Genomic DNA, 42194 nt, shown 5'->3' with positions numbered 1-42194 from the left:
ATTGCATGGCTCTGAAATTTTGAAGGTAGATACATTCTACCCGTCAAGCCAGACCTGTTCAAAATGCGGATACCAGAACAAGGAAACTAAGAATCTTGGTATCAGGGATTGGACTTGCCCTGCATGTGGTTCACATCATGACCGAGATGCCAATGCAGCAATAAATATACTGCGAAAGGCAATAGAACAAAAACAGGTTGCTTAACATAAATTAGTACCGTGGGACACACGGGAATTTACGCTTGGGGAGAACGTGTAAGTCGAACTGGTTACGGCTAGGCCGCAGTGTTCAGCGAACCAAGAATCCCCTGCCTTTAGGCATGGGGAGTGTCAAGAGCTATGTATTCGCTAGACGATGCGCTTTTTCCTTGTAGGTGAATTTTTGTTTCACGTGAAACAAAAGGCTGTGAAAATCCCGCCATCATCAATAACGCAGCAGATTTTCACAGCCTCATAGGTTTATAGATAGAGAATATTGTTTATTTTGCGCGGGTTACATTATCGCCGTAAATCGTCTTGAAATCGTCGCGCATGGATACGGGAATCCAACCGTATTTTTCGCAGGAAGCACGCATCTTGTCGGCTTTCTTCTGGTTGCCCAGTTCGCGTTCGGTATCATCACAGAGCAGGGAGAAGGCAAGTGCCTTGTATTTATTGTTGGTGATGGTGTAGTTGAACATACTGGAATCACCAGAGGAATTGCCAAAGGCGAGTACCGGCTGCTTGCCGATTTCGCGGGCAATGTTGGAAACCTTGTTCATCTTGACATCTTTGAGGACGAATTCGCCGCGGATGACTTCATCGTTTTTCTCATAGAGGTAGTCCAGCCCGTCGGTATTGCCCTGATGGGAGGCCAGATTCCAAACATCGGTGCCGATGATGTTGTCCTTTTCAATCGGCATAATGCCATCGGTCAGAATACGCAGAGCCTGACGGTCAGAGCCGGAGACAATGAAAATCTTGAAATTGTTGGCATGGAGATAGGATACGACTTCAACCATCGGAAGGTAGAAGGAATCACCGCGTTTTAGGTTATTCATGCCTTCAGCCGGTGTTTCCATGAATTTCTTGACATAAGCTTCATATTCCGGCAGCGTCATGCCAGCAAATACCGATGCCTGGGATTTTGCTTCTTTGCGTTCCATATCACCGGGGATGCCGGTTTCATAGATAGCTTTTTTTACGACTTTGGCGTATTCGCGATCTTCTGCTTTCGGTGTGTAGGTGGGGTCATTAAGTGCGCGTTCGAGATACATCATCCATTCAAAATAGGAAGGCGTCGTTTCGCAAATCAACGTACCGTCCAAATCGAATACCGCAATACGGTCTTCTACAGGGATGAAGTTTTTGCTCTTTGGATTGGTGACATCTTTTACATAGCTTACAAGGGCCTGATAGGATTTGGCATCTTTATTCCAATACTGGAAGTTGGTGCCTTTCTGGTTAACCGAAATCTGAGCCAGTTCTGCGCGCGTAGCTGCTTCAGAACTGGGGGCGCTGGCCATAAAACCAAAACCGATAGTTGCAGCTAATACAGCAGCGCAGAGTTTCTTGTTACGCATAAAAAAATTACCTCCCTTAAACAATAGTAAGTGAACACGGCTATGCTTGGAATATTCGCTGCTTGCTGTCCAAAATCCTTGTGAAGAAGTAATCTTTTGTTTATAGCATATTGTTGCACGTGAAACATTATGGCTGGTCGAATTGGGCGACATTGTTCCAAAAGGCTTGAATGGCTTTGGGGTGATAAACGCTGCGCGGGATAGCGATAAATATTTCCCTCTGCATTAACGGATGGTTCAGCAGGTAGTAACGCAGATGGTCATTGGGGGCTGCCATGCGGATAAGGGTATCGGTGAGTAAGGTGGCGCCTAAGCCCGTGGCTGCCATATGATAGGCCGTCATTAGCTGATTGAGGTATAGGCGTACCTGCGGCGTAATGCCTGCTTCGCGGAATAACGCCATCGTTCGGCGATACATGTCATTGCCCTTGCCTAGCAGCAGAAAGGGGAGTTCACGAAATTGCTGTAAATCCACAGCCTCCCCGCTCGGTTGTAAATGTTTTCCGGCAATGATTTCCTGGCGGGAAAAGGATTTTAGGTTGGCGGGCGCATAGTCCTGTGGCACAGCCAGCATAATGCGGTCGGTGAAAAAAGTCAGGGATTCAAATTCTTTGATGTTGCATTCGCCGCTGTCGATGACGATATCAATGCTGCCTTGTTTTAAGCCGGCGAATAATTCTGCACTGCTGGATTCAATCACAGAAATATTTATGTTGGGGTGCTGCTCATTGAAGCTTTTGATTAAACGCGGCAAAAAGCATGCTGTTACGAAATTCGTCCCACCGATGACCAGACTGCCGCTTTCCAGTTCAGCCAAATCCGTGATATAGCGGTGCAGGTTTTTCTGTATCTGAAATATTTTTTCGGTGGCTTCAATATAGGCTTGTCCAGCATCGGTGAGCCGCAGGGGCGAATGGGAACGGTCAAAAATGGGCAAACCTAGTTCGCCTTCTATTTTTTTTACGGCGGCCGATAAAGCCGGCTGTGTCATATAGAGTTTTTTTGCGGCCGCAGAAAAACTCTTTTCTTCATAGATGGTATAAACATACTCCATACCGGTCATGCGAATCACTCCTTGTCATATAAATTTATTTTATATCTTTTATATAGTTATAAGTATTTGATTATATTTTATGCTAATGATATGCTTTAAGCAAGATGAACGTACGCCAATCTGCTTGGAGTTTACGGAGGAGTGAGCGAGATGAAAACAATCGGGATTATGGGCGGTATGGGGCCAATGGCTACGGTGGATTTGATGAAGAAAATCATTTTGGCAACTCCGGCAAGCAAGGACCAGGAGCATATTCCCATGCTGGTGGATAACAATTCCCAGATTCCTGACCGGACGAAAGCCATTATGGGACAGGGGGCATCGCCGGCACCGGAAATGGTGAAAACGGCCAAGCGGCTGATGATGGCCGGTGCTGATTTTATCATTATTGCTTGCAATACGGCACACTATTTTCTGCCGGAAATTCTGCCGCAAATCAGTATTCCGGTGTTATCCATCATTGATGTAACCACGAACAGCGCCTTGGAAAAGGGCTTTAAGTCCGTAGGGCTGCTGGCGACCACAGGGACAGTTTCTACTGGTCTTTATCAGAAGAAGTTAGAGGCGAGAGGGATTCAGTGCATTACCCCGCCAACGGATAAACAACATCTGATTGATGATATGATTTACCAAGGAGTCAAGGCAAATAACGAGAATTATGATACCCGTGCAGTAAAAGAATTATTAGCAGAAATGCAAAACGCTGGTGCAGAGGCGTTCATTCTGGGCTGTACAGAAGTTCCCGTGGCAGTATCCATGTATAAGCTGCAAGGCGAATTTATCGACGCTACAGATGAGCTGGCTAAAGCGGCTATTAGGTTTGCTAAGGAAGAAGAGGCAAACGATACACTGATTGCATAAAGTTAATGTTGCACGTGAAACAAAATCCCCTGCAAGCTGTAAGGCTTGCAGGGGATTTTGTTTAGCTGATTTGCCATTCTACATGGCTGCCTTTATCATTTTTGCGGACGATAAGCTGATTGTCAATTTCCTGTTTTAGTTCGGTTACATGGGAGATAATGCCAATCAATTTGTCGCCATTGGAAAGGCGCTTGAGGACTTTGATGGCCTGACTGCGGGAGTGGTCGTCAAGGGAGCCGAACCCTTCATCGATAAACATGATATCGAGATTGATGGCAGATGTATTAGCCTGAATCTGGTCGGCAAGTCCCAGTGCTAAAGATAGGGCAGCCATAAAGGATTCACCGCCGGAGAGGGTTTTGATATCCCGTACCTTGCCCGTGACGGTGGAGTAGACCATCAGGTCAAGACCACGATTTTTGCCCTGACCGGCATCATCAATGGCGATAAGGCGCAGTTCGAATTGTCCGGCGGACATTTCGGAAAAATGCCGGTTCGCCGCGGCGAGAATTTGCGTCAGATAGTGACGCTGCACAAAGGTTTCAATGTCCATACGATAACCGGAGATTTTACCAGACAAGCGGTTGTAAAGTCCTTCCAAGCGGGCAGCACTGGCGAGTTTATCTGTTCGTGCGCTCAGCGCCTTTTGCAGGGAATCGGCTGTTTTTTGATTATGTGAAAGCATTTGCTGGCAGGTTTGCAGCTGTTGGGATAGTTTCTGCCATTCATCATGTGCTTTTTCTTGAGCCTCTTGGCATTTATCCAGCTCAGGGCGAGGGTGCCCGGCGATAAGGGCGGTTTGGGCCTCTTTTCGACCTTGGAGGTTGTTCAGCAGATTGTTATATGCTTGTACCTCTTGCAGCATTTTTTCGCCGTCCGTAATGCTGTATTCATGAACTAATGCTTGCCAGCGATTTTCCTGCATGCTGAGCTGGGTACAGATTTCCTGATACTCTTTTAGGGAGTTATCCTTTTCTGTCGTCAGATGGGGGATTTTTTCGCTAGCGTCATTTAGTAGGGTTTCGGCCTGTTGGCGTGCTGCGCTGGCATGGGTGTTTTTTGACTCTGCCTGCTTTGCGTTTTGTTCTGCTTCAGTAAGTTTGAGCTGGGCAGCTGCTAAGGCTTTTTCGGCTGCTTCTGCGCTTTCATAGGTGTTTTGGGCGGCCAGTGTTTTTTGTTGTCCTTTCAGTTCCTTTAATGTGTTGTCGATTTGATGATAAGTCTGCTCGGCTTGTGTTACCGTTTCTTTTAGCTGGTTTGTTTTTTCATCGCTTTGCTCAATGTGTTGTTGAAGCGCTTGCTGCTCGGCAGCTTGTTTTTTCAATTCTGCCTGTTTTTGTTGCAGCATGCTTTGCCATTTGCTGAGGTGAGGCGTTATATCCGCTAACTGAGGTGCATCCGGCAGGGAAATATACTGGGCAAGGTTTTGCGCGAGCTTAGTCAGTCCTTCGGAAAATTGCTGCTGGGTGTTTTGTAAATGATTGCTGGCCTTGCCGGCTTGTTCAGCAAGCTGTGTTTGCTGTTGGTTTAGTTTGTCGACCTGTTGGGCAAGTTTTTGCAATTCCTGCCGTTCTAATGGTTTGGTATCTTCATTTAGGCGATGGGGAGCAGGGTGCGTCGTAGAGCCGCATACTGGGCAGGGGATTCCCTCTGCGAGTGTTTCTGCCAGCAGGCCGGCCTGTGCGTCGAGAAAAAGCTTTTGTTGGGTAAGATAATTTTCCTGTGCCTGCTGGTGTTTGGCATGTGCCTGTTTATAGACTGCTTGTGCCTGCGTGGCAGCCTGGTTTGCCTTTTCGATTTCCTGTTGCAGGGCGGTCAGGCGTAGATGGTCGTTTTGCCAATTTTGCAGACGTTCCAACTGATGTTGGCATTTTTCTGCTTTTTCGCTGACGCTGGCCAGTTCATCACGGCGCTTATGCCATGCTTTTACCTGTTCGTTAAAAGCGGTTTCTTGCTGACGGGCAGTAGTTAGTTTAGTCTGGGCCGTCTGCAATTGTTCTTGTAGTGTATATTCTTGTGCCTGTAAGGCTTTTAACTGATGCAGCCTGTTCAGGGCGGCCTTTACGCTGGTTTCCAGGGAACTAAAATCCTGCAGGGCTGACTGGTGAAGTTTTTTTGCCTGTTCCAGTTCCTCTTGGGCTGTTTTGGCGGCGGCATTTAATAGGGGCAGGGCTTCTTCCTGCTGTGTCTTCTGCGCGCTGAGCTGGTTCAGGCTGTTTTGTTTATCTTGCCAGCGTTGATAGTGGGCCGCGATTTTATAAGCCGCATTTATGGCTTGACCGAGCTGGTCTTTTTGCGTCTGCATATCCTTTTGGCTGATAAGGTCGCTTTCCTGTGTGGTAATGTGGTCTAGTTCTGCGTAGGCTTTTGCCAGAGCCAGGGCTGTATCGTAGGCCTGCTTGCTTCTATCACGCTGCATGGTGGCCTCGGCATAGTCTTTTTCCATAGCTTGTGCCTGCTCCTGTAATTCTGCGCAGAATGGAGTGAGTTTTTCCAGCAGTTCTTCGATATCGACAATGCTCACCGTTTTAGCCTGCTGAATACGCGCTTTTAGGGAAAGCAAGTCCGCATTGGCTTCTGCAGGCAGGGAGAGGCCTTCAACCATTCCCTGACAGCGCTGTATGAGGTTTTTCATTTCATCCTGCATCGCGGCGTTGCGCGTTTTTAATTCAGCGACAATGCGCTCAAAGATTTCCGTGTCAAAGAGGCGGCGGAAGATTTCTTTTTTCTTGCTGGAATCCAGCCGCAGAAGTTCCATGAATTCACCCTGCGCAATCATGCCGACCTGCATGAATTGTTCCTTGGTCAGTCCCACGATATCTTGCAGCTTGGCATTGATTTCGCCAATTTTGCCATTGAAGTTGCTGCCATCGGGTAGGGTCAGGGCGAGTTCTTCTTTCGTTTCGATATCGGCACCCTGCCCGCGCAGGCGCTTGCGAAAGTGGTGGGGAACACGGTGGACGGTGTAGATTTGTTCCTCGCCGCGCTCCTTTTCGCTGAAGGTTAGCTCGACAAACGGCGTTACATCCCGGCCGATGTACTGGCTTTGCAAGTCGGTGCTGGCTTTTTTGTTGGTATTGGAGCTGTTTTCGCCATAGAGGGCAAAGACCAGCGCATCAAAGATGGTGGTTTTTCCGGCGCCGGTATCGCCTGTAATCAGGAATAAATTTTGCTGGGGGATGGAAAAGTCAATTTCGGTTTTTGCCCCATAAGAGCTAAAGGCTTGCAGGGTAAGTTTTAGTGGTTTCATGGTCTGTCCTCCGTGCGCGCGTCTTGTACCGTGTTGATGATATCGGCAAGCAGCGATTCATCCTCCTCGTCTAATTGCCCTAAGAAGGTCTTACATAAGGCAAAGGGGGAAAGATGTTCCTGCGGTGCAATCGCATCCTTATAATTTACAACTTTTTGGACAGCGCGCCGGATTTCCAGCAGGTTGGGGAAAGCCGCGTTCAGCCGGTCCTGCATATCGAAAATATCCAAATCCTGCTCATCGGTCAGCGTAATGCTGACATAATCCTGCGAAGGGGCTGCGAGAACATTTTCCAAGGTGTCCTTGATTTTTCGCACTGCATGCAGGGGAGAAAGGGGAAGAACAGTGGTTTTTACAATGCCTTTGGCACCCATTTCGACTTCGATAATGCCTTTTTCCTGTCCAGCTTCACTGATGGAGCAGGCCAGCGGCGTACCGCAGTAGCGGAAGCAGTCCTTGCCGTTGAGACGCTGCGCCTTATGGATATGGCCAAGGGCAGCATAATCAAATTGTTCGAGCAGATCGCCGTTGACGGAGTCGATATTGCCGACCGTGATGATTTCGGAATCACTGCGGGTGATTTCATCAGCACTGCTGCCGGTCGAAAGATAAAATTGGTGGCTTACCAATACATTGCGCTGTGTTTGGTCAAGTGTTTCACGTGCAACAAGTGCATGAAGAGCGGCGTCATAGGAAAGGTTATTGCCATTTTCGTCAGTGCCAGTGATAGTCTTGACCATGGAAGGTTTTACAAAAGGGAGTAGATAAAAATGGATATCTCCATATTCATCCTGCATAGTAACCTTAGTGATGGACTCATCTTCCTCCATAGGTGGCAGGCCAATCAAGTGGATTTTTTGGTTGGACAACACCTGTCGGAAAATATTGACGCGCTGAGCGCTGTCATGATTGCCGGAAATCAGCATAATTTCCGCATGCGGAACTGCTTGATGAAGTTGGGTGATAAAGAAATCAAAGAGGCTAACTGCTTCTGCTGAGGGGATGGCCTTATCATAGATATCACCTGCGATTACGACAGCCTCTGGCTGGCGTTCGCGGGCTTTTGTAACGATTTGTGCCAATATATGTTTCTGATCCGCAGTCAGGTCATGGTTGACCAACTTCAGACCGATATGCAGGTCGGATAGGTGAAAGAATTTCATGGCTATGTGCCTCCTGTACGGTAAATATCTTTATATATTATACCGCTAAACGGACGCATGAAAAAGCCAGCCCAAGGGGATTGAGCTGGTTTCTTCGGATGTGATGTTGTGTTATGGAAAGGAAGAGAGAATATACAATATTTATATAATCTCATGTCTTCGATATGTGATATTATGCCACAGAAAATATGGCCTGTAAAATATGGTTTTTTGATAAGCGTATAAGTTTTTCCTATAAAATTAATCTATGTATATACCAAAAGCCCTGAAGATGTCAGGGCTTTTGAAGGGGAACTTATTTAATTACATTCCAGTTATGGTCGCAGGTTGGCGTGATGGTGCCTTTTTCCTGAACGTAGCGAATCATGAGACTGCGCATCTGGCCGTCATCGCCATATTTGCGCATGGAGTCAAAGACAACTTTGGGCTTTCTGCCATTGGTATAGCCCATAGCTTCAATATAGCCGCTGCCGCCATTCATGCGGTAGTCGTTGATGGCCATGGTGAACGTATCGGTGTCTTTTACATCCTTGCCCTGATACTGCAGCTTGGTGATACGCTGACCGACAGGCTTGGTCAAATCGATGGTGTAATCCACGCCTTGCATCATATCGTAATTGTAGTCCGGGGACTTGCCATAGAAGCTGGCTGCGTGTTCCATGTATTTGCGTAATTCAGCCCCGTTGATTTCGATGCCATAGAGATAGTTCTCATAGATGTAGAGGCCGGACAAATCCTGCAGGGTAATCTTGCCCTTATTGATGTTCTGGCTGGTGTTAAAGGACGCTGCTGCGGATAATTGCGTGCCAGCATAATGGCGCTGTACTTCATTGATCAGGTCGACAATAGCGGAGTCTTGATGGTTGGACTCTGCCCCAAGGTAGGTGTCAGAGGCTTCGCCGATTACAGTCTGCAGATGTTTCAAGGTCTTTTCATGCCAGGGGGCGACTTGTTTTACAATCTGCGGATCATCCGCTACACCTTTCATGGAGAGTGCCTGAGTAGATACGTTATTTACTTTCCATTTGCCATTTTCCTTGTTGATGGTGAGTACGCTCTTGCCTAGGAATTTTCCGTCTTTGCCGCTTTCAATTACGGGCACGCCGTTGATGACGGATTTCTGGTAGTTAGTGCCATCCGGTCCGATTACGCCGGATTGGTTATCAATGACGACATGGTTATGAGCACAAATGAGCAGTGAAAGTTCCGGGCAGGCTTTGGCGATATCGACTACCTGATTTTCTTCGCCGCCGCGGTCATCACGAGGCACACCGGAGTGCGTGATACCAATGATGATATCCGCGCCTTTTGCCTGCAGTTCTTTGATGCACTGGCGGAATACCGGTACCTGATCGACAAAATGTACCCCTGCATAGTGTGAAGGATCTTCAAACATGGGGATAGCGGGGGTATCGGTGCCGATAATGCCGACCTTTACTTTCTCGCCATCGATATTGACGGTCTTCAAGAGGTAAGGCTGTACGGCTTTCCAGGTTTTGACGGTCTTATCGTCGATTACGTTGGCAGCAAGGACATTTTTATTTTTGCCAATGGCTTTTTTGAGGAAATCCAAACCAAAGTTAAATTCATGGTTTCCGAGCTCAATGGCATCATAGCCAATGGTGTTGAAGGCATCAAACATGGGGTGCGTTTTCCACTCGTTGGGATGCTGCACCATATAGGTATCCAGTGGTGTACCCTGAAGAATATCGCCGCCGTCGATGACGAGAATATCGTCCTTGGCACCTTTCTGGCTGCGGGCTTCCTTGATGATGGTACTGATTTTAGCCAGGCCGACATCGGCAGGCTTGGAGGTGAAGTAATTCCAGCCGACGATACTGCCGTGAATATCGGAGGTCGAAAATACCGTCAAGTTACCAGCAAAGGCTGTGCCGGATGTGATAGCAGCTGTTAATACAGCCAACGCAAAGGTCTTGCAAGAACGTTTTCCAAACATAATGATTACCCCTATAATTATTCACATTGATAACAATCACGAATATTTCGATTAAATTATATATAGAATAAGTGTAAATAAGCAAGGACATATGTCCTGATTTATCGCCAGGCAATGTATTAAATAAAGGAGTTTCAAAGAATAAATATGTTATAATAGTAAAAAATGGAAATAAGAGGTGAAACGCGATGACGCTTATACAAATGCGTTATTTCTACGAAGTCTGCCAATGGCAGAATATCACCAAGGCTGCAGAACATCTACATGTTTCCCAGCCGACCATCAGCGTGGCCATGCAGACATTGGAAGCGGAGACGGGATTAAATCTCTTCCATCGAGAAGGGAGAAAGATTATTATTACCAATGAAGGTGGCAAATTACTTGGCAAAGTCAAACACATTTTAGACCAAATCGATCAGCTCGATGATGAAATTCAGGATATGGCACACAATCGCAACCATATTCGCATGGCGATGCCTTTGCAGTTAGGTACACAATTTCTGCCGCGGATATTAGGCGAGTTCCGCCAGCAGCATCCGGAAATCCGTTTGGACATTATCGAATCCGGCGGCATATCGGCTCTGCATATGGTCGAGGAGGAGAAGCTCGATATTGCCTTTACCAACTATGAAGATGGCTTCAGTCAGAAGCTGAACTATGAAAAGCTCTTTGCCTGCGAATGCTGTTTGGTCACTAGTCCCCAAAATCCGTTGGCGGCCAAAAAATCCATCACGATAAAAGATGTTTTGGAAGAACCATTGGTTTTATTGGACAGCAGCTTCTTTGTCTACCGTATGGTACATGATATGTACGCCAAAGCCGAACAGAAGCCGCAGGTGATACATTATTCTCCTTATCTGCATACCATCAAAAATCTCGTGCGGACGGGGATTGGTTCAACCTTTCTGACGCGTCAGGCCATCCTGCAGCGCGATGATTTGGTCGTCATTCCGCTAGAACAGCCCTTCTATATTAACTCTGGCATCGTCACCAAGAAGGGCCGTCAGGTCTATGATGATGAACGCCTGCTCATTAAATACCTCAAGGAAATTACCAGCAATTGCACCCATTGACCACTATGCCGGCACCGATTTTTTTCTAACGGCGCCGGCTAAAAAAAAGAATTTACTGAAAATACCATAAAGAAACATAAATAAAGCACAAATAAAAAACAATAAAAAGATTGACAAAGCGATTGCACGATGTTATATTATAAATGTGCTCGAACACAGGAAGACTTAAATCAAAACAAAGAAACGAGGTTAGTACACAATGACAATGGGTTCCTCTAGTGTAGCGGAGAAGAAAATCTCCAGCGCATTCATTTATTTCTTTGGTTCGTTTGGTGGTATTCTTTTCGGTTACGATATCGGCGTTATGACCGGTGCTTTGCCCTTTCTGCAGAATGACTGGGGACTGGCCGGTAACGCCAGCATTATCGGTTGGATCACTTCTTCGGTTATGTTTGGTGCCATTTTTGGTGGGGCACTGGCGGGACAGCTTTCCGATAAGCTCGGCCGTCGCAAGATGATTCTTTTATCAGCACTTATTTTCGTCGTTGGTTCGATTTTATCCGGCCTGGCGCCGCAGGATGGTTCGCTTTACCTGATTGCTGTGCGCGTGCTTTTGGGCTTGGCTGTTGGTGCAGCTTCGGCTCTCGTACCGGCGTATATGTCGGAAATGTCTCCGGCACGTCTGCGCGGGCGTCTCTCCGGTATCAATCAGACCATGATTGTGTCCGGCATGCTGCTGTCCTATGTCGTTGACTTCCTATTGAAGGATATGCCGGAAACCATTGCCTGGAGACTGATGCTTAGTCTGGCTGCAGTGCCTGCAATCATTTTGTTCTTAGGCGTACTTCGTCTGCCGGAATCTCCGCGTTTCCTGGTTCGTCATGGCAAAGTTGAAGAAGCCCGTCAGGTACTCGGCTTTATCCGTGAAAAAAACGAAGTGGAGGCGGAACTCTGCGACATTCAGGAAACCGCTCAGGAAGAAACGGCAGCTGCTGCCAATACTTCGCTGAGCACCCTTCTTTCCGACAAATACCGCTATCTGGTTACGGCTGGTGTTGGTGTGGCTGCCTTCCAGCAGTTCCAGGGCGCTAATGCGATATTCTATTACATTCCGTTGATTGTGGAACAGGCTACGGGGCAGGCTGCCAGTTCCCAGCTGATGTGGCCCATCATTCAGGGTATCCTGTTGGTACTTGGTTCTCTGGTATTCCTGGCTATCGCAGACCGTTTCAAACGCCGTACGCTGCTCACGCTGGGCGGCACGGTTATGGGCTTGTCCTTCATCCTGCCGGCTGTAATCAACAGTATAGTGCCGGATACGGACCCCATGATGATTGTTGGTTTTCTCTGTGTGTATGTTGCTTTTTACTCCTTTACCTGGGCACCCCTTACCTGGGTTATTGTTGGTGAAATATTCCCCCTGGCAATCCGCGGCCGTGCATCCGGTATGGCTTCCTCCTTTAACTGGATTGGCTCTTTCCTGGTTGGTCTGTTGTTCCCAATTATGACCGCCAGCATTTCGCAGGCCGCCGTATTTGCCATCTTTGGCTGCATCTGCCTGTTGGGCGTAGCCTTTATCCGGACCTGTGTACCGGAAACGCGTGGTGCAACGTTGGAAGAAATTGAAGCAGCGGGGATTGCACACGGAAAAAAAGATGAAGCCTGCCCAGCGATAAATATGGGCTAAATAGATAACCATCATCATATAGGAGGCTATTGGTTATGGACTTGGTAAAAAATGCGGCATGCATCGAAAGTGGTGCCACGGCACTGGGGGTGGAGCTGGGCTCCACCCGTATCAAAGCCGTGCTCGTGAACGATGCTTGCGAAACCTTGGCAAGCGCCAGCTTTGAATGGGAAAATCAGCTGGTCGATGGCATTTGGACATATGAAATGTCCGAAGCCTGGAGGGGCATCCAGACCTGCTTTAAGGAGCTGGCGGCGGATGTAAAGAGCCGCTATCATGTGTCCCTCACGCAGATTGGTTCCATTGGCATCAGTGCGATGATGCACGGCTATCTGCCCTTTGACAAGGACGGCAAACAGCTGGCTCCTTTCCGCACCTGGCGCAATAACATTACTGGCGTTGCGGCAGACAAGCTGACGGAAGCGCTGAAGTTCAACATTCCGCAGCGGTGGAGCATTGCCCATCTGTATCAGGCCATCCTAAATGGTGAGGAACATGTCAAGGACATTGACTTCCTGACGACGCTGGCAGGCTATATTCACTGGCAGCTCTGTGGGGAAAAGGTCTTGGGCGTAGGTGATGCTTCGGGCATGTTCCCCATTGATGAGGCAACGGGTGATTATGATGCAGGCATGGTCAAAATCTTTGACAGCTTGCCGGAAGTCGCCAAACAGCCGTGGAATCTGATTGCTGTGCTGCCGAAATCCCTGCGGGCTGGCGTGGAGGCTGGCCATCTGACAGAGGCTGGGGCAAAACTTCTTGACCCGAGCGGAACCTTGCAGGCCGGGGCTCTCATGGCACCGCCGGAAGGCGATGCCGGTACCGGCATGGTATCGACAAACAGCGTGCGCAAGCGCACAGGCAATATTTCTGTCGGCACGTCGGCGTTCTCTATGAATGTATTGGATGAACCGTTAAAGGCTGTGCATCGGGATATTGACATCGTCACAACCCCCGATGGTGCCAATGTGGCCATGGTGCATGTCAATAACTGTTCTTCGGATATCAATGCCTGGGTCAATATGTTCGGCGAATTTGCCAAGGCTATCGGCCATGAGCAGACACCGGCAAAACTCTACAGCACGCTCTTCAATACGACAGTAGGTGCCGATAAGGATGCCGGCGGGCTCGTGAATTACAGCTGTCTGTCCGGGGAAAATATCACCAAGGTGGAAGCTGGACGCCCACTGTTTGTGCGGACGCCGCACAGTCATATGAATCTGGGCAACTTCATGCTGGCACAGTTATATGGTTCGTTTGCGCCGCTGAAAATCGGCATGGATGTGCTCATTCAGGATGAAGGCGTCAAGACCGATGTGATGGTGGCTCAGGGCGGACTCTTTAAGACGCCGGTCATCGCGCAGCAGGTACTCGCCGACAGTCTGGGGATTCCCATTACCGTAATGGATACGGCTAGTGAGGGCGGCCCTTGGGGCATGGCAGTGCTGGCGGTTTATGCCAAGGAAGGTGCTAAGGAAAGTCTGCCGGACTTCCTCGACAGCAAGGTGTTCAAGAATCCGCAGAGCACTACGCTGACGCCGAATGCGGCAGGTGTGGAAGGATGCAAAAAGTTCATCGCCAACTATCAGGCGGGCTTGGCTTTGGAACAACAGGCAGGGCAGTTAGTTGCGGATAAGTAAGGTGCGTGGTGGTACTTTTCTTTGGCAGCAAAGAAAAGTACCCAAAAGAAAACGTGGACTGAAATCCCGTCCGGGGATTTACGTCCACCTGCGCCCTTCCGTGGGCGCCAGGTGACGGTATAGAGGTATCATTTCTTAGTAACATGTTTGGGCAGATGCATAGAAGGGAAGTATTAGCATGTTGGAAGTAAAAAATTATGAATTCTGGTTTGTAGCGGGCAGTCAGCATCTTTATGGCGAGGAACAGCTCAAGAATGTTGAGCGTGACACGCAGGACATTGTGGACAAATTGAATGCCAGCGGCAAGCTGCCGTATAAGGTGGTTTGCAAAGGTGTTATGACTACGGCTGATGGCATCACGCAGTTTATGAAGGATGTTAACTACCATGATGAAGTAGCTGGTGTGATTACCTGGATGCACACATTCTCGCCGGCAAAGAACTGGATTCGTGGCACGAAACTGCTGCAGAAACCGCTGCTGCATCTGGCTACGCAGTATCTCAATGAAATTCCCTATGCAACGATTGACTTTGACTACATGAACCTCAACCAGAGTGCGCATGGTGACCGTGAATACGGCTATCTGAACTCCCGTCTGAACATCAACAACAAGATTGTCTATGGCTACTGGGGCGATGAAGAAGTACAGCAGGAAATCGCTTCCTGGCAGGATGTGGCTGTAGCTTATAACGAAAGCTTCCATATCCGTGTCTGCCGTTTCGGCGATACCATGCGTGATGTAGCTGTTACGGAAGGCGACAAGGTAGAAGCTCAGATTCAGCTCGGCTGGACGGTTGACTATTGGCCGGTAGGCGAACTCGTGGATGAGGTAGATGCTGTTTCTGAAGCAGACATTGATGCAGAATACAAGAAACTTTCCGAAATGTACACGCTCAATCCGCAGGACAACCCGCAGGATAAATTTGAGGCATCTGTACGCTATCAGCTGCGTGAATATCTGGGCATCAAGAAATTCCTGGATGACAGAGGCTACAATGCGTTCTGCACGAACTTCCAGGATTTGAAGGGTCTCAAACAGCTGCCTGGTCTGGCTGCTCAGCTTCTGATGCGTGACGGCTATGGCTTTGCTGCTGAAGGTGACTGGAAGCATGCTGCCCTGGCCCGTCTTTTGAAAATTATGGCCCATAATGACCGTACGGTATTTATGGAAGACTATACGCTCGACCTGCGCAAAGGCCATGAAGCAATCCTTGGTGCGCATATGCTCGAAGTTGACCCGACCATTGCCAGCGATAAACCGAAAGTGGAAGTGCATCCGCTCGATATCGGCGGCAAGGATGACCCGGCTCGTCTGGTATTTACCGGTGCTGACGGTGAAGCTGTCGATGTGACGGTGGCTGACTTCCGTGATGGCTTCCGTCTGATCAGCTATCCGGTTGACTGCCGCAAGGCTGAAGCGGAAACGCCGCATCTGCCGGTAGCAAAACAGCTCTGGACGCCGAAATGCGGCTTGAAGAAGGGCTCCACGGAATGGATTAAGGCTGGCGGCGGCCATCATACGGTGCTTTCCTTCCGTCTGACGGAAGAACAGATTCATGATTTGGGCGTGATGCTGGGCATGAATCTGGTGGAGATTTGCTAAGGTTTACATCGTAGGCGTAAGACGCCCGGCGGCTGATAATACTTTTCCTCTGCTTAGACAGGCTTGTCAAACGCGACGGAAAAGCATTATCAGCCGCCGGGCTTACTGCGCAGTTGGCTGTTTGTCTTACTCTTACATCGAAATGCAAAGGCGCTCAAGGGGGCTGGCAATATTTTTTCTTCGCTTAGGCAGGCTTGTCAAACGCTGCGGAAAATATCACCAATACCCGTGGGCTTACTGCGTAGCAGTGGGGTAACAGCGTCATAGTAAGGCGCCAAAGGGGGCTGGCTTGCTGCGTTGCAGTGGCAGTGAAACAATAAAAAATGTGTTCGAACAAAAATAAAGAATAAAAACATATTGACAAATACGGTGCAAAAGAGTATCGTATTAGATAGAAAAAGTTGTGGCTAGGCTGAGCAATAACGTTGTCTATGTTTAATTGTCTGAGTTTTGCTAAAAGACTATATTGCGTGCAATTTAATATGTGCACGAGAACAGATGGCGGGTTGCAGCAGCAAACTGCGCAAGGCTGATCGCAAAGGGGGCAGGGCAAGAGATAGGTGCAGGAGTCACACGCGGAATCATGATGTAGCAAAGGAGACGATGAGATGAAAAAGCTCATAGCATTATTACTAGCAAGCGTTATGATGATTGTAGCTGCCGGCTGTGGCGGTGGTGGTGAACAGGCCAAAGACAGCGGCAAGTCTGGCGGCGGCGACAAGAAGATTACGATGGGTTTCTCCCAGATCGGAGCGGAATCCGAATGGAGAACGGCGAACACGGAATCCATCAAGAAAGCAGCAGAAGAAGCTGGCATCAACCTGCAGTTCTCGGATGCACAGCAGAAACAGGAAAATCAGATTAAAGCTATTCGTTCCTTTATTGCACAGGGCGTAGATATTATCGCTTTCGTGCCCATCGTAGAAACGGGCTGGGATACGGTACTCAAAGAAGCAAAAGATGCCAAAATCCCCGTTGTCGTTGTTGACCGCGATGTGAAACTGGCCGATGACAGCCTCTATGTTGCTAAAATCGGTACCGACTCCGTAAAAGAAGGCAACAACGTATTCAAATGGATTGATGAATACATGGCTAAAGAAAAGAAGACCCCGCGTGATGGTGGCAGCCAGTACAACGTAGTTGTTCTCGAAGGTACGGTTGGTTCTTCCGTAGCTATCCGCCGTCAGGAAGGCTTCAAAGATGCTATGGCAAAATCCCCGAATGCTGGCAAATATAACATCCTTGCATCCCAGACTGGTGAATTCACCCGTCAGAAAGGCCAGGAAGTTATGGAATCTTTCCTGAAATCCTATGGTCCGAAAATCGACATTCTCTTTGCTCATAACGATGATATGGCTCTCGGTGCTATTCAGGCAATCGAAAAAGCTGGCCTCAAACCCGGCAAAGACATCACCATTATCTCCATTGATGGCGTAAAAGGTATGTTCCAGGCTATGATTGAAGGCAAAGCAAACTGCACGGTAGAATGCAACCCGCTGCAGGGCAAACTCCTGATGGAAACGGCTAAGAAGATTCTTGCCGGTGAAAAAGTTGACAAACTGGTTTATGTTGACGAAGGTGTCTTCCCTGCTGATGTAGCAGAAAAGACCCTGCCGGAACGCAAATACTAAGCTGAGATTCAAGTAAATGCAAGGCCGTGCCCGTACAGCGTATGTGTGCGGACACGGCTTTATTTATACCTATATTAGCGCATAAGGAGTGACATCTATGGCACAGGCACTACTGGAAATGCGGCATATCACCAAGGAATTCCCTGGTGTGCGGGCACTATCCAATGTGGACTTTACCTTGCATGCAGGCGAAATTCATTCCCTGATGGGTGAAAATGGCGCCGGCAAATCCACTTTGGTCAAGGTGCTGACCGGCGTATATCCCAGAGATGGTGGAACGGTTTTCTTAAATGGCAAGGCCATCAATCCGAAGACCCCGAAAGATGCACAGGATTGCGGCATTTCGACCGTTTATCAGGAAGTAAACCTCTGCTCGAATCTGACGGTGGCGGAAAACATTTTTATCGGCCGTGAACCGCGTAAATTTGGCATGATTGATTGGAAGACCATTAATCAGCGGGCGGCAGAGCTGCTGGCTAAGTTGGATGTACATATTGATGTAACCAAGACTTTGGACAACTATTCCGTGGCTTTGCAGCAGATGATTGCCATTGCTCGCGCTGTGGATGTGGATGCCAAGATTCTGATTTTGGACGAGCCGACATCTTCCCTGAATGAAGAAGAAACTGCCCATCTGTTCAAGATTATGCGGCAGCTGCAAAAGCAGGGCTTAGGTATTATCTTTATCTCTCATTTCCTCGACCAAATCTATGAGATCTGCGACCATATCACGGTACTGCGTAACGGCGAGCTGGTAGGTGCTTATGAAACGGCAAAACTGCCCCGTTTGGAACTCATCGCTAAGATGGTCGGCAAAGACCTCAACGAAGTCAAGGATATGGATAATTTTGCCGAAAAGAGCGTACCGAGCGACGAAGTATTCTTAGATGCCAAGGGCATTGGCGCGGTGGGCAAGCTCAATGAAGTAGATGTGCAGATTCACAAGGGTGAGGTTATCGGTTTTGCCGGGCTCTTAGGCTCTGGGCGCACGGAAACTGCAGAACTGCTGTTCGGCATCAACGAAATCAACAAGGGCTCGCTTTCTATCAATGGCAAGAAGCTGCATCTTAAGAATCCCATGAATGCCATGGAGCAGAAAATCGGGTTCTGCCCCGAAGACCGCAAGTTGTCCGGTATTATTGGCGACTTGTCGGTGCGGGAAAATATCATTCTGGCTATGCAGGCCAAAGACGGAATCCTGCGCCATATTCCCTATGAGGAACAGGTCAAGATTGCCGATGACTGTATCAAGCTTTTACGCATCAAGGTTTCGAGCCGCGAACAGCTCGTGAAGAACCTTTCAGGCGGCAATCAGCAGAAGGTCATTATCGCTCGCTGGCTGGCTACGCAGCCTGATTTGCTCATTCTCGATGAGCCGACCCGCGGCATTGACGTAGGCACGAAGACGGAGATTCAGAAGATGGCCATTTCGCTGGCCAAGAAAAAGGGCATGGCGGTGGTGTTCATTTCTTCGGAAATGGACGAAATGGTGCGTACCTGTACGAAACTCGTCGTTATGCGTGACAGGCGCAAAGTGGCAGAACTTACTGGTTCGGATATCAGTTCGGATGGCGTGATGAAGGCCATTGCAGGAGGTGCAGCCTGATGGAAATGCTGAAAAAATTCAGTGGCAGTTCCCTTTTCCTGCCCGTGGTGGCACTTACGGTACTGCTCATATTCAATACCCTGTTTGTCGATGGATTTTTGACGATACAGATGACTGAGGATGGTCATTTATATGGTCGTTTGGTCGATATTTTGAATCGTTCCTGCTCGCTGATTATTTTGGCGCTGGGCATGACCTTCGTTATTGCGACCAGCGGTATTGATATTTCCGTTGGTGCGGTGGTAGCGATTTCGGCAGCTGTGGTCTGCACCTTGATTGGCGGCCGTGGCGACGGTGTAGCGGAAATGCCCATGACGGTCGCTATGTTGGCGGCTGTAGGCGTCGGCGTGCTCTGCGGTATGTGGAATGGCCTGCTCGTTGCGAAGTTCAAGATTCAGGCCGTTGTGGCAACGCTGATTCTGATGACGGCTGGCCGTGGTGTGGCACAGCTCATGACGGAAGGGCAGATTATCACCGTATATTATAAACCCTTTGAGTACATTGCCGGCTTCTTGCCCAATATGCCCCTGCCGACCAATATTTTCATTGCCTTGGCGATGGTGCTTTTGGTAGCTGTTCTGATGAAGAAAACCAGTATCGGTCTGTTTGTGCAGTCCGTAGGCATTAATCCCACGGCGGCAAGATATGCGGGTATCAATGTTACCATGGTTATCTTTCTGGTATATGCTTTCTCCGGTCTTTGCGCCGGTGTATCGGGCCTGATTGAAAGCTCCCTGATTCGGGCGGCTGATGCCAATAATGCGGGCCTGAATATGGAAATGGATGCGATTCTCGCGGTAGCTTTGGGCGGTACGCTGCTTTCCGGCGGCAAGTTCTATGTGGGCGGCTCCGTAATCGGTGCCATCACCATTCAGACCCTGACCACGACCATGTATGCGCTGGGCGTTTCGGCTGACCAGCTGCCGGTGGTCAAGGCGGCTGCGGTTATCATCATCTGCCTGATTCAGTCCAAGAAGGCACAGGAAATGTTTGATAAGTGGAAGGCTTCCCGCCATTCCCAACAAAAAAACGATAACAAAGCAGTATTCGGAAAGGCGGTGAAGCAATTATGAGCAGCAAACTCAATCAGATGATTGCTTCCAAGTATTTCTCCTTTTTTGTAACCTTGGCGCTCTTTGTGATTCTCTATGGAGCAGGCATGGCCATTTACAAGGGCTTTATGCGGCCGCAGGTTTTTTTGAACCTCTTTATCGATAATGCGGCGCTCATCATCGTTACGATTGGTATTACGTTTACGCTGATTATCGCGGGTATTGACCTTTCCGTGGGTGCAGTGCTGGCACTGGTCTGCATGGTGCTGGCCTGGCTGCTCGCCAATACGGGGATTCCTCTTGGCTTGGCCGTGCTGTTGGTACTCGTTATGGGCACGGTGTTCGGTGCGGTACAGGGCTATATCATCACGAAATTTGACTTGCAGCCCTTTATCATCACGCTGGCAGGCATGTTCTTCTGCCGCGGCCTCACGGCGGTTATCTCGCAGGATACGATTCAGATTGTCAATCCCGATTGGGTGGCACTGGCTAGCTACCGCATTGATTTGGGTGTGGGGTTTGTGTCCATTGGTGCAGTGGTGGCACTCATCATGATTGCCATTGCGGCTTTGGTGCTGGGCTTTACGAAATTTGGCCGGGCGGTATTTGCCATCGGTGGCAGCGAATCGTCGGCAGCGCTTATGGGTTTGCCGGTATTCCGCACGAAGGTTATGGTTTACGCTATTTCTGGTTTCTGTGCATCTATGGGCGGCCTTGCCTACAGTCTGATTATGCTGACGGGCTATAACCTGCATGGTCTGGGCATGGAAATGGATGCCATTGCGTCCTCGGTTATCGGCGGTACGCTGTTGACCGGCGGCGTAGGCTTTATCCCTGGTGCCCTTATCGGTGTGCTGATTCAGGGTGTAATCCTGACCTTTATCAGCTTCCAGGGAACCCTGTCGGCCTGGTGGACCAAGATTGTGGTCGGTGCACTGCTCTGCGTGTTTATCATCATGCAGGCTTTGATTACGGAACAGAAGAGCAAACTCTCGTCCAAGCGTTCCATGGAAACACCCAAGGAACCGCCGGCAGCTGCTGTGCAAAGCTGACAAATTATTTTATGAATAGCGAAAAACCGCTCAGGCACTTTGGTGCGGAGCGGTTTTTGCTATGCGGGCAGGGATTTTGTGCGGGACGGTAGAATTTTTTCTATAAGAGCTGCAGGCGTGTGGGCAAAGGAGGCTGCTTATGGAAAGTGTAAAGAAAAGCAGGATAGACAACAGCGTGTTGCTGATTCCCCTGGCAGGGGTGATAAATGCCGATAATGCATCGGCTGTGGCGCAGAAGATTGCCGAACAACGGGCAGCAGTGCGTGATTATACGGCACTGGTTTTTGATGCCAAAGATTTGACCTATATTTCCTCGGCGGGGTTGAGGATTATCATGCAGGTGATAAAGGAAGAAAAGCTGCGCAAACATGCGCCGGTTTCGCTGATAGAGGTTTCCAAGGATGTTTATGATATTTTGGATATGACCGGGTTCACGACTTTTGTTGATGTGCAAAAGGCTTTGCGGGAAATCAGTGTGGAGGGATGTCCGGTTATCGGTGCCGGTTTTTTTGGCAAGGTCTATCGGTTAAATCCCGAGACGGTGGTCAAGGTCTATGCCAATGAGGAAAGTATTCCTGTAATCAAACGTGAGCAGGCCCGCGCAAAGAAAGCGTTTATCAAGGGGATTCCTACGGCGATATCCTATGATATTGTACGGGTAGGCGATACCTATGGTTCGGTCTTTGAATTATTGCAGGCCAAAAGCTTTAACGATTGGATTCTCGAATATGAAGACTGTCCGGAAAAATTAGACGAACTTACCTGGCTGTATGTTTCCTGCCTGAAACAGGTTCATGATACGGAACTGGACATGGGTGATTTGCCCTTTGCCCGGGATGAGATGCTCGAAAAGGTCGCTGCGCTGCAGGTTTATTTGCCGCAGGCTTTTGGAACTTTATTTTGGCACGGAGGCAAAACTGCGTGAAATAGAGGAAAGAATCAAGGTGCCGGCCTATATCCGCTTTTTACATCTTTTGGTTACTACGGATTTGCAGAACAGCGAACTGGGCAAACTGCGCATAAAACATACGCAGGAGCATTTGCAGGAATTGTCCGCGAGCATAACTTCTTTGGAAATATAGTGGAATAGAACCGATATTTTATCTTTGGCAAATTGGAACACCGGCGTTATAATGATGTTGTTTATTAAAGACATTGTTTGGTGAAAAGGAGTTTGAAGTAAATGCGAAAAAAAATTGGCTGCCTGCTGACAGCCTTGTTTATGAGTCTGCTTGTGGGAAACAGCGCTTTTGCTGCGGTAAATCCCATGGAAAAAGCGGTGGTTTGGGCCCTGCAGATCGCGGCAGATAACCGGCATGGTTATTCCCAAGGGGCAGAAAATGCCACGGCCAATAATCCTTATACGGGGTCGCGGGAAGGCCCGGACTACGATTGTTCCTCCCTGGTCTACCATGCCCTTGAGCAGGCAGGCTTTCCCATAATTGCCGCCTGGCAGAAAAATCCGGATTATTACAAGCTGTACGACGGCAAGCAGCTCACCGGTGATGCGGATACCATTTGGCCGGATTTGCAGAAAATCGGCGGCTTTACGAAGTATTCCTGGGCCGAGGTAAAGGATAATCTGCAGCGCGGCGATATCCTCTGCCGTCCGGAAGCTCATGTCGCCATTTATATCGGTGATGGCAAAACCGTCGAAGCCCGTGGAGTAAACAACCCCAAAGGCGGCGAATACCACACTGGCGACCAGGGCGGGGAAATCGACTGCTATAGTGCCTATGGGCGGGGCTGGACGGAAGTTTACCGCTATACGGGCAAATAATATTTATTGGGCTATCCATTCTTTGAGCAGTTCAGGTCTGTTGTTTATCACCAGTTCCTCCGGGAACTGGTATTTTTTTATGAGTTCCTGCGCGCAGGCATGATTGCCAACATCCAAATCAATGTGGGCATCGCTGCCCATAATCACCATCGTGCCGTGTTTCTTGCAGGCGGCGAGCAGTTCTCCTGCCAGTTCGCGGGAACCCTGACGGCTGCCGCCGGGCATATAGGAGCTGTTGTTGCATTCGAGCAGCACATGGTTTTCCTTGGCGGCTTGGGCCAGCGCATCAAAATCTACAGGATATTTGGGATTGTCGGGATGGCCGATAATCTTTACTTTGGGATTTTTCATGGCGCCAATCAGGGCGGCGGTATTCTGTTCGCGAGTGCCAGGACGGATGCAGGGGTCATGCAGGCTGGCAATCGCATAATCCATACGGTCTAAAAATTCCTGACGCAAGTCCGTGGAGCCGGCAAAGTCAATGATATTGAGCTCTACGCCCATGATTAAGTCAATGCCGTAGGCATCGCGGCGAATGACCTTGAAATTGCAGAAGTAGAATTCATGAAAGGCACCGGGCATGGAGGGCGCGTGGTCGGAAATGCCGATAAGCTTTAGCCCCTTTTCCTTGGCGGCGGTAATCATTTCCCGCAGGGTGCTGTAAGCATGAACACTGGCAATGGTATGGGTATGAACATCAAGCAAGTCTGTCATAGAAAAAACCTCCAATAAACTATTCCTTATCATCATAGCGCAGCTGCGGATAAAATGCTACAGAAATCTAGCTTATAGAGGAGGTTTGTAGTATATTATAGGGAGAAAGTTGCGGGGAGGTTTTTTTTTGGCAAATGAGCGGGCGATAAAGGCTATGGCTGAATTTTTGGAGGCCGTAGGCGTGGACATTAAAGCACGAGGCATGGAAAAGACACCGGCACGAGTGGCGCAGATGTATGAGTTCCTCTTTAATGGTATAGATAAGGACACGGACAAAATCTGGGGCGAAACATTTGATGCCGGTTCGGATGGCATTGTGGCGGTGCGCCATGTGCCGTTTTATTCCATGTGCGAACATCATCTGGTGCCGTTTTTCGGGGAAGCCAGCATTGCATACTTGCCGGAGAAAGGACGGGTGGCAGGTTTCAGCAAGTTCTCGAAACTGGTGGAACAGCTTTCCCATCAGCCCCAGCTGCAGGAACGGCTCACCGCACAGATTGCGGCGGCCGTGCAGAAGGATTTGGGGGCCCGCGGCGTACTGGTCATCGTGGAGGCCCAGCAGCTCTGCATGACCATGCGGGGAGATTTGGCACATGGCACCCGCACGGTGACATCGGAATGTAATGGCGTATTTAAGGAAGATACCGCCCTTTATCAACAGGCATGGATGATTTTGGGAGGAGAAAAAGCATAATGGTACAACGGAAATACACATTTGCTGATGGCAAGAGCCTGACCTTGGGCGAAAAAACGCTGGTCATGGGCATACTCAATATCACACCGGATTCCTTTTCCGATGGCGGCCGGTTCAATACGCGGGACAAGGCGCTGCGTCATTTGGAGGAAATGGTGGCAGATGGCGCCGATATCATTGATGTGGGGGCTGAATCCAGCCGTCCGGGCTTTACGCCGATGCCGGCCAGTGAGGAAATGGAACGGCTCATGCCCTTGCTGGAAGAAATCCTCAAAAATTCACCAGTGCCAATATCGGTGGACACGTTTAAGGCGGAAACTGCGCGGGCGGCGGCTAACGCCGGGGCGCATATCCTCAACGATATCTGGGGCCTGCAGTATGCGGCTGAACCGGGGGCTATGGCCAAAGTGGCGGCGGAATGCGGCCTGCCCGTGATTGTGATGCACAATCAAAATGGCACGGAGTACAGCGGCGATATTATTGGTTCCATGCAGGACTTTTTCCGGGAATCCCTGCGCATTGGCCGGGCTGTCGGCATGCAGGCGGAACAGTTTATCTTTGACCCCGGAATTGGCTTTGGCAAGACTGCTGAGCAGAATGTGGAGGTTTTGCGGCGGCAGGAAGAACTACTGAAGGTGGCGGGAAAAGAATATCCACTACTGCTGGCCGCCAGCCGCAAGAGCTTTATCGGCAAGACGTTGAATCTGCCTGTGGAGGAACGCATGGAGGCCACGGGGGCAGCCTGCGTAGTTGGCATTATGAAGGGCGCGTCCATCGTGCGGGTGCATGATGTGAAGCCTATTGTGCGGATGTGCCGGATGACCGATGTTATTCTAAGGAGTGAGGAAAATGGATAAGATTAAACTGACGGGCTTAAATTTCTATGGTTATCATGGCTGCCTGCCTAGTGAGCGGCAGATGGGACAGGAATTTATCGTGGATATTTCCATGTATCTGGATTTGAAGGAAGCGGGCAAATCCGATAAGCTGGCGGCTACGGTGAACTATGCAGAGGTTTATGATGTGGCCAAGAAAATCGTGGAAGGCGAACCGCGCAAGCTTATTGAAGTGGTCGGCGAAGAAATCGCGCAGACTATTTTGAAAGATTTCCGCCTGGTGGAAAAGGTGCGGGTTACGGTACATAAGCCCCATGCACCGCTGCCGGGAAGATTTACGGATGCTGCCATCAGCGTAGTGCGTTCGCGGAGCTGATATGAAAATCTATTTGAGTTTGGGGGCAAATTTAGGCAATCGCGGGGAAACATTGCGGGAGGCCCTGCGGCAAATTGCCTGTTTGCCCCAGACAGCCTTAAAAGCGGTAGCGCCATTCTATGAGACTGCCCCTTGGGGCAATCTGGAGCAGCCTGCATTTATCAATACGGTGGCGATGGTGGAAACAGAACTGTCGCCGCTGAACTTTTTGCATAAGACCCAACAGATTGAACTGGACTTAGGACGGGTGCGCCATGAACATTGGGGTGCGCGCACCATTGATATTGACTTGCTTTGGGCAGAGAATTTTGCTTCGGATACGGAGGATTTAAAACTGCCCCATCCCTATGTGACGGAGAGGGTTTTTGTGCTCAGGCCTTTGCGGGATATTGCGCCGGATTTAGTGTTGCAGGGGCGTAAGATTGCGGATTGGTGCCGGGAAGAATCAATTCAGCAGCAGGAAATCCACCCTGCCGCAGAACTTTGTGAGCCATATCCCTTGTCGATGATTGCCTGTGTGGATGACCAGATGGGCATTGGGCGGCAGGGCAAATTGCTCGTACATCATGCGGAGGATATGCGGCATTTTCGGCAGAAAACTCTCGGACAGGTCGTGATTATGGGGCGGAAAACGCTCGAATCATTGCCGGGAGGAAAGCCTTTGCCGGGGCGGATAAATATTGTGTTATCCCGGAGCCTTGTGCGGGACGATGTATTGGTATGCCGCAATCTGGCTGAACTTTGGACGATGTTGGGGAAGCTGCGCATGGATGAACCGGACAGGAAGTTTATCTGCATGGGGGGCGGGGAGATTTACGCGCTGCTGCTGCCTTATGCGAAGGAGATTTGGCTGACGGAAGTTGCGGGGGAGCTTGCGGCGGATACATTCTTTCCGGCTCACGAAGGTTTTTTCGAGGCGGCAAGGGAGGCTCGGAGTGGGCTTTCATTTGTCAGGCTCTTACGGGCAGGGGCTGACTATTTTTGTCCCGTCGCTAAATGACCTGCATGGGCGGAACCACTTTAGTATCGAATTCGAGGAGTTGGTAATTTCATGGAGATTTTTCATAATGACTGGGCTGACCTTTTGCGGGACGAAATGGCCAAGCCTTACTATCGGGAACTGCGGCAGTTTTTGATTAGCGAATACCGCACCCGTCAGATTTTTCCGGATATGTATTCGATTTTTAATGCCCTGCATTATACGAGTTATGCCGATACGAAGGTGGTCATATTAGGGCAGGACCCTTATCATGGGGACGGACAGGCGCATGGGCTGTCGTTTTCGGTACAGCCGGGTGTGGAGCCGCCACCGTCGCTTATCAATATCTTTAAAGAACTTTCCACGGATTTAGGCTGTACGGTGCCGAATAATGGCTGTTTGAAGCCCTGGGCGGAGCAGGGCGTATTGCTGCTAAACACCGTGCTTACCGTGCGGGCCCATCAGGCGGCATCGCATCAGGGAAAGGGCTGGGAAACGTTTACAGACAAGATTATCTCGCTGCTGAATGAACGCGAAAAGCCGATGGCGTTCATCCTCTGGGGCTCTCCTGCACGACGTAAGAAGGTTATGATTACCAATCCGCAGCACTTTATCGTGGAATCACCGCATCCGAGTCCGCTGTCGGCCTTCCGCGGGTTCTTTGGCAGCCGTCCTTTTTCCCAGGTCAATGCATTTTTAGAGCGTACGGGACAGGAGCCGATTAACTGGCAGCTGCCGAATCTATAAAATGTGGAATTAGTTCCACATTTTTCTTGCTTTTTTTTGTAAAATCTCCTAATATAGTAATTGTAAACGTAACGAAAACAGAAATTGGAGATATATATGGAACAACAAAAAGTAACCATCAAAGATGTGGCAGATTTGGCGGGGGTTTCGAAAAGCACGGTTTCCCGCTATTTGAACAATGGCTATATCAGTGCAGAAAAGCAGGCCAAGGTGCGCAAGGCGATTGAGCAAACGGGGTTTCAGTCGAATTTTTTTGCCAAGCGCTTGAAGACCCGGGAAAGCAAGCTGATTGGCATTGTGCTCCCGCGTATGGACTCGGTGACTGTGGGCAAGCTGCTTTCCGGGATTACCCGTGTACTGGAGCCGGAAGGGTATCAGAGCATCTTGCTGGTGAGTCAGCTTTCCAGCAAAAAAGAATTGGAAAGCATGCAAAAACTGCAGCAGCAGGGTGTCGATGCTATTTTAGTTGATTCTGTCGGACTTACTGCTGAACATGTACGTCGTGCGCAGGAATGGGCGTTGCCAATTCTTTACACAGGGCAGAAAAACGCATCGGTTCACTGCCTGAAGATCGATGATGCGGCAGCCGGTCACCGTATGGGGGTGTATTTGCAGCAGATGGGGCATAAGCACGCTGTGTTTGCCGGGGTAACGGAAAGCGATGAAGCGGTAGGCATCGAGCGCAAGGAAGGTTTTGTCGCAGGCTTTTGCGAGGGACGTACCGATGCGAAGGTGGATTTTGTAGAAACGGGTTTTGATTTTTTGTCTGCTTACAATCGGGCAGAAGAAATTCGTAAATTAGCACCCAGTGTGGTTGTAGGGGCTACAGATAATATCAGTTTGGGTATACTTCGCTATTTCCATGAGCGCGGGGTTAAAGTTCCCGGGGATATATCGGTAGCAGGCTTTGGTGGTTACGATGTCGGCGCTGTCGTTTATCCGGCACTGACTACTGTAGCTTTTGATTATGAACTTATGGGCATGAAGGCTGCCAGTTATCTGCTTAATATCCTGCGCGGTGGAGAAGAGGGAGAGACGAATCTAGATATGCCGCTGCTTTTTGTTGAGCGGGAAAGTGTGCAGAATCTCATGGAAAAAACTTTGCCTGTAAATTCAACCTCTTTGCCGTCAATAATATGAATGCTGGTTGACGGTCATAAGTGTTAAGCGTTATAATCAAATGGAATAGAAATGAAATCGACTTTTGAGGGAGTGTCATAATGGCAAGAAAAGATTTGTTTTGCAGTTGCCTGCTGGCAGCAGTGCTCTGTCTGACCGGCAGCTCCGTGCAGGCTGCGTCCGAGGCTGGCGCAGTGATGAGTGAGACTGCTGGTTATAAGTCCGTGGAAGTTAAAAATACGGACAATGTTGTGCCCGCGTCGGAAAATTATGTGGAAAACGAGGATGTTTTTACGGTTGCTGGCTTAAAGACTGGTCAGTTGACGGGGGATTATCGTCTGGCAAAATACGATGTCATCGTACTGAGCGTATTGGGCTTTCCTAATGGTTTGGGCTATACGACGGGTTCTTCTGCCAATGAAAAAGGCGAAGCGGATTCGGTACAGATTGGCCCGGATGGTAAGGCCTCGCTTCCTTATGTCGGCAGTGTGAAACTGGCTGGCTTGACCTTGGATGAGGCAACGGAGCTTATCCGTGAGAAATTGAGCCGTTATGTGAAAATCCCTGAGATGTATCTGTCTGTTAAATCCTATGGGCCACGTAAAGTCTATGTCATGGGGGAAGTAAAAAATCCTGGTATTCAGAACATGAATATCGATAATTTGAATGCCTATGCGGCATTGGCTTCTGCCGGTGGTATTACCAAGTATGGCCGCAGCACGAGAGTGCAGGTTATCCGTGTTGTTGATGGCACGATGTACTATCGTCAGCTGAATATCAAGAACTTTATTCGCCGTCATGATTTGACGCAGAATGTCTTTGTGCAGGATGGGGATATCGTCTATGTGCCGAAGACCAATGCAATTTTCTGGCAGGAAGATATTTTGCCGTATTTCCAGGCTTGGACTTATTACAAGGCTGTAACGGATTAAGGTAAATAAAAAAACTCGCTTAGGCGAGTTTTTTTATTTTGGCGATTAACTTTTGCTTTCGCTTGCTTACGGCCTGTGTGCTGATATTTAGCAGGCGGGCGGCAGTTTTTTGCGGCAGTTCACGTACGTAGATAAGGTACAGCAGTTCTTTTTCTGTTGGGGTTAATCCGGTTAAGATTGTCTGGATTTTGTCATGTGCCAATAATTGGCGTTCTGGGGTGGGGGTATGATTTTCCAGCGTATCGAAGAAGGAACTGCTGTCCGTATCGTCAGGCGAAGTGGGATGGGCTGTGTGGCTGCTGTAACTGCAGGCGTTCTTGAATGCCTTGTATATGGCGCCGTGCAGGCGGCTTTGCAGAAAGGCGGCAAAGTGTATGCCGACTTTTGTTTCAAAGGAATGAATGGCTTCCATGAAGGCTAATTGCAAAATGCCCTGCATATCATCATCCAGAATTTTTCCGGTAGGCGTGTGGGCATAGCGATGGCGCATATTTTTGAGTAGTCCGGCATAGGCGTCCAGCAATTTTTCGCAGGCTGCGGTACTGCCCTGTTGGGCAAGGGCAATGAGTTCATTTTCTTCGGTCAGGCTGTACATCATGCAATCCTCCCATATTTTTGTTGGTTTTAGTGTAGTATTCAGGGGCATTTTTGACGAAGAAGGATTTAGCGGGATTTCGTCATAAATATTTGGCGCAATGCTTGTAATTTTGCTATACTTAGGGCAGATATGGGGGGATTTGTATGCGATTGGAAGAAATCATTAATCAGCATCGGCAAAACTTGAACGATACCGATATGGTCATCTATAAATACATAGTGAAGCATCGGGCAGAAGCACGTCATATCTCCATTCACGAACTGGCAAAAAATTGTGCCGTGTCGTCAACAACCATTGTGCGCTTTGCCCAAAAACTGGGCTTTGACGGTTTTGGAGATTTGAAGGCAGTACTCAAGATGGAAGATGAAACGCATGTCTATTATAAAGAAGACGTGTTGGAGGACTTGCAGAATTTCTATGCCCAGACCGCGAGCAAGGTCTTTAAGCGGAATTTTGACAGTGCCAGCCGCTTGATTCACGAAGCCAACAGGGTGTTTATCTTTGCTTCCGGCTATGTGCAGAGCAATGTGGCGCAGGAGTTAAAGCGCCTGTTCTTTTACGATAATGTGCTGATTTATGAAATCAGCGGGCGGGAGGAGTTTATGTCTATTGCCCGCAGCCTTACTGCAGATGATCTCTTTATCTTTGTTTCGCTGTCCGGGGAGACCTCGTTGGTGGTGGATTTTGCCCGGCAGCTGCAATTGCTGGATGTACCCTTTATTTCTATTACGAAACTGCATGACAATACCTTAGCCAGTCTTTCTACGGTGAATCTCTACGTTTCGCCGGCACGTTTTCAGCTCTACGATGCCGATGATGAGCATACGGCCTTTCAGTCGATGATGCCCTATTTCATCCTGGTGGAAGTCTGGTATGTGAAGTACCGGATGTACCTGCAGCGCAAGGTGCAATAGGGGCTGGAACAAAGTACAGGAAATGGAACAAAATACAGGCAATGGCTGATGTGCCGAAAGCCCGCGAAACTATTGTGTTCGCGGGCTTTTTGCGCTATTCTCTAATTAGCGAAGCAATACTAAATCATAATGAATTAGGGGGCATTACAATGACAATCAGTAAAGACCGTTTGATGCAGGGTATGCAGCGGTTTGGCGGCGCGATGTATACGCCAGTCATCCTGTTTGCATTCTTTGGCTTGACGGTAGCATTATCCATCATCTGTAAGAATGAGGGCATATTGGGGAGTATAGCCGCTCAGGGAACAGTATGGTACGATTTTTGGTTTGTGGTGGAACAGGGAGCCTGGACGGTATTTGCCCAGATGCCCATTCTCTTTGCCATAGCCGTACCCATCGGTTTTGCGAAAAAGGAACCTGCCCGTTGTGCGATGGAAGGTTTCGTCATCTATATGCTGTTTAACTATTTCATTGCCGGGTTCCTGAGCTTGCATGGCGCATACTTCGGCGTGGATTACAGTCAGGCAGCAGGTGCAGGTACGGGGCTTGCCATGATTGCCAATATCAAGACGTTGGACATGGGCATGCTCGGCGCCATCTTCATCGCCTGCATGACGGCGTATCTGCACAATCGCTTTTATGATACGAATATTCCCGACTGGCTGGGGATTTTCAAAGGGCCTGCTTTTGTCGTGGCGGTAGGTTTTGCGGTGATGATTCCCATTGCATTTCTCTTTTGTATGGTATGGCCGGCTGTACAGCATGCCATTATGCAGTTCCAGGATTTCCTGAAGACCAGTGGGTTGGTCGGTGTTTGGGCGTATACGTTCTCGGAACGCATTCTGCTGCCGGCAGGGTTACATCACTTCATCTATCTGCCGTTTATCTTTGGTCCGGCTGTCTGCGATGGCGGCATTCAGGCCTACTGGCTGCAGCATCTGAATGATTTTGCCGTCAGCGGCAAGTCTTTGGCAGACCTTTTCCCGGAGGGCGGTTTTGCCCTGCATGGCAGTTCCAAGGTATTTGGCCTGCCGGGAGCAGCACTCGCCATCTATATGTGTGCTAAGCCGGAAAAACGGAAGAAGACGGCGGCACTCCTTATCCCGGCAACGCTTACGGCTGTTATTTGCGGCATTACGGAACCGTTGGAATTTACCTTCCTGTTTGTGGCACCGCTGCTTTATCTGGTGCATGCAATTCTTTCGGCTTGCCTGTCTTCGGCGCTTTATGCCATGGGCCTTGCCGGTAACTTTGGCGGCGGCTTGATTGATGCCTTTGTGCAGAACTGGATACCGCTGTTCCAGTATCATGCCGGAACGTATATCATGCAGATTGTAATCGGTTTGTGTTTTACCGCGATATACTTTGTGGTTTTCCGTACGTTGATTCTGAAATTTGATTATGCAACTCCCGGCCGTACGGCTGATGATGTGGAGGATAAATTGTTCTCCAAGGCTGAATATCAGGCCAAGAAGGAAATGGAAGAAATGGGCCTGGCCGATAATGCGCTGGCCATCAAGGCGAAGGTGTTCCTCGATTGCCTGGGCGGCCCGGACAACATCCGTGAAGTCACCAACTGTGCTACTCGTCTGCGGGTAACGGTTGCTGACCCGGATAAGGTTGCAGCCGTTGGCAAGTTTACCAAGGCCGGTGCTTTCGGTCTCGTGAAAAACGGCAAGGCCATTCAGGTTATTGTGGGTCTTTCTGTACCTCAGGTACGCAGCTATTTTGATGCCTTGCTGAAGGGTGAAAAGATTGACAGCACGGCAGCGCAGCCGGCAGCAAAAGAAACGGCTGCTTTGGACAACAGTCTGGCCATGAAATTAAGTGCCTGTGTATCCGGCAGACTGATGGATATGAGCGAAGTCAATGACGATATGTTTTCCCAGAAGATGATGGGCGATGGCATTGCCATTGAACCTGAGGGCGATACCGTATTTGCTCCTGCCGATGCAGAAGTCACCATGATTATGGAGGAAAGCCTGCATGCCATCGGTCTGCGCCTGCAGAATGGTGCAGAACTCCTTATCCATATCGGCATTGACACGGTGAAGTTAAATGGTCAGGGCTTTAAGGCTTTGGTCAAGGCTGGCGATACGGTAAAGGCCGGTACGCCGCTGATTCAGTTTGACCAGCAGGTGATTAAGGATGCCGGTTATCAGACTACGGTTATCATGGCAGTGACCAACAGCGCGGATTATCCGCAGATGCAGAAACATGAAGATGCGGAAGTCAAATGCAACGAAACACCGGTGTTGGTCTTTTGAGCAAAGCCTTCCCCTCAGGGGAAGGCGGCAGCCCAAACGGACGGATTAGGAAACGTTCTTAGATAAAGGATATAAGTAACATGAATAAGCTAAAATGGTGGCAGAAAGCAAATGTATATCAGGTTTACCCCAAGAGTTTTCTCGATACCACAGGTAGTGGCACGGGGGATATCAAAGGCATTACAGCCAAATTGGACTATCTGAAAACCTTGGGCGTCGGGGCAATATGGCTGACGCCGGTATACCCTTCGCCCATGGTAGACAATGGTTATGATATTGCCGATTTTACGGCCATTGACCCCTCGTATGGTACGATGGCCGATATGGAGGAGTTGATTGCCGAAGGTAAGAAGCGGAATATTCGCATGGTGATGGATTTGGTCTATAACCATTCTTCCGATAAGCATCCGTGGTTTATCGATTCGGCAAGCTCGCGGGACAGCGCACATGCAGACTGGTATATTTGGCGGGATGCAAAGCCGGATGGCTCAGCGCCCACGAACTGGCGTTCCATTTTTGGCGGCAGTGCCTGGACCTGGTGTGAAGCCCGTCAGCAGTATTATCTGCATACCTTTGCCGAAGCACAGCCGGATTTGAATTGGGAAAATCCTGCTGTGCGGCAGGCACTCTATGATGCGGCCAATTTTTGGCTGGACAAGGGCGTAGGCGGCTTCCGCATTGATGCCATTGTCTACATCAAGAAGCCGGAGCAGTTTGTGGATGGCGAGCCGGATAGTGATGACGGTATGGTCAATATCCATTCCATGATTGCGAGTACCCCAGGGATTTTGGACTTCCTCTATGAGTTCAGGGACAAGGTATTTAAGGGACACGATATTTTCACGGTAGCAGAAGCCAATGGCGTAAGTCCCGAGGATTTGGACAAATGGGTGGGCGAAAAGGGCGCGTTTGATATGCTCTTTGAATTTTCCCATATGAATCTGGAATTCCCGGATGGAGAACTTTGGAGCCATGCAACAGGGTACACACCCAAGATTATTCCTGAATTGAAAAAGGTTCTGTCAGCCAGTCAGAACGCTACGGCTGACAATGGCTGGTATCCTGCATTTTTTGAAAATCACGATCAGATGCGCTGCGTGGAACATTATTTTCCGGCAGATGCCGATAAAAAACTGGCGGCAAAGGCTATGGCTGCCGTGCTGATGACGCTGCGCGGAACCCCGTTTATTTATCAGGGGCAGGAACTAGGGCTGGGCAATACGGCATGGGAGAATATTGAGGCTTATAACGACATTTCTTCCCATGGGCAGTATGAACTGGCTTTAGCCGAAGGAAAAAGTCCGGCAGAGGCGATGACGATAGTCCATCGCTACAGCCGGGACAATGCCCGCACCCCCATGCAGTGGACAAGGGGGAAGAATGCCGGCTTCTCGGCCGGCGTCCCATGGCTGCCGGTGCATGAAGATTTCAGCCGGCAATGTGTGGAAAGCGAAGCATTGGAGGACGATTCCGTGCTGAGCTTCTATCGCCAGCTGGCCGCTCTGCGGCAAACCGGTGAAGCAGCAGGTGTATTGCAGCAGGGCGATTACAAAGAGCTATTGGCAGATGATCCTGCTGTTATGGCTTTCAGGCGTCACTTCGGCTGCCGGGAGGTCTATACCCTGGTGAATTTCACCGGGCAGGACGAGGCTTATGATTTGCCGGAACTGCAGGATGCCCGGCTGCTGCTGTCCAGCCTGCCGGATAGCAGGCAAGGGAAGCTGCGCCCCTATGAAGCAGTGATTTACATCAAGGAAACAGGTGAAGCTTTATGAAGATAGGCGCAAGCGATTATGATGGAACCTTGTTCCGTCAGCGAACCATTGCGGCCGAGGACGTGGAGGGCGTGAAGGCCTGGCGGGCGGCGGGCCATAAATTTGGCGTAGTCAGCGGCCGGGACTACGGCATGCTTAGCCCACAGCTGAAATACTATGGCATTGAGTCCGATTATGCCATCTGCAATAATGGCGGAATCATCCTTCGGGCCGATGGCACGCCCCTGTGGCAGGGCAACATTCCCTTGAAAGTGCTGACGGAAATCGTGCGGGAGCCTTCCGTGCGCCGTTCCTTCCACTTTGCCTTTTCCGCCGTGGACAAGACATATCTCTACCACGAGCGGGAAGGCTCCTGGATCATGCGGGAGGCGCTGGAGTGGGATTTTCCCATTGTGAAGATACAGGAGCAGGACATCATGAGCCTGCCCCGGATCCATCAGTTCTGCCTGGGCTATCACGAAGCCAGTGAGGCAGATGAGACCAGCGCCATCATCAATGAGAAGTATGGTGAATATGTGACGGCCTACCCCAATGGCTGCAGCGTGGATATCACCCCTGCCGGGGTCAGCAAGAGTCAGGGAATTAAGAAGCTGCTGGAGCTGATGGATTGGGAGGATGCCGAGGTCTATGCCATCGGTGATGAGAGCAATGACCTGCCCATGCTGGAAACCTTCGCCGGCTTCACGGTAGATACGGCCAGGGAAGTCATCAAAGAAAAGGCTAGGGCAGTGTATTCCTCCGTTGGCGGCATGCTGCTGGCGAATTTATGACAATTGCATAAAGGACTCCTTTATGGGAGGAGTCTGAATGAATATATTAATATATGAATATGTGTTGTAGTTGGAGAAAGGGAGCTTTGGGTATGAAAATGAACAGGAAAGTTGCCGCAATCTTAGCCGGGTTGACCGTGGGGGCTATGGGGCAGGTCTATGCTGCCAGTGCTGATAGTTTCACCGATGTCCCCAAGGATCATTGGAGCTATGAAGCCTTGGATTATCTGGCAAAGGAAGGCGTCATTGAAGGCATGGGCGACAGCACTTTCCAGGGCGGACGTACCATGACCCGCTATGAGGTGGCCTCCATCGTGGCCAAGGCCATGCAGAAGAAGGATACGAGCTTTGGTGATAAGGCTGTGCTGGACAAACTTTCCGCAGAATATTCCGGTGAACTTGATACGTTGAAACGGCGTGTGGATGCGCATGACAAGGATATCAAGGAATTGAAGGAAAAGACGGATCGCTTCCAGCTTCATGGCCTGGCCCGGGTGCAGATGGGCAACGACAATGGCCTGAAGAATGATGGCTATGGCGGCGATTATAATAATCGGTTCTATATGGATTTGGAAGGTTCCCTGAAAGTCAATCCTCATATGACGGCGCGCTTTACGATTGAGAAGAATGCACGTTTCCGTGATCGGGAATATCTGACCACACAGGTGGTCAAGACTCAGAATGGCCAGGCCTATACGATCAATAAGGGCGTTTCGGCACAGGACCGTGATAATGCCAACAATGATGCCAATCATAACGGCTCCATCTCCAACATCTGGGTAGAACTGGCTTTAGGCAAGAATCATGACTGGTATACCAACATCGGCCGCAAGTGGAATGGCATCGGTATGCAGAACTTGTTGCTGGGCGGTCAGATTGATGGTGTTGCCACCTATCATGCGATCCCTAAAGGACATGGATGGTGGTTCAGCGGCCAGTATTTCAAGCCGTCAGCGGATTGGAGCCAGACGGTGGAAACGGTGGCGCCGAATGCTGCTGGTGTCTTGCAGGTTACCGACACGAAGTATTATACCAACCGGGCACCGATTTCTGCCGCAATCGATTTCTGGGGTCCTTTGGGCAAATATGTGGATGCCAATGTGGCTTATGCCCGGGTTCTCCAGCACACTTTGGATGAAAACGATCTTAACAGTGGCTATTATTCCGGTGCCAAGAATTTCTATGGACTGGACCTAAAGGTAAAGCCCCTGAAGGATTTGGCCATCACCGGTTCGATTGTCCAATCCGATGCCGATGTCAATAAGCCCTATAATAACTGGGCGCAGAACGGCAAAGCCAACCGGGACCTGGCGGTCAAGATTGAATACCGGGGCGCGGATATCAACAAGGTGGGCAGCTATGGCCTTTATGCGAAATGGGTCAATCTCGGCTGCCTGGCGGATCTGGGACATGATGACGAGTGGGCGACCCGCGAACCAACCGGCATCAATGGCGTCAGAGGCTGGTACTATGGTTTCAAATGCGTTCCCTGGAAGAATGTGGAATGGGAAACCATGTATGCCCAGCTGACCGAAAATACCAACAACAGCTGGGCGGGAGCTTCCACCCATAACCGCCGCATACTGCGCAGTTGGCTGGACTTCCATTTCTGATTCCCTGATTTGAGAGGAGCTATATTGATGAGTCGCGAAAAATATTTACGTCAGGCCGTCAGCATGTCCTTGGCCTTCGGGCTTTTGGCCGCACCAGTGTGGATGCCGGCAGACCTTGCCGCCCCCGTGAGAAGCTTTTCTGTGGCGGAAGCCGCAGCCGTAGGTGCCGCGGATGTGGTGCTGGTGGGCACGGTGCAGAGCAAGCTCGGGGCTGGCACAGACTGGGCACCTGCTGATGGTGCTACAATCATGCAGCCTGTGGGCAATGGCAAGTATCAGCTTAAAGGCAAACTGCCCAAGGGTAATTATGAATTCAAGGTTGCCATCGGCGGCAGCTGGAATGAGAATTACGGTGCAGGCGGTGCCCGTGATGGCGGCAATATCAGCCTGAAACTTGCGGCGGAGAAAGAAGTCACCTTTACCTATGACAGCCTGAGCCATGAAACTACGGTCAGCTACGAGGGCATGGAGGCGGATCAGGCCGCAGCGAAAAAGGCAGAAGCGGCACAGGGGCGTGTGGTTGTGCTGGCCGGAACCGTGCAGTCCAAGGCCGGCGCCCAGAAGGATTGGGACCCGGGCGATATGGCCACCCGGATGAAGCCGCTGGGGCATGATACCTACAGTCTGTCCGTGGATCTGCCCGCCGGAACTTACTATTACAAGATTGCCGTGGGCGGCAGCTGGGCAGAGAATTATGGACTTGGCGGCAATTTTGACGGTGCCAATGTGCAGCTGACTTTGCCCAAGGCGCAGAAGGTTACGTTCTATTACAATGATAAAACGCATGCCATTGCCGACAGCACGAGTTACAAGCTGCTGGATGCTGCCAGCCTGCCCAAGCTCAGCGGCAGTTTCGGGGCGCTCAAGGACGACACCATGCAGGACTTGCAGCTGGCGGAGTTCTATCAGCAGACGGTGGAGCTGAAAGCTGGCAGCTACGAGGTCAAAGTGGCGCAGAAGGGCAAAAAGCCCTTGACGCAGACGGTGCATATCAAAAAAGATGGCGCGGTGACATTCTATTATGATAGCAAGGAAAACCGCTTGATCGCGGATGATGGGCGCATTTCGGAAAAGCTGGTGGAGCATGATAGCTGGAGCAAGGCTTACCGCGTGCCCTTTGAAGCTATCAAGGCAGGATCTCCGGTAACGCTGCGGCTGGCTGTGGGCAAGGATGAAGCCGCAAATGTCAAAGCCGTGCTTTACAAGGCAAAGATTACGGCTAATGGTGGCGATGAGTACAATCCAGACTATGCCGCCGGCACGAAAATGGAATATCCGCTGGCTTTGAAGGAAAGCCACGGCGGGCGGGATTATTGGGAAGTCACCATCCGTCCGCAGGAAAATGGCATCTATGGCTATAAGTTCGTGTTGGATGATACCAAGGAATACGGCGATGATGATAAGCCGGGCCATACGGGCGCCCTTAAACTGCGGGGGGCTAAGCCCTTCCAGCTGACGGTGTACAGTGCTGACTACCATACCCCGGACTGGGCCAAGGAAGCGGTGGCCTATCAGATTTTCCCAGACCGGTTCTTCAATGGGGATCCGTCCAATGATAATGCCCGGACCACGGCCCGGGGCAATCAGCCCGTGCAGCACCGTGACTGGACGGATCTGCCGGCCAATGCTAGCAAGTCTCCCGCAGCGGATGGGGACAAATGGGAATGCAATGATTTCTTTGGCGGCGATATTGCCGGCATCACCCAGAAGCTGGACTATCTGCAGAAGCTGGGCATTACGGCCATCTATGTGAATCCCCTGTCGGCCGCCTGCTCCAATCATCGCTATGATGCGGTGGATTACGGTCATATCGACCCCATGCTGGGCACGGAGAAGGAGTTGCAGACCCTGGCCGCAGAAATGCAGAAGCGGGGCATGCACCTCATCATGGACGGCGTGTTCAACCATGTGGGGGATGACTCCATCTACTTTGACCGCTATGGCAAGTACAAGACCGTGGGCGCCTATGAATACTGGTCCCGGATCTACGACCTGATGAATGATAAGCATATGAAGCTTGAGGCGGCTAAGGCTGAGGCAAAGAAACAGCTGGAAGCTGAAGGACAAGTATTCTCGCCCTGGCATTGGGAAAACTGGTTTGAAATCCGTAATGAAAAGACGAAGGATAGCATGGGGGCGAAGTATGCCTATCATGATTGGCAGGGCTTTGACAGCCTGACGCCATTCCGTGATGCGGATTATCCCGGCAGTGAAGCCGGGACACAGGTATCCGATTTGGGTGATTATCTGCTGCGGGGACGGAACGGGCAGAAGGGTGTCATCATGAAGTGGTTTGATGATGGCCTGTCCAGCTGGCGGCTGGATGTGGCCAAGGAAGTGCCGCCGGGCTTCTGGCAGAATGTCCGCAAATCGGTAAAGTCCATCCGCACCAAGTCCGGGGATGAGCCCATGCTGCTGGGCGAAATCTGGCAGGACGGCTCCCAGTTCCTGACTGGCGACCAGTTTGACTCTGTCATGAACTACAAACTGTCCTTTGCTGTCGGCGATCTTTTCCTGAATCAGGGCAAGGCAGAAGCCTGTGATGATGAACTGACGGTGCTGCGGCAGAACTATCCCAAGGAAGCTCTGTACAATCTGATGAATATCGTGGATTCCCATGATACGGTCCGCGCCATCTATAAGTTTGGCGGCGGCAAGGAAAATGTGGCGCAGGCTTCCCGGCAGGACTTTGACTACCGCTTAGGCAAGGCCCGGCTGAAACTGGCGGCCATGTTCCTGATGGGGTATCCCGGCATGCCCACCATTTATTATGGAGATGAAGCCGGTGTCTATGGCAGTGCAGATCCGGATTGTCGCCGCACTTACCCTTGGGGGCGGGAGGACAAGGACCTGGTGGAATTCTATCGGCAGGTTATTGCTGTGCGGCAGCAGCATAAGCAGCTTTTCGCTCATGGTGATGTAGAGACGCTGCTGGCAAAAGGTGATGTTTATGCTTTTGCCAGGACCAATGATAAAGGTGAAGCTGCGGTGATTGTTTTAAATCGTGGCAAAGACACGGACGTGGAACTGCCGGCATCCTTCGCCGCTGATGGGACTGTGCTTACAGACCAGCTTACAGGTCAGGCGGCAATGGTGTCCGAGGGGCGTATTAAGCTTCATTTGAACCCTAACCAGGGGTTAATGCTGGTAAAATAAATAATCCCTTTATATCCCCTTACTGAGGCTATGTTTATTCATAGTCTCAGTTTTTTCTATATTTTGCAGGAAATTTCTGTATTCGGGGCGTATAACTACAATGAAAAGTGTCACTTTGCACAGGGAAGGAGTGTCTGTTATGGCGAAATATATCTTTTTGGTACTGCTGGTTGTTGCCGTAGCAGGAGCTGGAGGTTATTATGCTGCAATTCAATATGATCAGACAAGGGCTATCGTTCAGGCAGAACAGGATAAGAAGGACGCAGCTAAACAGGCAGAATTAAAGGCTAAAGAGGAGAAGGAGGCCAAGGCCAAAGAGAAAGCCCGTCGTAAGCAGGAATTGCTCGACAAGCGTACAGGAAGGGCAGAGGAACCGGATCAGGTTATCCGCGGCCTGACAGCAGATATGCTGGTGAGCAAGGAAATGGATGGAGCTACTTATTACCGTTATGAAGATCCCATAGAAGATGGTATCTTCTTACAACCATATCTTGTCCGGGATGCTGGAGGAACGGCAGTAATTCATGTAATTTTGCGGCATCGTGGCAGGCAGCCGATGAATTTTAAAGGAGTGGGCTTGCAGGTCACGGAAGAAGATATTTATTTCGTAAGAGCTAGCGGCAATGTCGTAACGTCTAATACCAATAGCGGGATTATGGAATGGTGTGATCAGGTGGCGGACCCGGAGACTTTGAAGGGAATGCGGGAAGTTGGCGATCAGTTGGCAGGAAAAATTTTAATGATAGGTGTAAAGGGAGGCTCTAATGATGACCGCATGTTGTCGGCTACGGAGGCTACACGTATAAAGAATATGATAGAGCTTTGTGATATTTTCAATGGCAAAAAACAGCAGAAATGATGAGGATGGGGTGATTGTATGGAAGCAGGATTATTTCCCCCGATGGTAGCGCATATTGTGCTGATATTGGTGGGGGTTATCAGTTTTGTTGCCTTAGTGGGAATCTCTTATAATTATTCAGTTCATATCAGTAATCGGGAAAAAATAGCTAAGATAGAGGATTTGGAACGGGAGTTCAAATCCATGCAGCGAGAGATAAAGGGCATAAAGGAGCAGCTGGTTAAATATCAGTTCAAGGAAGCTGTTCCTGTGGATAAGGGCGTACCCAAATCGGCTTTTAATGTGGCTTCGGCTAGTGCAGATGAAGGAGCATTAAAACAGGAGGTTTGGCAGAGGTTTGTGGACGATTATAATAATTTGGCCAACAGCATGGAAGTGCCTAAGGCCGCGAAGGCTTGTGAGGATTTCGTGCGCAATAACCGCTTGCATTTGCTGATTTGTGTGGAAACCTCCGATACAGAGACCGGTGGAGGAAGTCCGTTGTATGCACCCGTGGATGAAGTGGAACTTAGTAATTTTTGGGCTTGGCAAGTTCCAGGAAAAGAGGAAACTTTTGTCGTGGTACCGAATCCTTTGGTGGAGTATAATGCGGAATTGCATAACCGTAAGGGAATGAAGGAAACTTTTGCCTCTAATTATGAAAAAGGCAGTTTCAAACAGATTCAGGTTAAACTCCCCGCACGTTTTACCCAGCGGCTGGGCGCGTGGAAGATTGTGCAGCCGGGGGTTATCAAGGTGCAATGATTTAGCTTTAGTGCGTGGAACAGCGAAGCGTAAAGATGCCCGTGGGGCTGGTGATATTTTTCTTCTCTATAGACAGACTTGTCAAAAGCTGCGAGAAACATTACCAGTCCCGCGGGCTTATTGCGTAGATTAAATTGCAGTTTGTCGGCAAGTTCGTGATAAAGGTATCCAGGTCATACGTTGTCAGGGG

The 42194-nt window shown here is 49.8% G+C and carries 35 protein-coding genes; 28 read left to right on the top strand and 7 right to left on the bottom strand.

Annotated features, from left to right (window positions below; translation table 11 throughout):
* A partial coding sequence (locus G598_RS19055) for a zinc ribbon domain-containing protein (RefSeq protein WP_157833337.1) occupies window positions 1-205 on the top strand: 205 nt, incomplete at its 5' end.
* Window positions 206-479: 274 nt separating this feature from the next.
* Here the strand turns inward: G598_RS19055 and G598_RS17895 are convergent.
* Both G598_RS17895 and G598_RS0112100 read right to left on the bottom strand, forming a co-directional pair.
* On the bottom strand, window positions 480-1562 hold the full coding sequence (locus tag G598_RS17895; RefSeq protein ID WP_051180282.1) for an HAD family hydrolase: 1083 nt from the start codon (window positions 1560-1562) through the stop codon (window positions 480-482).
* 127 nt (window positions 1563-1689) lie between these two features.
* Window positions 1690-2625, bottom strand: a complete 936-nt coding sequence (locus G598_RS0112100) for a LysR family transcriptional regulator (RefSeq protein ID WP_026767184.1) — start codon at window positions 2623-2625, stop codon at window positions 1690-1692.
* Window positions 2626-2766: 141 nt separating this feature from the next.
* Between G598_RS0112100 and cuyB the strand changes: the two genes are divergently transcribed.
* Window positions 2767-3477: a cysteate racemase gene (gene cuyB, locus G598_RS0112095; RefSeq protein WP_026767183.1), complete on the top strand. Its 711-nt coding sequence runs from the start codon at window positions 2767-2769 to the stop codon at window positions 3475-3477.
* A gap of 61 nt (window positions 3478-3538) precedes the next feature.
* On the opposite strand, the gene G598_RS0112090 is transcribed toward cuyB, so the two are convergent.
* The 3 genes from G598_RS0112090 to G598_RS17890 all read right to left on the bottom strand — a co-directional run bounded on the left by G598_RS0112090 (window position 3539) and on the right by G598_RS17890 (window position 9847).
* On the bottom strand, window positions 3539-6727 hold the full coding sequence (locus G598_RS0112090) for an AAA family ATPase (RefSeq protein ID WP_026767182.1): 3189 nt from the start codon (window positions 6725-6727) through the stop codon (window positions 3539-3541).
* Window positions 6724-7890: an exonuclease SbcCD subunit D gene (locus G598_RS0112085; RefSeq protein ID WP_026767181.1), complete on the bottom strand. Its 1167-nt coding sequence runs from the start codon at window positions 7888-7890 to the stop codon at window positions 6724-6726. The genes G598_RS0112090 and G598_RS0112085 overlap by 4 nt, the downstream gene beginning before the upstream one ends.
* 295 nt (window positions 7891-8185) lie before the next feature.
* Complete coding sequence (locus G598_RS17890; RefSeq protein WP_051180277.1) at window positions 8186-9847, bottom strand: bifunctional metallophosphatase/5'-nucleotidase; 1662 nt, start codon at window positions 9845-9847, stop codon at window positions 8186-8188.
* A 188-nt stretch (window positions 9848-10035) separates the two neighbouring features.
* Here G598_RS17890 and G598_RS0112075 point away from each other — a divergent pair, with 188 nt between their 5' ends.
* The 11 genes from G598_RS0112075 (at window position 10036) to G598_RS0112025 (ending at window position 22911) form a co-directional block, all read left to right on the top strand.
* Window positions 10036-10920: a LysR family transcriptional regulator gene (locus G598_RS0112075; protein WP_026767180.1), complete on the top strand. Its 885-nt coding sequence runs from the start codon at window positions 10036-10038 to the stop codon at window positions 10918-10920.
* Between the two features lie 199 nt (window positions 10921-11119).
* Window positions 11120-12547 (top strand): sugar porter family MFS transporter, encoded by a 1428-nt coding sequence (locus G598_RS0112070; RefSeq protein ID WP_026767179.1) that lies wholly within the window; start codon window positions 11120-11122, stop codon window positions 12545-12547.
* 35 nt (window positions 12548-12582) lie between these two features.
* The gene (locus G598_RS0112065) at window positions 12583-14187 is read left to right on the top strand and encodes a xylulokinase (RefSeq protein ID WP_026767178.1); all 1605 of its coding nucleotides are present in this window, start codon (window positions 12583-12585) and stop codon (window positions 14185-14187) included.
* Between the two features lie 178 nt (window positions 14188-14365).
* Window positions 14366-15790 carry an L-arabinose isomerase gene (gene araA / locus G598_RS0112060; protein WP_026767177.1) on the top strand — a complete coding sequence of 475 codons (1425 nt, stop codon included), beginning with the start codon at window positions 14366-14368 and terminating at the stop codon, window positions 15788-15790.
* A gap of 608 nt (window positions 15791-16398) precedes the next feature.
* Window positions 16399-17421, top strand: a complete 1023-nt coding sequence (locus tag G598_RS0112055; RefSeq protein WP_026767176.1) for an ABC transporter substrate-binding protein — start codon at window positions 16399-16401, stop codon at window positions 17419-17421.
* A 97-nt stretch (window positions 17422-17518) separates the two neighbouring features.
* A complete protein-coding gene (locus G598_RS0112050) occupies window positions 17519-19027 on the top strand; it encodes a sugar ABC transporter ATP-binding protein (RefSeq protein WP_026767175.1) in 1509 nt (502 codons plus the stop codon).
* A complete protein-coding gene (locus tag G598_RS0112045; protein ID WP_026767174.1) occupies window positions 19027-20100 on the top strand; it encodes an ABC transporter permease in 1074 nt (357 codons plus the stop codon). The genes G598_RS0112050 and G598_RS0112045 overlap by 1 nt, the downstream gene beginning before the upstream one ends.
* The gene (gene yjfF, locus G598_RS0112040; RefSeq protein ID WP_026767173.1) at window positions 20097-21131 is read left to right on the top strand and encodes a galactofuranose ABC transporter, permease protein YjfF; all 1035 of its coding nucleotides are present in this window, start codon (window positions 20097-20099) and stop codon (window positions 21129-21131) included. The genes G598_RS0112045 and yjfF overlap by 4 nt, the downstream gene beginning before the upstream one ends.
* 139 nt (window positions 21132-21270) lie before the next feature.
* The gene (locus G598_RS17885; protein ID WP_037364190.1) at window positions 21271-22056 is read left to right on the top strand and encodes an anti-sigma factor antagonist; all 786 of its coding nucleotides are present in this window, start codon (window positions 21271-21273) and stop codon (window positions 22054-22056) included.
* Window positions 22019-22213 (top strand): hypothetical protein, encoded by a 195-nt coding sequence (locus tag G598_RS0112030; protein WP_026767172.1) that lies wholly within the window; start codon window positions 22019-22021, stop codon window positions 22211-22213. Before G598_RS17885 ends, G598_RS0112030 begins: the two co-directional genes overlap by 38 nt.
* A gap of 101 nt (window positions 22214-22314) precedes the next feature.
* The gene (locus tag G598_RS0112025; protein ID WP_026767171.1) at window positions 22315-22911 is read left to right on the top strand and encodes an endolysin-like domain-containing protein; all 597 of its coding nucleotides are present in this window, start codon (window positions 22315-22317) and stop codon (window positions 22909-22911) included.
* A gap of 3 nt (window positions 22912-22914) precedes the next feature.
* Here G598_RS0112025 and G598_RS0112020 read toward each other — a convergent pair whose 3' ends face one another.
* Window positions 22915-23625, bottom strand: a complete 711-nt coding sequence (locus tag G598_RS0112020) for a phosphatase (protein ID WP_026767170.1) — start codon at window positions 23623-23625, stop codon at window positions 22915-22917.
* Between the two features lie 127 nt (window positions 23626-23752).
* Here G598_RS0112020 and folE point away from each other — a divergent pair, with 127 nt between their 5' ends.
* The 7 genes from folE (at window position 23753) to G598_RS0111985 (ending at window position 29308) form a co-directional block, all read left to right on the top strand.
* Window positions 23753-24319: a GTP cyclohydrolase I FolE gene (folE, locus tag G598_RS0112015; RefSeq protein WP_026767169.1), complete on the top strand. Its 567-nt coding sequence runs from the start codon at window positions 23753-23755 to the stop codon at window positions 24317-24319.
* Window positions 24319-25176 (top strand): dihydropteroate synthase, encoded by an 858-nt coding sequence (gene folP, locus G598_RS0112010; RefSeq protein WP_037364187.1) that lies wholly within the window; start codon window positions 24319-24321, stop codon window positions 25174-25176. The genes folE and folP overlap by 1 nt, the downstream gene beginning before the upstream one ends.
* Window positions 25169-25531 (top strand): dihydroneopterin aldolase, encoded by a 363-nt coding sequence (gene folB / locus G598_RS0112005; protein ID WP_026767167.1) that lies wholly within the window; start codon window positions 25169-25171, stop codon window positions 25529-25531. The genes folP and folB overlap by 8 nt, the downstream gene beginning before the upstream one ends.
* A gap of 1 nt (window position 25532) precedes the next feature.
* The gene (gene folK, locus G598_RS0112000; protein WP_026767166.1) at window positions 25533-26531 is read left to right on the top strand and encodes a 2-amino-4-hydroxy-6-hydroxymethyldihydropteridine diphosphokinase; all 999 of its coding nucleotides are present in this window, start codon (window positions 25533-25535) and stop codon (window positions 26529-26531) included.
* Between the two features lie 51 nt (window positions 26532-26582).
* Window positions 26583-27257, top strand: a complete 675-nt coding sequence (locus G598_RS0111995; RefSeq protein ID WP_026767165.1) for a uracil-DNA glycosylase — start codon at window positions 26583-26585, stop codon at window positions 27255-27257.
* A 96-nt stretch (window positions 27258-27353) separates the two neighbouring features.
* A complete protein-coding gene (locus G598_RS0111990; RefSeq protein WP_037364184.1) occupies window positions 27354-28397 on the top strand; it encodes a LacI family DNA-binding transcriptional regulator in 1044 nt (347 codons plus the stop codon).
* Window positions 28398-28477: 80 nt separating this feature from the next.
* Window positions 28478-29308 carry a polysaccharide biosynthesis/export family protein gene (locus tag G598_RS0111985; RefSeq protein WP_071837980.1) on the top strand — a complete coding sequence of 277 codons (831 nt, stop codon included), beginning with the start codon at window positions 28478-28480 and terminating at the stop codon, window positions 29306-29308.
* Between the two features lie 19 nt (window positions 29309-29327).
* Here G598_RS0111985 and G598_RS0111980 read toward each other — a convergent pair whose 3' ends face one another.
* A complete protein-coding gene (locus tag G598_RS0111980; RefSeq protein WP_157833336.1) occupies window positions 29328-29906 on the bottom strand; it encodes a sigma-70 family RNA polymerase sigma factor in 579 nt (192 codons plus the stop codon).
* A 143-nt stretch (window positions 29907-30049) separates the two neighbouring features.
* On the opposite strand from G598_RS0111980, the gene G598_RS0111975 reads away from it, so the two are divergent.
* The 8 genes from G598_RS0111975 (at window position 30050) to G598_RS0111940 (ending at window position 42004) form a co-directional block, all read left to right on the top strand.
* A complete protein-coding gene (locus tag G598_RS0111975; RefSeq protein ID WP_026767161.1) occupies window positions 30050-30820 on the top strand; it encodes a MurR/RpiR family transcriptional regulator in 771 nt (256 codons plus the stop codon).
* Window positions 30821-30969: 149 nt separating this feature from the next.
* Entirely contained in the window at window positions 30970-33087 is a 2118-nt protein-coding gene (locus G598_RS0111970; protein ID WP_026767160.1) for an alpha-glucoside-specific PTS transporter subunit IIBC, read from the top strand.
* Between the two features lie 80 nt (window positions 33088-33167).
* Window positions 33168-34862 carry a glycoside hydrolase family 13 protein gene (locus G598_RS0111965; RefSeq protein WP_026767159.1) on the top strand — a complete coding sequence of 565 codons (1695 nt, stop codon included), beginning with the start codon at window positions 33168-33170 and terminating at the stop codon, window positions 34860-34862.
* On the top strand, window positions 34859-35632 hold the full coding sequence (locus G598_RS0111960) for an HAD-IIB family hydrolase (protein WP_026767158.1): 774 nt from the start codon (window positions 34859-34861) through the stop codon (window positions 35630-35632). Before G598_RS0111965 ends, G598_RS0111960 begins: the two co-directional genes overlap by 4 nt.
* A 92-nt stretch (window positions 35633-35724) precedes the next feature.
* Window positions 35725-37245 (top strand): S-layer homology domain-containing protein, encoded by a 1521-nt coding sequence (locus G598_RS0111955; protein ID WP_026767157.1) that lies wholly within the window; start codon window positions 35725-35727, stop codon window positions 37243-37245.
* Window positions 37246-37272: 27 nt separating this feature from the next.
* Window positions 37273-40401 (top strand): pullulanase X25 domain-containing protein, encoded by a 3129-nt coding sequence (locus G598_RS0111950; protein ID WP_026767156.1) that lies wholly within the window; start codon window positions 37273-37275, stop codon window positions 40399-40401.
* Window positions 40402-40540: 139 nt separating this feature from the next.
* Entirely contained in the window at window positions 40541-41260 is a 720-nt protein-coding gene (locus G598_RS0111945; protein WP_026767155.1) for a hypothetical protein, read from the top strand.
* An 18-nt stretch (window positions 41261-41278) separates the two neighbouring features.
* The gene (locus G598_RS0111940) at window positions 41279-42004 is read left to right on the top strand and encodes a hypothetical protein (protein ID WP_026767154.1); all 726 of its coding nucleotides are present in this window, start codon (window positions 41279-41281) and stop codon (window positions 42002-42004) included.
* Window positions 42005-42194 lie beyond the last annotated feature (190 nt).

The organism is Selenomonas ruminantium subsp. ruminantium ATCC 12561 (assembly GCF_000424065.1).
Taxonomy (GTDB): domain Bacteria; phylum Bacillota; class Negativicutes; order Selenomonadales; family Selenomonadaceae; genus Selenomonas_A; species Selenomonas_A ruminantium.
This window is presented reverse-complemented; position numbering and strand designations above follow the sequence as displayed.

What these genes read in the sequence shown, in the direction of transcription:
- G598_RS17895 (WP_051180282.1), bottom strand. Translation starts at nt 1,562, where the DNA reads ATGCGTAACAAGAAACTCTGCGCTGCTGTATTAGCTGCAACTATCGGT.
- G598_RS0112100 (WP_026767184.1), bottom strand. Translation starts at nt 2,625, where the DNA reads ATGACCGGTATGGAGTATGTTTATACCATCTATGAAGAAAAGAGTTTT.
- cuyB (WP_026767183.1), top strand. Translation starts at nt 2,767, where the DNA reads ATGAAAACAATCGGGATTATGGGCGGTATGGGGCCAATGGCTACGGTG.
- G598_RS0112090 (WP_026767182.1), bottom strand. Translation starts at nt 6,727, where the DNA reads ATGAAACCACTAAAACTTACCCTGCAAGCCTTTAGCTCTTATGGGGCA.
- G598_RS0112085 (WP_026767181.1), bottom strand. Translation starts at nt 7,890, where the DNA reads ATGAAATTCTTTCACCTATCCGACCTGCATATCGGTCTGAAGTTGGTC.
- G598_RS17890 (WP_051180277.1), bottom strand. Translation starts at nt 9,847, where the DNA reads ATGTTTGGAAAACGTTCTTGCAAGACCTTTGCGTTGGCTGTATTAACA.
- G598_RS0112075 (WP_026767180.1), top strand. Translation starts at nt 10,036, where the DNA reads ATGACGCTTATACAAATGCGTTATTTCTACGAAGTCTGCCAATGGCAG.
- G598_RS0112070 (WP_026767179.1), top strand. Translation starts at nt 11,120, where the DNA reads ATGACAATGGGTTCCTCTAGTGTAGCGGAGAAGAAAATCTCCAGCGCA.
- G598_RS0112065 (WP_026767178.1), top strand. Translation starts at nt 12,583, where the DNA reads ATGGACTTGGTAAAAAATGCGGCATGCATCGAAAGTGGTGCCACGGCA.
- araA (WP_026767177.1), top strand. Translation starts at nt 14,366, where the DNA reads ATGTTGGAAGTAAAAAATTATGAATTCTGGTTTGTAGCGGGCAGTCAG.
- G598_RS0112055 (WP_026767176.1), top strand. Translation starts at nt 16,399, where the DNA reads ATGAAAAAGCTCATAGCATTATTACTAGCAAGCGTTATGATGATTGTA.
- G598_RS0112050 (WP_026767175.1), top strand. Translation starts at nt 17,519, where the DNA reads ATGGCACAGGCACTACTGGAAATGCGGCATATCACCAAGGAATTCCCT.
- G598_RS0112045 (WP_026767174.1), top strand. Translation starts at nt 19,027, where the DNA reads ATGGAAATGCTGAAAAAATTCAGTGGCAGTTCCCTTTTCCTGCCCGTG.
- yjfF (WP_026767173.1), top strand. Translation starts at nt 20,097, where the DNA reads ATGAGCAGCAAACTCAATCAGATGATTGCTTCCAAGTATTTCTCCTTT.
- G598_RS17885 (WP_037364190.1), top strand. Translation starts at nt 21,271, where the DNA reads ATGGAAAGTGTAAAGAAAAGCAGGATAGACAACAGCGTGTTGCTGATT.
- G598_RS0112025 (WP_026767171.1), top strand. Translation starts at nt 22,315, where the DNA reads ATGCGAAAAAAAATTGGCTGCCTGCTGACAGCCTTGTTTATGAGTCTG.
- G598_RS0112020 (WP_026767170.1), bottom strand. Translation starts at nt 23,625, where the DNA reads ATGACAGACTTGCTTGATGTTCATACCCATACCATTGCCAGTGTTCAT.
- folP (WP_037364187.1), top strand. Translation starts at nt 24,319, where the DNA reads ATGGTACAACGGAAATACACATTTGCTGATGGCAAGAGCCTGACCTTG.
- folB (WP_026767167.1), top strand. Translation starts at nt 25,169, where the DNA reads ATGGATAAGATTAAACTGACGGGCTTAAATTTCTATGGTTATCATGGC.
- folK (WP_026767166.1), top strand. Translation starts at nt 25,533, where the DNA reads ATGAAAATCTATTTGAGTTTGGGGGCAAATTTAGGCAATCGCGGGGAA.
- G598_RS0111995 (WP_026767165.1), top strand. Translation starts at nt 26,583, where the DNA reads ATGGAGATTTTTCATAATGACTGGGCTGACCTTTTGCGGGACGAAATG.
- G598_RS0111990 (WP_037364184.1), top strand. Translation starts at nt 27,354, where the DNA reads ATGGAACAACAAAAAGTAACCATCAAAGATGTGGCAGATTTGGCGGGG.
- G598_RS0111985 (WP_071837980.1), top strand. Translation starts at nt 28,478, where the DNA reads ATGGCAAGAAAAGATTTGTTTTGCAGTTGCCTGCTGGCAGCAGTGCTC.
- G598_RS0111980 (WP_157833336.1), bottom strand. Translation starts at nt 29,906, where the DNA reads ATGATGTACAGCCTGACCGAAGAAAATGAACTCATTGCCCTTGCCCAA.
- G598_RS0111975 (WP_026767161.1), top strand. Translation starts at nt 30,050, where the DNA reads ATGCGATTGGAAGAAATCATTAATCAGCATCGGCAAAACTTGAACGAT.
- G598_RS0111970 (WP_026767160.1), top strand. Translation starts at nt 30,970, where the DNA reads ATGACAATCAGTAAAGACCGTTTGATGCAGGGTATGCAGCGGTTTGGC.
- G598_RS0111965 (WP_026767159.1), top strand. Translation starts at nt 33,168, where the DNA reads ATGAATAAGCTAAAATGGTGGCAGAAAGCAAATGTATATCAGGTTTAC.
- G598_RS0111960 (WP_026767158.1), top strand. Translation starts at nt 34,859, where the DNA reads ATGAAGATAGGCGCAAGCGATTATGATGGAACCTTGTTCCGTCAGCGA.
- G598_RS0111955 (WP_026767157.1), top strand. Translation starts at nt 35,725, where the DNA reads ATGAAAATGAACAGGAAAGTTGCCGCAATCTTAGCCGGGTTGACCGTG.
- G598_RS0111950 (WP_026767156.1), top strand. Translation starts at nt 37,273, where the DNA reads ATGAGTCGCGAAAAATATTTACGTCAGGCCGTCAGCATGTCCTTGGCC.
- G598_RS0111945 (WP_026767155.1), top strand. Translation starts at nt 40,541, where the DNA reads ATGGCGAAATATATCTTTTTGGTACTGCTGGTTGTTGCCGTAGCAGGA.
- G598_RS0111940 (WP_026767154.1), top strand. Translation starts at nt 41,279, where the DNA reads ATGGAAGCAGGATTATTTCCCCCGATGGTAGCGCATATTGTGCTGATA.